Origin of the sequence: Klenkia terrae (assembly GCF_037083865.1) — a bacterium.
GTDB lineage: Bacteria > Actinomycetota > Actinomycetes > Mycobacteriales > Geodermatophilaceae > Klenkia > Klenkia terrae.
Window position 1 is genome coordinate 1 of the sequence record NZ_JBAPLV010000031.1, and the last position, 41,877, is coordinate 41,877.

At 73.6% G+C, this 41,877-nt stretch carries 37 protein-coding genes; 23 read left to right on the forward strand and 14 right to left on the reverse strand.

The window, feature by feature from the left end; translation table 11 throughout:
* Positions 1–79 precede the first annotated feature (79 nt).
* Positions 80–1,060, reverse strand: a complete 981-nt coding sequence (locus UXQ13_RS20595) for a PfkB family carbohydrate kinase (RefSeq protein ID WP_225235017.1) — start codon at positions 1,058–1,060, stop codon at positions 80–82.
* A gap of 137 nt (positions 1,061–1,197) precedes the next feature.
* Here UXQ13_RS20595 and UXQ13_RS20600 point away from each other — a divergent pair, with 137 nt between their 5' ends.
* On the forward strand, positions 1,198–2,043 hold the full coding sequence (locus UXQ13_RS20600; RefSeq protein WP_225235018.1) for a PspA/IM30 family protein: 846 nt from the start codon (positions 1,198–1,200) through the stop codon (positions 2,041–2,043).
* A 57-nt stretch (positions 2,044–2,100) separates the two neighbouring features.
* Here UXQ13_RS20600 and UXQ13_RS20605 read toward each other — a convergent pair whose 3' ends face one another.
* Entirely contained in the window at positions 2,101–2,952 is an 852-nt protein-coding gene (locus tag UXQ13_RS20605; RefSeq protein WP_225235019.1) for a DNA-formamidopyrimidine glycosylase family protein, read from the reverse strand.
* Between the two features lie 122 nt (positions 2,953–3,074).
* On the opposite strand from UXQ13_RS20605, the gene UXQ13_RS20610 reads away from it, so the two are divergent.
* A complete protein-coding gene (locus UXQ13_RS20610; RefSeq protein ID WP_225235020.1) occupies positions 3,075–3,611 on the forward strand; it encodes an antibiotic biosynthesis monooxygenase in 537 nt (178 codons plus the stop codon).
* A gap of 39 nt (positions 3,612–3,650) precedes the next feature.
* Complete coding sequence (locus UXQ13_RS20615) at positions 3,651–4,220, forward strand: antibiotic biosynthesis monooxygenase (protein WP_225235021.1); 570 nt, start codon at positions 3,651–3,653, stop codon at positions 4,218–4,220.
* A 46-nt stretch (positions 4,221–4,266) separates the two neighbouring features.
* Here the strand turns inward: UXQ13_RS20615 and UXQ13_RS20620 are convergent, their stop codons facing one another.
* A complete protein-coding gene (locus UXQ13_RS20620; protein WP_336392881.1) occupies positions 4,267–8,916 on the reverse strand; it encodes an ATP-dependent helicase in 4,650 nt (1,549 codons plus the stop codon).
* Between the two features lie 87 nt (positions 8,917–9,003).
* On the opposite strand from UXQ13_RS20620, the gene UXQ13_RS20625 reads away from it, so the two are divergent.
* Positions 9,004–10,149, forward strand: a complete 1,146-nt coding sequence (locus UXQ13_RS20625) for an acyl-CoA dehydrogenase family protein (RefSeq protein WP_336392882.1) — start codon at positions 9,004–9,006, stop codon at positions 10,147–10,149.
* A 3-nt stretch (positions 10,150–10,152) separates the two neighbouring features.
* Here the strand turns inward: UXQ13_RS20625 and UXQ13_RS20630 are convergent, their stop codons facing one another.
* The gene (locus UXQ13_RS20630; RefSeq protein WP_336392883.1) at positions 10,153–10,254 is read right to left on the reverse strand and encodes an LPXTG cell wall anchor domain-containing protein; all 102 of its coding nucleotides are present in this window, start codon (positions 10,252–10,254) and stop codon (positions 10,153–10,155) included.
* 33 nt (positions 10,255–10,287) lie between these two features.
* Between UXQ13_RS20630 and UXQ13_RS20635 the strand changes: the two genes are divergently transcribed.
* Positions 10,288–10,482 carry a DUF3046 domain-containing protein gene (locus UXQ13_RS20635; protein ID WP_225235024.1) on the forward strand — a complete coding sequence of 65 codons (195 nt, stop codon included), beginning with the start codon at positions 10,288–10,290 and terminating at the stop codon, positions 10,480–10,482.
* A gap of 22 nt (positions 10,483–10,504) precedes the next feature.
* Here the strand turns inward: UXQ13_RS20635 and UXQ13_RS20640 are convergent, their stop codons facing one another.
* The gene (locus UXQ13_RS20640; protein ID WP_336392884.1) at positions 10,505–11,362 is read right to left on the reverse strand and encodes an NAD(P)H-binding protein; all 858 of its coding nucleotides are present in this window, start codon (positions 11,360–11,362) and stop codon (positions 10,505–10,507) included.
* 64 nt (positions 11,363–11,426) lie between these two features.
* Here UXQ13_RS20640 and UXQ13_RS20645 point away from each other — a divergent pair, with 64 nt between their 5' ends.
* The 3 genes from UXQ13_RS20645 (at position 11,427) to UXQ13_RS20655 (ending at position 14,495) form a co-directional block, all read left to right on the forward strand.
* Positions 11,427–11,825 carry a winged helix-turn-helix transcriptional regulator gene (locus UXQ13_RS20645; protein WP_336392885.1) on the forward strand — a complete coding sequence of 133 codons (399 nt, stop codon included), beginning with the start codon at positions 11,427–11,429 and terminating at the stop codon, positions 11,823–11,825.
* Positions 11,826–12,012: 187 nt separating this feature from the next.
* Complete coding sequence (gene recA / locus UXQ13_RS20650; protein WP_091248578.1) at positions 12,013–13,047, forward strand: recombinase RecA; 1,035 nt, start codon at positions 12,013–12,015, stop codon at positions 13,045–13,047.
* A gap of 5 nt (positions 13,048–13,052) precedes the next feature.
* Positions 13,053–14,495 (forward strand): RecX family transcriptional regulator, encoded by a 1,443-nt coding sequence (locus UXQ13_RS20655; protein WP_336392886.1) that lies wholly within the window; start codon positions 13,053–13,055, stop codon positions 14,493–14,495.
* A gap of 34 nt (positions 14,496–14,529) precedes the next feature.
* On the opposite strand, the gene UXQ13_RS20660 is transcribed toward UXQ13_RS20655, so the two are convergent.
* The 5 genes from UXQ13_RS20660 to UXQ13_RS20680 form a co-directional block, all read right to left on the reverse strand.
* Entirely contained in the window at positions 14,530–14,970 is a 441-nt protein-coding gene (locus UXQ13_RS20660; protein WP_225235028.1) for a hypothetical protein, read from the reverse strand.
* A 75-nt stretch (positions 14,971–15,045) separates the two neighbouring features.
* Positions 15,046–15,939 carry an amino acid ABC transporter permease gene (locus tag UXQ13_RS20665; protein WP_336392887.1) on the reverse strand — a complete coding sequence of 298 codons (894 nt, stop codon included), beginning with the start codon at positions 15,937–15,939 and terminating at the stop codon, positions 15,046–15,048.
* Positions 15,936–16,583 (reverse strand): amino acid ABC transporter permease, encoded by a 648-nt coding sequence (locus UXQ13_RS20670; RefSeq protein ID WP_336392888.1) that lies wholly within the window; start codon positions 16,581–16,583, stop codon positions 15,936–15,938. Before UXQ13_RS20670 ends, UXQ13_RS20665 begins: the two co-directional genes overlap by 4 nt.
* An 87-nt stretch (positions 16,584–16,670) precedes the next feature.
* The gene (locus UXQ13_RS20675; protein ID WP_336392889.1) at positions 16,671–17,561 is read right to left on the reverse strand and encodes a glutamate ABC transporter substrate-binding protein; all 891 of its coding nucleotides are present in this window, start codon (positions 17,559–17,561) and stop codon (positions 16,671–16,673) included.
* Between the two features lie 29 nt (positions 17,562–17,590).
* A complete protein-coding gene (locus UXQ13_RS20680; RefSeq protein WP_225235032.1) occupies positions 17,591–18,346 on the reverse strand; it encodes an amino acid ABC transporter ATP-binding protein in 756 nt (251 codons plus the stop codon).
* A 164-nt stretch (positions 18,347–18,510) separates the two neighbouring features.
* Here UXQ13_RS20680 and miaB point away from each other — a divergent pair, with 164 nt between their 5' ends.
* Both miaB and UXQ13_RS20690 read left to right on the forward strand, forming a co-directional pair.
* Positions 18,511–19,980, forward strand: coding sequence for a tRNA (N6-isopentenyl adenosine(37)-C2)-methylthiotransferase MiaB (gene miaB, locus UXQ13_RS20685; protein ID WP_336392890.1), 1,470 nt, complete (start codon positions 18,511–18,513; stop codon positions 19,978–19,980).
* A gap of 83 nt (positions 19,981–20,063) precedes the next feature.
* Positions 20,064–21,221 (forward strand): DUF4192 domain-containing protein, encoded by a 1,158-nt coding sequence (locus UXQ13_RS20690; RefSeq protein ID WP_336392891.1) that lies wholly within the window; start codon positions 20,064–20,066, stop codon positions 21,219–21,221.
* Between the two features lies 1 nt (position 21,222).
* On the opposite strand, the gene UXQ13_RS20695 is transcribed toward UXQ13_RS20690, so the two are convergent.
* Positions 21,223–23,007 carry a DUF349 domain-containing protein gene (locus tag UXQ13_RS20695; RefSeq protein WP_336392892.1) on the reverse strand — a complete coding sequence of 595 codons (1,785 nt, stop codon included), beginning with the start codon at positions 23,005–23,007 and terminating at the stop codon, positions 21,223–21,225.
* Between the two features lie 68 nt (positions 23,008–23,075).
* Between UXQ13_RS20695 and UXQ13_RS20700 the strand changes: the two genes are divergently transcribed.
* Genes UXQ13_RS20700 through dapF form a run of 3 tightly spaced genes read left to right on the forward strand, consistent with a single transcriptional unit; the run spans position 23,076 to position 25,605 of the window.
* Positions 23,076–23,813 (forward strand): class III extradiol dioxygenase subunit B-like domain-containing protein, encoded by a 738-nt coding sequence (locus UXQ13_RS20700; protein WP_336392893.1) that lies wholly within the window; start codon positions 23,076–23,078, stop codon positions 23,811–23,813.
* A complete protein-coding gene (gene miaA / locus UXQ13_RS20705; RefSeq protein ID WP_336392894.1) occupies positions 23,810–24,715 on the forward strand; it encodes a tRNA (adenosine(37)-N6)-dimethylallyltransferase MiaA in 906 nt (301 codons plus the stop codon). The genes UXQ13_RS20700 and miaA overlap by 4 nt, the downstream gene beginning before the upstream one ends.
* Positions 24,712–25,605, forward strand: a complete 894-nt coding sequence (dapF, locus tag UXQ13_RS20710; protein WP_336392895.1) for a diaminopimelate epimerase — start codon at positions 24,712–24,714, stop codon at positions 25,603–25,605. Before miaA ends, dapF begins: the two co-directional genes overlap by 4 nt.
* Here dapF and UXQ13_RS20715 read toward each other — a convergent pair.
* Positions 25,568–26,857: an MFS transporter gene (locus UXQ13_RS20715; protein ID WP_336392896.1), complete on the reverse strand. Its 1,290-nt coding sequence runs from the start codon at positions 26,855–26,857 to the stop codon at positions 25,568–25,570. The genes dapF and UXQ13_RS20715 overlap by 38 nt on opposite strands.
* 56 nt (positions 26,858–26,913) lie before the next feature.
* Here UXQ13_RS20715 and UXQ13_RS20720 point away from each other — a divergent pair, with 56 nt between their 5' ends.
* The 4 genes from UXQ13_RS20720 to UXQ13_RS20735 all read left to right on the forward strand — a co-directional run bounded on the left by UXQ13_RS20720 (position 26,914) and on the right by UXQ13_RS20735 (position 30,866).
* The gene (locus tag UXQ13_RS20720) at positions 26,914–27,429 is read left to right on the forward strand and encodes an ArsR/SmtB family transcription factor (RefSeq protein WP_336392897.1); all 516 of its coding nucleotides are present in this window, start codon (positions 26,914–26,916) and stop codon (positions 27,427–27,429) included.
* Positions 27,430–27,519: 90 nt separating this feature from the next.
* Positions 27,520–29,016, forward strand: coding sequence for a GTPase HflX (hflX, locus tag UXQ13_RS20725; protein WP_336392898.1), 1,497 nt, complete (start codon positions 27,520–27,522; stop codon positions 29,014–29,016).
* 46 nt (positions 29,017–29,062) lie between these two features.
* Positions 29,063–29,779 (forward strand): phosphatase PAP2 family protein, encoded by a 717-nt coding sequence (locus UXQ13_RS20730; RefSeq protein ID WP_225235040.1) that lies wholly within the window; start codon positions 29,063–29,065, stop codon positions 29,777–29,779.
* Positions 29,751–30,866 (forward strand): NHL repeat-containing protein, encoded by a 1,116-nt coding sequence (locus UXQ13_RS20735; protein WP_336392899.1) that lies wholly within the window; start codon positions 29,751–29,753, stop codon positions 30,864–30,866. The genes UXQ13_RS20730 and UXQ13_RS20735 overlap by 29 nt, the downstream gene beginning before the upstream one ends.
* Before the next feature lie 54 nt (positions 30,867–30,920).
* Here the strand turns inward: UXQ13_RS20735 and lexA are convergent, their stop codons facing one another.
* Positions 30,921–31,733 carry a transcriptional repressor LexA gene (lexA, locus tag UXQ13_RS20740; RefSeq protein ID WP_380093197.1) on the reverse strand — a complete coding sequence of 271 codons (813 nt, stop codon included), beginning with the start codon at positions 31,731–31,733 and terminating at the stop codon, positions 30,921–30,923.
* 264 nt (positions 31,734–31,997) lie between these two features.
* On the opposite strand from lexA, the gene UXQ13_RS20745 reads away from it, so the two are divergent.
* The 6 genes from UXQ13_RS20745 to UXQ13_RS20770 all read left to right on the forward strand — a co-directional run bounded on the left by UXQ13_RS20745 (position 31,998) and on the right by UXQ13_RS20770 (position 40,061).
* Positions 31,998–32,603 (forward strand): LysM peptidoglycan-binding domain-containing protein, encoded by a 606-nt coding sequence (locus UXQ13_RS20745; RefSeq protein WP_336392900.1) that lies wholly within the window; start codon positions 31,998–32,000, stop codon positions 32,601–32,603.
* Between the two features lie 425 nt (positions 32,604–33,028).
* Positions 33,029–33,580, forward strand: a complete 552-nt coding sequence (gene nrdR / locus UXQ13_RS20750; RefSeq protein WP_336392901.1) for a transcriptional regulator NrdR — start codon at positions 33,029–33,031, stop codon at positions 33,578–33,580.
* 197 nt (positions 33,581–33,777) lie between these two features.
* Entirely contained in the window at positions 33,778–36,645 is a 2,868-nt protein-coding gene (locus UXQ13_RS20755; protein WP_336392902.1) for a vitamin B12-dependent ribonucleotide reductase, read from the forward strand.
* Positions 36,646–37,467: 822 nt separating this feature from the next.
* Entirely contained in the window at positions 37,468–37,653 is a 186-nt protein-coding gene (locus UXQ13_RS20760; RefSeq protein ID WP_336392903.1) for a hypothetical protein, read from the forward strand.
* Positions 37,654–38,156: 503 nt separating this feature from the next.
* A complete protein-coding gene (locus UXQ13_RS20765) occupies positions 38,157–38,621 on the forward strand; it encodes a hypothetical protein (protein ID WP_336392904.1) in 465 nt (154 codons plus the stop codon).
* Between the two features lie 363 nt (positions 38,622–38,984).
* Positions 38,985–40,061: a hypothetical protein gene (locus UXQ13_RS20770; RefSeq protein ID WP_336392905.1), complete on the forward strand. Its 1,077-nt coding sequence runs from the start codon at positions 38,985–38,987 to the stop codon at positions 40,059–40,061.
* Positions 40,062–40,320: 259 nt separating this feature from the next.
* Here the strand turns inward: UXQ13_RS20770 and UXQ13_RS20775 are convergent, their stop codons facing one another.
* The gene (locus UXQ13_RS20775; RefSeq protein ID WP_336392906.1) at positions 40,321–41,691 is read right to left on the reverse strand and encodes an endonuclease domain-containing protein; all 1,371 of its coding nucleotides are present in this window, start codon (positions 41,689–41,691) and stop codon (positions 40,321–40,323) included.
* Between the last annotated feature and the right edge of the window lie 186 nt (positions 41,692–41,877).

Here is a 41,877-nt window from a genome sequence, read left to right on the forward strand (position 1 = left end):
TCTACTGCAACCGGCCTACTGACCAGCGGTGTTGCGACGACCCCTGGAATCCGCCACGGTGCGGGGCCCTCGTGCGCGCTCAGCCGCGCGCGGCGGCCAGCTCGTCCCGGGTCGGCGGGTCCGCGCCGACCTTGGTGCAGCACAGCGCCGCCACCAGCGACGCGTCGGCGACCACCCGGGCCAGCACGTCGTCCTCGACGGCGTCCAGCGCAGCACGGGTGGTGACCCCGGCCTCCAGCAGGCCGGTCAGGAACCCGGCGGCGAGGGAGTCCCCGGCGCCGACGGTGTCCGCGACGGTCACCGTCGGCGGCGTGTGCCGCAGCAGTGGTCGGCCCGGGCGGGCCACCCGCAGCGGTGCCCCGCCGTCGGTGAGCAGGACGACCCCCGGGCCCCGGTCGGCCCACCGCTGCGCCGCCTCGTCCAGGTCCGTCGTGGCGGGCTCGAGCCAGGCCAGGTCCTCAGCGCTGACCTTGACCACGTCGGCGACGGCGAGCAGGCGGTCCAGCCGGGCCCGGACGTCGTCTGCGGTGTTGCCGAAGCCCTCGGCCAGCGAGACCCGGATGTTGGGGTCGACGCTGACCAGCGCCGACCCGTCGGCGTGCAGCCGCTCCGCCAGCCCGGCGATCGCCCCGCAGCCCGGCGCGGTCCACGACGAGATCGACCCGACGTGCAGCGCCTGGCTGCCCTGGGGCCAGGCCTGGGCGACCTCGGCGTCGGTCCACTGCCAGTCGGCGGCGCCGAGCACGTGGAAGCCGTAGTCCGCCGAGCCGTCCGCGGCCAGGCCCACCACGGCCAGACTCACCGGGTCGGCGGACTGCACGCTGCGGCCGACGTCCACGCCGGACAGCTCGGCGTGCCGGCGCAGGTTGCCCGCCAGGGGACCGGTGCCGAACCGGGCGAGCAGGTGCACCGGGTGGCCCAGGCGCCCGGCGGCGACCGCCACGTTGAGCGCGTTGCCCCCCGGCCGGGCCACGAACCGCGGTGCGGTGCCCTCGGCCCCGGCGTCACCGGAGGGGTCCGGGATGAGGTCGACGACGAGCTCCCCGAGCACGGTCAGCATGGGTCGGACAGTAGCGGCGCGCGCTCCCGCGGAGCCCTTGTGGCCCCGGGCACCCTGGTACTGGGACGATGGGTCCCGACGACGTCGCCCGCGCGGTGCGCACCTGCCCTGCGGGGCGCGCCCGACCAGGAGGAACCATGCCCAACCCGTTCGTGAAGTTCTGGAAGTACCTCACGGCGTCGGCCAACGCGCAGATCGACGAGCGCGCCGACCCGAAGATCCAGATCGCACAGGCGATCGAGGGCGAGCAGCAGCGCCACCAGTCGCTGGCCAACCAGGCCGCGGCCGTGCTGGGCAACCAGCGGCAGCTGGAGATGCGGCTCAACCGGCAGCTGGGCGAGGTCGAGCAGCTGCAGTCCTCGGCGCAGCAGGCACTGGCCCTGGCCGACCAGACCCGGGCGACCGACCCGGCCAAGGCGGGGGAGTACGAGCAGGCCGCGCAGGCGTTCGCCACCCAGCTGGTCAGCGCCGAGCAGTCCATGGAGGACCTCAAGCGCAGCCACGACGAGGCGCTGCAGGCCGCCGAGCAGGCCAAGGGCGCCGTCGAGCAGAGCCGCATGCGGCTGCAGACCATCCTCGCCGAGCGCACCAAGCTGCTCTCCCAGCTGGAGCAGGCCAAGATGCAGGAGCAGGTCTCGGCCTCGCTGCGGTCGGTCAACGAGCTGTCCGCGCCGGGCAACACCCCGAACCTGGGCGAGGTGCGGGACAAGATCGAGCGGCGCTACGCCAACGCCCTCGGCCAGGCCGAGCTGGCGCAGAACTCTGTCGAGGGCCGCATGGCCGAGGTGCAGAAGGCGACCCTCGACGTCGCCGGTGCGTCCCGGCTGGCCCAGATCCGGGCCGGCATGGGCGGCGGCGCCGGGGCGGGCCAGCAGGCCGTCACGGGTTCGCAGGCCGCCGGTGCGATCGAGCAGGGTGCCCCCCAGGTCGCCCCGCAGGTCTCCCAGCCGATCGAGCAGCACGACCAGCGGCCCCAGCAGTAAGCAGAAGCACTCCGACCGACGAACGCCCTCCCCGCGCTGCGGGGAGGGCGTTCGTCGTCAGTAGCGCGCGCGGCGGGGTTCGGTGCCTGCCTGGCCGGTGCGGGCGCGGGGGTCGACGGGCACCGGGGTGGCCTGGCAGCGGGGGCACCACCAGGTGACCCGCTCCTGCAGGTCCGGGCCCTGGTCGCCGAGCAGGATCGTCGTCCGGCAGCGTCGGCAGGGACGGCCCTTGCGGCCGGCGACCCAGTGGTCCTGGCCGCGCCGGGTGTCCCCGGTGGTGCTCTGCTCCGGCCGGTCGCGGTTGGCCAGCATGAGGGTCCGGGCCCGCTCGACCAGGCCGGGCAGGTCCGGGACGTCGGCCACCCGCGCCCACGGGTTCACCCCTGAGAGGAACAGGCTCTCCACCTTGTAGAGGTTCCCGATCCCGGCGAGGTTGCGCTGGTCCAGGATGGCCACGCCGACCTGCTGCTCGGGTGCGGCGCGCAACCGGCGGACCGCCTCGGCCAGGTCCCAGTCCGGGCCCAGGACGTCGGGGCCCAGGTGCCCCACCAGGCTGTCCTCCTGGCTGGTCGGCACCATGGCCATGTCGTGCAGCCGGTACCCGACGCACTCCCACTCGGGGGTGGCCAGGACCGCGCGGACGGCGAACCCCGGCCCACCCCGCCACCGCGCGCCCGGGCGGTAGAGGTGCCAGCTGCCGTCCATCCGGTAGTGCGTGCGCAGGGTGCGGCCGTCGGCGAAGCGGATGAGCATGTGCTTGCCGCGCGGCACCACCTCGGTGACGGTGGCGCCGGTGAGGTCGACCGCGGCCAGCTGGGGGACCCGGAGCTCGCCGCGGGTCAGCGTCGCGCCGTGCAGCGCGGTGTCCATCCGCTGCGCTGCCAGCCAGACGGTGTCTCCCTCGGGCACGTCGCCATCCTCCCCGGTGGTGAGGTGGTGTGCCCGGCGGTGTGAGGCCGCCGACATCCGGAAGACATCCAGATGTCTCAGTGCTGAGACATTCCGTGCAGACGAGGAGCCCCGGCCACGCGGTGGCCCCGCAGCCGGTGACGGTCACCGCGGCCCGCGTGGTCCGGCCCGACCGGCGCGAGGCCTTCGAGGAGTGGGCCCGCGACGTGCAGGCCCTGGCGGCCACGTTCCCCGGTCATCTGGGGTCCTCCACCCTGCGGCCCGGTGCGGGCAGCGACGAGTACCACCTGGTGTACCGGTTCGCCGACGCCGACTCCCTGGCCGGCTGGGAGCGTTCGCCGGAGCGTGCCGCACTCGTGGCCCGGCTCGGCGACCTCGTCGAGGACGAGCGCTTCGCCCGGGTCGAGGGTCTGGAGGGGTTCTTCGGGCGCACCGCCCCGGCGGCGCCCGCCTGGCGGGTGATCCTGCTGACCGTCCTCGGGGTGTTCCTGCTGACCTCCTCCTTCCACCTGCTGCTCGGGCCGCTGGTGGCCGACTGGCCGTGGCCGGCCCAGCTGCTGGTCTCGGCGCTGGTGGTCGTCAACGGGCTGCGCTTCGTGGTCATGCCGGTGCTGACCCGGTTGTCCGCGCGCTGGCTGCGTCCGGGCTCACGCCGCTAGGACCTCGCGGGCGGCACCTCGTCGAGGCAGGCTGACCCGGTGCCTCCCCGCCGCCGCCCGGCCTCCCCGGACACCCAGCCGGTGACGGTGACCGCGGCCCGGCAGGTGCGCCCGGACCAGGTGCCGGCCTTCGAGGCGTGGGCCGAGGACATCATGGCGCTGGCGGCCACCTTCCCGGGTCACCTGGGCTCGACGCTGCTGCGGCCGGGGGCGGGCAGCTCGGAGTACCACCTGGTCTACCGGTTCCACGACCGCGAGGCGCTGGCGGCCTGGGAGCGCTCCCCGGAGCGGCACCGCGCGCTGGGCCGGGCCGGGGCGATGGTGGACAGCTCCCGGTACAGCCGGGTCAGCGGCCTGGAGAGCTTCTTCACCGCGCCCGACCGCGCCGACGGCCCGTCCCGCACCCGCTTGACGGTGCTGACCATCGCGGTCGTCTTCGCGCTGCAGCTGGTGGTGCAGGCCGTCGTCGCGCCGTACGTCGGGCACTGGCCGCTGGTGCTGCGGGCGCTGTTCTACGCCGTGGTGCTGGTCCTGGCGCTGGGCTACGTCTGCATGCCGTTCCTGACCCGTCGGCTGGCCCGCTGGCTGCGGCCCCGCTCCCGCGACTGAGCCGGCCGCGGGCGGCTGCCCGGGTCGACGTGTCGACAGGTCGACCTCACCCGCGCAACCGCAGCCCCCGGGGGGTCGCGCTGAACCCGGCTGCCTGCAGCGCGGCCGACAGCGGGGTGGGCTCGTGCACCGAGGCGCCGTCGGCCTTCTGCACGACCATCCGGCCCAGCGCGCCGGCGGCGACCGCGTTGGACAGCGCGGTGGCGGCCTCCTTGAGGGCCACCTCGTCCTCGGTCCAGGACAGCAGCGTCTTGCCGCCGCGCTCGACGTAGAGCACCAGCTCGCCGTCGACCAGCACGACCAGGGCACCGGCCTTGCGACCGGCGCGGTGGCCGGTGGCGCCGCGCTTCTTGGCCACCCCGGGCGCGGTGCCCTCGCCGAGGTCGACCGCCTCGTCGGCGCCGTCCCCGGTGGGCGCGTCGCCGGGTGCGCCGGCGGCCCGGTCGGGCCAGGGCAGGGCCGCGCCGTACACGTTGGCCGGGTCGGTGGCCGCCAGCACGACCGCGGGGGTGGGGGTGCGGTCGGGGCTGGCGAAGCTGCGCAGCCGGTCGACCGACCCGGGGGTGCCGAACTGGGCGGCGCCGAGGGTCTCCACGAAGTACCCGCGCCGGGCCCGGCCGTTCTCCTCGTAGGCCCGCAGGATCGGGTAGACCGCGGAGAACCCGCCCAGCACCTGCTCGGCCATCACCGCGCCCCGGGTCAGCACGCCGTGCCGCTCGAGCAGCGACTCGGTGCGGGCGTTGTTGCGCTTGGTGGAGTTGGACTCGAGCTCCGGCAGCCGGGACCACCGGCCGGCCACCATCGGGGGGCCGGTACGGCTGGGCATCGCGGGGCGGCCCACCCGGGTGCGGCCGTACCGGGTGCGGTCCAGCCGGGCGCGCGGCGCGGCGGGCGCCTTCTTGTGCGCGCCGCCGCCGGCCAGCCGCGCCCGCAGCGGGGCCAGCGTGTCGTTGGTGAGCGCGCCGGCCCAGACCAGGTCCCAGACCACCTCGGCGAAGGCCTGGTCGTCGGTGGCACCCACCCGGTCGGACAGGCCGCGGAAGAACAGCGCCTGGCCACCGGCGAGCTCCTCGAGCACCTGGGCACCCACCCCGCCCTCGTCCTGCGCGCCCAGCGGTGGTTCGGGCAGCAGCAGGGCGGCGAGGTCGGCCGGGACCAGGGTGATCCAGCCGTCGCCGCCGGACAGGCCGCCGGCGCCGGCCCACAGCACCTCGCCGGCGCTGGTCAGCTCGTCGAGCATGCCGGGCTGGTAGCCCTGCACCCGCGAGGGCAGCACCAGGGTCTCCAGCGCCGAGGCCGGGACCAGGGCGCCGGCCAGCTGCTCGACGACCGCGAGCACGCCGTCCACCCCGCGCATGCGGCTGCCGACCGACTGCCAGGACGGCGTGTACCGGGCCAGCGTGGTGGTCGGCACCGGCTCGACCTCCTGGCGCAGCTTGGCCAGGCTGCGGCGACGGATGGAGCGCAGCACCTCGGCGTCGCACCACTCCTGGCCCACGCCGCCGGGCCGGAACTCACCGGTGACCACCCGCCCGGTGCCCACCAGCCGCGCGATGGTCGTGGTCACCACGGCGACCCCGAGCCCGAGCCGGTCGGCGACCTCGGCCGGGACGAACGGGCCGTGCGTGCGGGCGTACCGGCCGACCAGGTCGCCCAGCGGGTCGGCGACCGGCTCGGTGAAGACCTCGGGCACCCCGACGGGCAGGGCGGTGCCCAGCGCGTCGCGGAACCGGCCGGCGTCCTCGATGGCGATGTAGCGGTCCTGGCCGGCGATCCGCACCTTCATCACCCGGCGACCGGCGACCAGCTCGTCGAGCCACTCCTGGGACACGCCCCGTGCGGCGGCCTCGGGCGCGGCCAGGTCGCCGACCACGCGGAGCAGGTCGGCGCCGGCGTCGACGTCGCGGGGGTGCCGGTCGGTGGGCAGCCGCTGCAGCTCCGCCTCGATCTCGGTGAGCGCGTCGCCGTCGAGGAGCTCGCGCAGCTCCGAGCGGCCCAGCAGCTCGGCCAGCAGGCCGGTGTCCAGGGCCAGGGCCTGCGCCCGCCGCTCGGCCAGCGGCGCGTCGCCCTCGTAGATGAACTGGCCGACGTAGCCGAACAGCAGCGACTGGGCGAACGGCGAGGCGCTCTGGGTCTGCACGTCGGCCACCCGCACCCGCCGCGAGCGGATGTCGCTCATCAGCTCGACCAGGCCTGGCACGTCGTAGACGTCCTGCAGCACCTCCCGGACGGCCTCCAGGGTGATCGGGAAGCTGGAGAACTCGCTCGCCACGCTCAGCAGCTGGGCTGCGCGCTGCCGTTGCTGCCACAGCGGGGTGCGCCGGCGGGGGTCGCGGCGGGGGAGGAGCAGGGCCCGGGCCGCGCACTCGCGGAACCGGCTGGCGAACAGGGCGGAGTTGCCGACCTCGGCGGTGACCTCCCGCTCCACGTCGTCGGGGTCCAGGATCGCCAGGTCGGCCTCGGGCGGCTCGCCGGTGGTGTCGGGCAGCCGCAGCACGATGCCGTCGTCGGCGTGCATGGAGGCGACGTCCACGCCGTAGCGCTCGCGCAGCCGGGCGGCCAGCACCAGCGCCCAGGGAGCGTTGACCTGCGCGCCGAAGGGGGAGTGCACGACCAGGCGCCAGTCCCCGAGCTCGTCGCGGAACCGCTCCACCAGCAGGGTGCGGTCGTCGGGCAGGTGACCGGTGGCCGCCTTCTGCTCGGTCAGGTAGGCCTGCAGGTTGGCCGCACCCCAGTCGTCGAGACCGGCGGCCTTGGCCCGCGCCAGGCCCGCGGCCGGCGTCGCCCCGCCGACCTCGCGGAGGAACGCGCCCAGCGCGCGGCCCAGCTCCAGCGGGCGGCCCAGGGTGTCGCCGTGCCAGAACGGCATCTTGCCGGGCTGGCCGGGCGCGGGGGTGACCAGCACGCGGTCGTGGGTGATCTCCTCGATCCGCCAGGAGGAGGAGCCCAGCAGGAAGACGTCGCCCACCCGGGACTCGTAGACCATCTCCTCGTCGAGCTCGCCGACCCGGCGGCCGCCGGTCTCGCCGCCGCCGGAGACGATGAAGACGCCGAACAGGCCGCGGTCGGGGATGGTGCCGCCGCTGGTCACCGCCAACCGCTGGGCGCCCTGGCGGGCGGTGAGCGTGTCGGTGACCCGGTCCCAGGTCAGCCGGGGCCGCAGCTCGGCGAAGGCGTCGGAGGGGTACCGGCCGGCCAGCATGTCGAGCACCGCGTGCAGGGCGGAGTCGGGCAGGGAGGCGAAGGCGGCAGAGCGGCGGAGCACGCCGGCCACCTCGTCGACGGTCTTGGGCTCCTCGGCGACGATGGCCACGATCTGCTGGGCCAGCACGTCCAGCGGGTTGCGCAGGTAGCGGATGGACTCGATCTGGCCGGCCTTCATCCGCTCGGCCACCACCGCCGACTGCACCAGGTCACCGCGGAACTTCGGGAACAGCACGCCCCGGCTCACCGCGCCGACCTGGTGGCCGGCCCGCCCGACCCGCTGCAGCCCGGCGGCCACGTTCGGCGGGGACTCCACCTGGATGACCAGGTCGACCGCGCCCATGTCGATGCCGAGCTCCAGGGACGAGGTGGCGACCACGGCCGGCAGCTGGCCGGACTTCAGCGCCTCCTCCACCACCGCGCGCTGCTCGCGGGACACCGAGCCGTGGTGGGCGCTGGCCACCGGCTTGGCGTCCGGCGGCAGCCCGCCCCCACCGCCCGCCTGCGCCATCAGCTGGGCGGCGTCGGCCCCGGCCGGCACCGTCTCCCCGGTGGCCCGCTCGTAGGCCAGCTCGTTGAGCCGGCTGGTCAGGCGCTCGGCCAGCCGGCGGGAGTTGGCGAACACGATGGTGGAGCGGTGGGCCTCGATGAGGTCGAGCACCCGCTCCTCGACCGCCGGCCAGATCGACGTCCGGGGCTGGTTGCCTGCCGCCGAGCCCGACATCTCCCCGGTCGGCTGGCCGAGCTGGCTCATGTCCTCGACCGGCACGACCACCGACAGGTCCCACTGCTTGGTCGAGGGCGGCGCGACCACCTGGACCGGCCGGCCGCCGGCCAGGAAGGTGGCGACCTCCTCGATCGGCCGCACCGTCGCCGAGAGCCCGATCCGCTGCGCGGGCTTGTCCAGCAGCATGTCCAGCCGGTCGAGCGACACGGCCAGGTGCGCCCCGCGCTTGCTGCCGCAGACCGCGTGCACCTCGTCGAGGATCACCGTCTCGACCCCGCGCAGGGCCTCCCGGGCCTGGCTGGTGAGCAGCAGGAAGAGCGACTCGGGCGTGGTGATGAGGATGTCGGTGGGCCGGCGGGCGAAGGCGCGACGCTCGTCGGCCGGGGTGTCGCCGGACCGGATGCCGACGCTGATCTCGGGCCGGGGCAGGCCCAGCCGGGCGGCCGCCTGGCCGATGCCGGTCAGCGGCGCCCGCAGGTTGCGCTCGACGTCGACGGCCAGCGCCTTGAGCGGGGACACGTAGAGCACCCGGCAGCGGGCCTTCTCCTCCTCCGGGAGCGGGGTGGCGGCCAGCCGGTCCAGCGACCAGAGGAACGCCGCCAGCGTCTTGCCCGACCCGGTGGGCGCCACGACCAGCGCGTGCTCGCCGCTGCTGATCGCCGTCCAGGCGCCCTCCTGGGCGGCCGTGGGCCGGTCGAAGGCGCCGGTGAACCACGCCTGGGTGGGCGCGGAGAACCGCTCGATCGCGGACGGGGCGGGGGGCACGCACCCAGTGTCCCCAGGGGTACGACATTCCTGCCCGACGGAGGACAGCCCTGGAAACAGTCAGTGTTGTCTGCCACAGTCGCAGGCATGCGCTCCCACCTGTACGAGGCCGACCACGACGACTTCCGCGCCAGCGTGCGCACGTTCGTCGAGAAGGAGATCGCCCCGTTCCACGACCAGTGGGAACGGGACTCCATCGTGCCGCGCGAGGTGTGGACCGCCGGCGGTGCGCAGGGCTTCCTGGGCATCGACCAGGAGGAGCGGTTCGGCGGCGGCGGGGTCCGCGACTTCCGCTACCAGGCCGTGCTGTCGGAGGAGATGACCCGGGTCGGCGCCAGCGGGGTCGGGTTCACCCTGCACAACGACGTGGTCAGCCCGTACCTGCGCGACCTGGCCACCGAGGAGCAGCAGGCCCGCTGGGTCCCGGGCTTCTGCTCGGGGGAGCTGATCACCGCGATCGCGATGACCGAGCCCGGCACCGGCAGCGACCTGCAGGGCATCACCACGACCGCCCGCCGGGACGGCGAGGACTGGGTGCTCAACGGCTCGAAGACCTTCATCACCAACGGCATCAACGCCGACCTGGTCATCGTGGTGGCCCGCACGAACCCCGACGCACCCGCGTCGAAGGGCACCAGCCTGCTCGTGGTGGAGCGCGGCATGCCCGGCTTCGAGCGGGGGCGCAACCTGGACAAGGTCGGCCTCAAGGCCCAGGACACCGCGGAGCTGTTCTTCACCGACGTCCGGGTGCCGGCGGCCAACCTGCTCGGCACCGCCGACCGCGGTTTCCTGCACCTGATGGAGAACCTGCCCCAGGAGCGGCTGTCCATCGCGATCGGCGCGGTCGCCGCGATCGAGACCGTGCTGGCCCAGACCCTGGAGTACGTCACCAGCCGCACGGCGTTCGGCAAGCCGGTGGGCAGCTTCCAGAACAGCCGCTTCGTGCTCGCCGAGCTCGCCACCGAGGCCACCATCGCCCGCACCTTCGTCGACGAGTGCATCCGCCAGCTGGACGCCGGGACGCTGACCGCCGTGGACGCGGCCAAGGCGAAGTGGTGGTGCAGCGACCTGCAGAACCGGACCGCCGACCGCTGCCTGCAGCTGCACGGCGGGTACGGCTACATGAACGAGTACCCGGTCTCGAAGGCCTGGCGGGACGCCCGGGTGCAGTCCATCTACGGCGGCACCAACGAGATCATGAAGGAGATCATCGGCCGCTCGATGGGGCTCTGAGCCCTAGCGGCGGCGCCACATGAGCAGCAGGGAGACCGCCAGCAGGCACACCAGGGCGATCTGGCCGACGGTGTCCCAGGTGGCCGAACCGGTGCTGGGGACCATGGCGCCAGGCTAGCCGCGGGTACCGTCGGGGACGTGCGACTGCAGGAGTTCTGGGGCCAGCTGCGGAGCCAGTTCGGCGACCTCCGCGGGGAGTCGATCGCCCGCGACCACGTGTTCTCTGCCTTCGAGGGCCGGACCGCCGTGGGCGCCATCGAGGCGGGCGTGCCGGTCCGGACGGTGTGGCTGGCGATCTGCGAAGAGTTCGACGTCCCGGTGAAGGCGCGCTGACCCGCACCGGGACGTCGGTGGCTCAGCGCCCGAGGACCTCGGCGACGTACTCGGCCAGGCTGCGGGTCGGCCGGCCGGTGAGCGCGGAGATGCCGCCCTGGCCGGCGTCGAGCTCGCCGGCGGCGATGTTGCCGTCCAGCGCGGCGACGAAGCCGGCGGTGCCCTCGTCGAGACCGGCGCCCAGCAGGGCGGCGCGGTGGTCGTCGGTCGACAGGTCCGCGTAGGTCACCTCGGTGCCGGTCTGCCGGCCGACCTCGGCGGCCAGGTCCGCGAGCACGAACGGCTGGTCCCCGCCGAGCTCGTGCACGCCCAGCGGCGGCTGCTCGGCGGTGAGGACGGCGACGGCTGCGGCGGCGAAGTCGGCGCGGGAGGCAGGCCACGCCCGCCCGGTGCCCGAGCTGCCGGCGAGCTGGCCCGAGGCCGCGGCCTGCTGGACCTGGGCGTCGTAGTTCTCCCAGTACCAGTTGTTGCGCAGCACGACCGCCGGCAGACCGGTGGCCGTGATGGCCTCCTCGGTGGCCTTGTGCTCGGGGGCCAGGACCAGCGTGGTGTCGTCGGCCTTGGGGGCCGAGGTGTAGACGACCAGCCCGACGCCGGCCGCGGCCGCCGCCTGCAGGACGTTGGTGTGCTGGGCGACGCGCTGGCCGACCTCGCTGCCGGAGACCAGCAGCAGCCGGTCGGTCCCGGTCAGCGCGGACCGCAGCGACGCCGGGTCGGTGTAGTCGGCCACGGCGATCGCGACCCCGCGCTCGGTGAGGTCGGCGGCCCGGGAGGCGTCGCGGACGACCGCGGTGACCTCGGCGGCAGGGACGCCGGCCTCCAGGAGCCCGGTGACGACGAGCCGGCCGAGCTGCCCGGTGGCTCCGGTGACGGTGATCATGCTTCCTCCTCGTATGGCACTAACTGTTGGTTAGTGCTTTCGACAAGAACGTACACTGGTCGGCGTGGCAGACGACGGCAGGTCCCCGGCTCAGGAACCCGAGGACTTCGCACCCGACGTGTTCAGCCGGGCCTGCACGTCGCGCGAGGCGCTGGAGCACGTGACCGGCAAGTGGGCGCTGCTCGCGATCTCGGCGCTGCAGGAGTCGCCGCACCGCTTCGGCGAGCTCCGTCGGCGCATCCAGGGCGTCAGCGAGAAGATGCTGGCGCAGAGCCTGCAGACCCTCGAGCGGGACGGGTGGGTGCACCGCGAGGTCCGGTCGGCCATCCCGCCGCACGTGGAGTACCGGCTGACCCCGGCCGGTGCCGACCTGGCACCCCGGTTGCTGTCGCTGATCGCCTTCGTCGAGGACCGCATGCCCGCGGTGCACGAGGCGCGCACCACCCACGACACCCGCGGCTGACGTCCGACACGCCGGGATTCCGGCGTGTCGCTGGCTTCGAACACGTGTTCGTCCTACCGTTGCTGTCCACAGGCCGGGTGCGCATCCACAGATCCGTCCGGCCCCCTGTTTTTGTCGGACCCCCGTCCTAACGTCGGAACCGACCCGCAGACAGCGACTCGCAGCGACGACACCGAAGGTGGACACCATGGCAACCCTGGACCGCGACAAGGCCCTCGACATGGCCCTGGCCCAGATCGACAAGCAGTTCGGCAAGGGCTCGGTCATGCGGCTGGGCGACTCGCCCGAGGTGGCGATGAAGGTCATCCCCACCGGGTCCATCGCCCTGGACATCGCCCTGGGCGTCGGTGGCCTGCCCCGCGGCCGCGTGGTCGAGGTCTACGGCCCGGAGGCCTCGGGCAAGACGACGGTCGCCCTGCACGCGGTGGCCAACGCCCAGGCGGCCGGCGGCATCGTGGCCTTCGTCGACGCCGAGCACGCGCTGGACCCCGACTACGCCCGTGCCATCGGCGTCGACACCGACGCCCTGCTGATCAGCCAGCCCGACACCGGTGAGCAGGCGCTGGAGATCGCGGACATGCTGATCCGCTCCGGCGCGCTGGACCTCATCGTCATCGACTCCGTGGCCGCCCTGGTGCCCCGCGCGGAGATCGAGGGCGAGATGGGTGACAGCCACGTCGGTCTGCAGGCCCGCCTCATGAGCCAGGCGCTGCGCAAGATCACCGGCGCCCTGAGCAACTCCGGCACGACCTGCATCTTCATCAACCAGCTGCGCGAGAAGGTGGGCGTGGTCTACGGCTCGCCCGAGGTCACCACGGGTGGGCGTGCGCTGAAGTTCTACTCCTCGGTCCGGCTGGACGTCCGCCGCATCGAGACGCTGAAGACCGGTACCGACGCCGTGGGCAGCCGGGTGCGGATCAAGGTCGTGAAGAACAAGGTCGCCGCACCCTTCAAGCAGGCCGAGCTCGACCTCATCTGGGGCACCGGGTTCAGCCGCGAGGGCGGCCTGATCGACATCGGCGTGGAGCAGGGCTTCGTCCGCAAGTCCGGCGCTTGGTACACCTACGAGGGCGACCAGCTGGGCCAGGGCAAGGAGAACGCCCGCGGCTTCCTGCGCGACAACCCGGACCTGGCCGACGAGATCGAGAAGAAGATCAAGGAGAAGCTCGGCATCGGGCCGCGGCTGGACGCCCCGGTCGACGCCGTGCCGGCTGACTTCTGAGCCCGGTGACCTCCTCCGACGACCACGGGCCGGCTGACCACGGGTCCGCCGGTGCACCGCCGGAGGTGGTCGACTTCGGCCTGCTGGACGACCTCGGGGTCACCCCCGAGCCCGAGGTCGTCGACTTCTCGGGGCTGGGCGACGTGTCGCCGGCCGACTCCGAGGTGGCCGCCACCGCGGGCATCCAGAGCACCGGCGGGGGCCAGGACGGCGGCGTCCTGGCCGACGCGGCCGACGACCGTCCGACCACCACGGTGCTGCCGGCGTCGCCGGTGGAGATGGCGCACCTGGACGAGTCGGCGCGCATTGCCGCACCGGCCGCCGAGGTCGTGGACATCGACTCCCTGGTGGCCCGCCGCCCGGCCCGCTCGACGCGACCCGCCGCTCGCGGTGGTGAGCGCCGGCGGTCGGCGCCGGAGGCACCGTCCTCCGACGACGGCGCCGAGGACGGCGGTGACCCGGACGACGCCGCGGGTGGCGCCGGGGAGCGGGCCCGCCCGAAGCGGCGGTCGTCCTTCGGCGACGGCGGGTCCCGCGGCTTCGGCGGCCGCCCGCGCGCCGGGGGCGCCGGCAAGAAGAAGCCCCGCCGCGAGTGGGGGATCCAGCTCGACGCCGAGGTCGAGGAGCCGCGACCGGCGGCACCGGCCGACCAGGCAGCCGATCCGGCCGGCGACGGCCCCGCCCCCGAGCCGCGGGGCGACCGTCAGCGGTCGGCCCCGCGCGGTCGGGCCGGTTCCTTCGGGCGGCCGCGACGGGCCGAGGGCGAGCCCCCGCCGGTGTACGAGGACCCCGAGCAGACCGCGAAGCAGATCTGCCTCACGGCACTGACGGGTGCCTCGCGCAGCCGCAAGCAGCTGGCCGACCTGCTCGCGTCCCGGGACATCCCCGACGACGTCTCGGCCGCGGTCCTCGACCGGTTCAGCGAGGTGGGGCTGGTCGACGACGCGGCCTTCGCGGCGGCGTGGGTGAGCTCGCGGCAGTCCGCCCGCGGGTTGAGCCGACGGGCGTTGTCGCACGAGCTGCGGGCCAAGGGCGTGGACCCCGATGTCGCCTCGGTGGCGTTGGAGGCGGTCGACCCGCAGGACGAGTGGGACACCGCCCGGGCGCTGGTGGCCCGCAAGGTGCCCGGCATGCGGCGGCTGGACACCGCGACGGCGACCCGGCGGCTGACCGGCATGCTCGCCCGCAAGGGCTACGGCATGGGCCTCGCGGCCTGGGTGGTGCGCGAGGCGCTGGAGGCCGACGGCAAGGACGAGGACGCCGCGGCCGAGGCCGACGACGGAGCCCCGGACACCGCCGGTGCCGAGCCGGTCGTGCGCCGGGGCCTGTGGTCGGGGCGCCCGCTGGACGAGGAGTCCGGTGCCGAGGTCGGCGAGGGCCTCACCGTCGACGGCTACGCCCGTACCCGGTCACCGGCCCGTCGTCCCGGGGGCTTCGGCCGCCGCTGACGGGCCGGGGCCGCCCAGGGGCGGCCCCGAGGGGTCAGGTGGCCAGCCAGGCCGCGACGTCGACGGCGGTGCCGGCGGGGGAGTCCTCGTCGGGCACCAGCCACAGCGGGGACTCCGGGCGGCCCTCGGTCAGCCACTGCTGGATGGCGGCGTCGAAGCCCGAGGTGGTGACGGTGAGCGCAGCCGGGCCGCGCTCGGGGTCCACCGGCCGGCGGGCCGGACCGAGGAAGGTCACGTCGGACTCCGCGCCGTCGTCCCACTGCAGGACCACCCGGCAGCGCGAGCGGCGGTGCCGGGCCGGCGGGACGGCCTCCCGCACCACCGCGGACTGCGCGCCCGCAGCCGCCGCGAAGTGCGTCGCCGAGGACCGCAGCCGGCTGACGAACAGCTGCTCGGGATCGGTGCCGACCAGGTGCAGGACGGTGACGTCCGGCTCGTCGGAGGGCTCGAGGGCGAAGGCTGCGGTGGTGTCCATGGTCCCACCAGTCTCACCCGTCACAACCCAGCGTCGCGTCAACGCCACGCCGCGTGAGGGTGCGAGTTGGGTGGTTCAGACCCCCGGCGCGCGACCGGTGTCGATGGTCGACGTCGCCAGGGCGGGCGGCGCCGCGCCGGCGGCCTTTGCCGACGAGCGGGTGCGCTTCTCCACGACCTTCGCCACCTGCGACAGCGCGATGTTGATGACGATGTAGATCACCGCGGCGCCCACGTAGAGCTGGAACGTGTAGATGTCGCCGAACCGCGAGTTGAAGAACTCGACCAGGCTGCGCGCCTGACGCAGCAGCTCGAACACCCCGATGATGAAACCCAGGGACGTGTCCTTGAGCAGCACCACGAGCTGGGCGATGAGGACCGGCAGCATCCGGCGGATCGCCTGGGGGAGCAGCACCAGGGTCATCACCTGGGTCTTGCGCATGCCCAGCGCGAGCGCAGCCTCGCGCTGGCCCTTGTCCACCGACAGGATGCCGGCGCGGAAGATCTCGGCCAGCACGGCCATGTTGTAGAGCGTCAGCCCGCCGACGAGGGCCACGAACGCCGACAGCGAGACGCCGAAACCGGGCAGCACGAAGTACAGCGCGAAGATGACGACCAGCAGCGGGATGGCCCGGAAGAACTCGATGACCGTGGTCACCGGGATGCGCACCCACCGGTGCTCGGAGAGCCGGCCCACGGCCAGCAGCAGACCCAGCACGGTCGAGGTCACCATGGCCACCGCGGCGATCCGCAGGGTCAGCAGGAGCGCGGAGCCGAAGGCCTGCGGCACGCCGGCGGCCGGGTCGAAGAGGATGGCCCAGCGGGACGGGTCCAGCTGCCCGTTGCCGTTCAGGCGCCAGAGGATGACCCCCAGCAGCGCCAGCACCAGCGCACCACCGATGACGGTGCCGATCAGCTGCCGGCGCTTGGCCTTGGGGCCGGGGACGTCGAAGAGGACGAGGGAGCTCATCGGAGGATCGCCACCCGGCGCTCGATGCGGTTGAGGGCGATGGCCGCCGGCACCGTGATGATCATGTAGGCCAGCACCACGCCCAGCAGGATGAACAGCAGGTCGTTGGGGTCGGCGTTGGTCAGGCGGGCCAGCAACGAGCTGACCTCGCTGATCGAGAAGCCAGCCGCGATGGAGGTGTTCTTGGCCATGGCGATGAGCACGCTGCCCAGCGGCGGCACCACGGTGCGGAACGCCTGGGGCAGCACCACGGTCGTCAGGGTCTGGCTGAACGTGAGCCCGAGCGCGCGGGCGGCCTCGGCCTGCCCGGGGGCGACGGAGTTGATGCCCGAGCGGATCGCCTCGGCGACGAAGGCCGCGGTGTAGGTGCCCACCGCAATCACCGCGCCGGTGAAGAACGGCAGCACCGTGTCGATCTGCGGCAGGCCGAAGATCACGAAGAAGAAGACGACGGTGAGCGGGGTGTTGCGGAAGATCTCGACGTAGGTCGTCGCCAGACCGCGCAGCGGGGCGATCGGGCTGACCCGCATGCCGGCCAGCACGGTGCCCAGGACCAGGGCGAGCACCCCGGCGTAGAGCGTCAGACCCAGGGTGTTGAGGAATGCGTCCCGGAAGAGGTCGATGTTGTCCAGGAAGAACTGCACGGTGCCTCCTCTCGGGATGGCTCAGCGAGCGGGCACGACGGTTCCCGGCCCGCCCTGGTCAGGACGGGCCGGGAACGGTCGTGGGGATCAGTAGCGGTCGATCGAGGGCGGCTCGGGGGCGTCCTCACCGGTGATGGCACCGGCGGTGGCGTCCCAGGCCTCGGCCCAGGAGCCGTCCTCGAAGGAGGCCTCGAGGGTGTCGTTGATGAAGTTGCGGAACTCGGTGTCGCCCAGCGACAGCCCGATGCCGTAGGGCTCCTCGGTGAACGGGTTGCCGACCAGCTCGAAGCCCTCGGGGTTGCCGGCCACCAGGCCGGTCAGGATGACGTTGTCGGTGGTGACCGCGTCCACCTGCCCGTTGTTCAGGGCGTCGGCGCACTTGGAGTAGACGTCGAAGAGCGTCAGCGTGGCCTCGGGGTAGTTGTCCCGGATGTTCTGGGCCGGGGTGGAGCCCTCGACCGAGCAGACGTTCTTGCCCGCCAGGTCGTCGGGGCCCGCGATGCCCTCGGGGTTCCCGGCGGCGACCATGATGTCCTGGCCGGCCTCGTAGTACGGCCCGGCGAAGTCCACGAGCTGCTTGCGGGCGTCGTTGATCGTGTACGTGGCGACCACGATGTCGACGGTGCCGTTCTGGATGAACGGCTCGCGGTTGGCCGAGACGGACTCGACGAACTCGATGTCCTCCGGCGCGATGCCCAGGTTCGCCGCGATGATCGTGGCGATCTGCACGTCGAAGCCCTCGGGCTCGCCGCTGGGGTTGAGCAGGCCGAACCCGGGCTGGTCGAACTTGACGCCGACGGTCATCGTGCCGGCCTCGGCCAGCTCGGCCATGGTCGTGCCGGCCTCGAACTCGACGTCGGTCTCGACGGCGACGGTGTTGTCGGCCTGCTCCTCGGCCTGCTGGCCGGCCTCGCTGGAGCAGCCGGCCAGGACGACGCCGAAGGCGGCGGCCGCAGCGGCGTAGCGGGTGAGACGCATGGGTCCTCTTCTCGTGGGGGAGCGGTCGGTCAGTGGTTCAGGATCTTGGAGAGGAAGTCCTTGGCCCGGTCGCTGGTCGGGGAGGTGAAGAACGTCTCGGGGTCGCTGGACTCGACGATCCGGCCGCCGTCCATGAACACGACCCGGTTGGCCGCCCGGCGGGCGAAGCCCATCTCGTGGGTGACCACGACCATGGTCATGCCGTCCTTCGCCAGGCCGACCATGACCTCGAGGACCTCGTTGATCATCTCGGGGTCCAGCGCGGAGGTGGGCTCGTCGAAGAGCATGACCTTGGGGTCCATGGCCAGGGCGCGGGCGATGGCCACGCGCTGCTGCTGACCACCGGACAGCTGGGCGGGCACCTTGTCGGCCTGGTGGCCCACGCCGACCCGGTCCAGCAGCTCGCGGGCCCGCTTCTCGGCCTCGGCCTTGGACTTCCCGCGGACCTTGACCGGCCCCAGCATGACGTTCTCGAGGATCGTCTTGTGGGCGAAGAGGTTGAAGCTCTGGAACACCATGCCCACGTCGCTGCGGAGCGCGGCCAGTTCCTTGCCCTCGGCCGGCAGCGGCGTGCCGTCGATGGTGATCTCGCCCCGCTCGATCGACTCGAGCCGGTTGATGGTGCGGCACAGCGTGGACTTGCCCGAGCCCGAGGGGCCGATGACCACGACGACCTCGCCGCGGTCGATGGTCAGGTCGACGTCCTGCAGGACGTGCAGATCGCCGAACCACTTGTTGACACCGGTCAGGCGGACGAGGGGTTCTCCGGTCGGAGCGCTGGTCACGTCAGGGGACACTAGGGCGGGCCGGATACCGCTGACGAACCCGGGCCATCACGAACCTGTAACGAACCTGGCAACCAGCCACGAGTTCCCGGTGAACACATCGGTTCGGTCACGATCGGTCCGGCCCGGTCCGGTCAGGCCCGCGCCGTACCCTCGCTGTCGTCATGACGAGCACTCAGAACCGCACGTACCGGGTCCGCACCTACGGGTGCCAGATGAACGTCCACGACTCCGAACGGCTGTCGGGTCTGCTGGAGGACGCCGGGTACACCGCGGCCCCCGAGGGCGCCGAGGCCGACGTCGTCGTCCTCAACACCTGCGCCGTGCGGGAGAACGCGGACAACAAGCTGTACGGCAACCTCGGGCACCTGCGACCGGTCAAGGACGGCCACCCGGGCATGCAGATCGCCGTCGGCGGCTGCCTGGCCCAGAAGGACCGCGCCTCGATCGTCACCCGCGCCCCCTGGGTCGACGTCGTCTTCGGCACCCACAACGTGGGCTCGCTGCCCGCGCTGCTGGAGCGCGCCCGGCACAACGACGAGGCCCAGGTCGAGATCAAGGAGGCCCTCGAGGTCTTCCCGAGCTCCCTGCCGGCCAAGCGGGACAGCGCCTACGCCGGCTGGGTCTCCATCAGCGTCGGCTGCAACAACACCTGCACGTTCTGCATCGTCCCGGCCCTGCGCGGCAAGGAGCGCGACCGGCGCCCCGGCGACGTGCTCGCCGAGGTCCAGGCGCTGGTCGACCAGGGCGTGCTCGAGGTGACCCTGCTGGGCCAGAACGTCAACGCCTACGGCGTAGAGTTCCGCGAGCGGGGGGCGTTCGCCGACCTGCTGCGCTCGGCCGGCCGGGTCGAGGGCCTGGAGCGCGTCCGGTTCACCAGCCCGCACCCGCGGGAGTTCACCGACGACGTGATCGAGGCAATGGCGGAGACCCCCGCCGTCTGCCCGCAGCTGCACATGCCGCTGCAGTCCGGGTCCGACGACGTGCTGCGCCGGATGCGGCGGGGATACCGGCAGGACCGCTACCTCGGCATCATCGACCGGGTCCGCGCCGCGATGCCGCACGCCGCGATCACCACCGACATCATCGTGGGCTTCCCGGGCGAGACCGAGGCGGACTTCCAGCAGACCCTGGACGTCGTCGCCGCGGCCCGGTTCGCCAGCGCGTTCACCTTCCAGTACTCCAAGCGCCCCGGGACGCCGGCCGCCGAGATGGACGTCCAGCTGCCCAAGGAGGTCGTGCAGGAGCGGTACCTGCGGCTGACCGCCCTGCAGGAGGAGATCAGCTGGTCGGAGAACCTCGCGGTCGTCGGGCGCACGGTCGAGCTGCTGGTCGCCTCGGGCGAGGGCAGCAAGGACGCCGACCGCGGCCGGCTGTCCGGCCGGGCCCGCGACGGCCGGTTGGTGCACTTCACCAGCGCGGACGGCGTCCGGCCCGGGGACGTCGTGGAGACCGTCGTGACCGCCGCCAAGCCGCACTTCCTCATCGCCGACGGCCCGCTGCTGTCCCACCGCCGCACCCGGGCGGGCGACGCCGGGGAGGCCGGCGTGCGACCGAGCACCCGCGGCATCGGGCTCGGCATGCCCACCGTCGGGGTGCCCGTCGCCCTACCACCGGCCCCCGCCTGCGGCTGAGCCGTCGTCCACCGCGGGGGTGGTTGTCCACAGATCCGGCGCGGCCCTGTCGGGCCCGTCCCGCGCCGCAGAGGCTGCGGGGCATGTCGAACTCCCGCCGCCCCCGCCGTCCCCCTGCCCGGCCGCGCCGCCGCGAACCGGAGTCGGTGCTGCGCGCCGGGCCGGCGGAGTTCGCCGCGGCGTTGCCCGAGCTGCTGGGGTTCCCGCCGGTGGAGTCGCTGGTGCTGCTCTTCCTGGGCGGGGGTGACCGCCCGGACCGCCGGATGAGCCTGACGCTGCGGCTGGACCTGCTGCCCGCCGAGCACGACGCCGAGGTCGCCCGCCAGGTCGTCGCCCGGGCGGAGGCGCTGCGGCCCTGGGGCGCACTGGTCTTCGTCGTGTCCGAGGACCCCGACGACCAGGTGGTGCTCGTCCGGCCCGATCCGTGGCGGGGCACCCCGCCGCGCACCGACGTACTCGACCGGCCCACGGTGCCCGACCTGCCGCGGCGGTCGCTGGTGCACGCGGTGATCGAGGAGCTCTCGACGCTGGGCGCGCAGACGGTGGACGCCGTCCTGGTCCGCGACGGCCGGTGGTGGAGCTACCCCGACGTCGTCCCGGCCACCGGCGCCGGGCCCGGCACCCCGCTGGACCCGGACACCTCCCGGCTCACGGGCATCGCCGCGCTGCGGGGCGAGGTGATCGACCCCGACCGGGACGCCGTGGTCGCCCGCGCCTGGCCGACCCGGCCCACCTCGGCGGAGCTCGCGCACGTGTGCCGCCGGGCCGACTCCGCCCTGGACGTGCGGATCGCCCGCGGGGCGTCGCTCGAGGCACTCGTCGACGAGGGCTGGGACGCGGTCCGGCGCGCGGTGGCCGCCTGCGCCCCGGGCAGCCGGGCACAGCTCGGCGACGACGAGCTCGCCCGGGTGGGCGTCGCGCTGACGCTGGTACCGGTCCGCGACCGGGCGCTGGCGCTCACCGCCGGGGACGACGACGACCTGCTGGCCGCCGCGGAGGCGCTGTGGGCCGACCTCAACGCGCGGCTGCCCGACGAGCTGGCCGCCGTCCCCGCCCTGCTGCTGGGCCTGTCGGCCTGGCTGCGCGGGGCCGGGGTGCTGGCGGTCGCGGCGCTGGAGCGGTCGCTGGTCTGCGAGCCGACGTCCATGGCCGAGCTGGTGCTGCAGGCCGTGGTGGCGAACACCGAGCCGCAGGTCCTCCGGGCCGTGCTGACCGACCCGGAGGACCTGCGTGCCGCCTGACTCAGCGGCGGGAGGAGTCGGCCTTCTCGGCCGCGGCCAGGAACTCCTGCCGGCTGGCCAGGTTGGCCTCGGCCTCGCTGATCCGCTTGGCGTCACCGGCGGCCTTGGCCTTGGTCAGCTGGTCGGCGGCCTTCTCGGCCGCCTGGCGCAGCGAGGTGAGCATCGGGTTCTCCGCGACGGCCCGCGGGCGCCCGGAGTCCGCGGCGCCGCGGACCTTCTCCTCGACGGCCTGCATCCGGTCCTCCAGGCTGCGCATGACCTCGCGCGGCACGTGGCCGATCGCGTCGTAGCGCTCCTGGATCTTGCGCAGCGCGTTCTGCGCACCGCGCAGGTCCCGGGTCGGGTCGATCTTCTCGGCCTCGGCGAGCAGGGCCTCCTTCTTCTCCTGGTTGCCCTTCTGCTCGGAGTTGCGGGCCTTGTCCGACTCCGTGCGGGCGGCGAAGAAGACGTCCTGCGCGGCGCGGAACTTCTTCCACAGGTCGTCGTCGGTGTCCCGGCCCACCCGGGGCACGGCCTTCCACCGGTCCATCAGCCCGCGCATGGCCGCCGACGTCGGGCCCCACTCGGTGGAGGTGGCGAGCTTCTCGGCCTCGGCGATCAGCTCGCTCTTGGCCGCCCGGGACTCCGAGCGCTGCACGTCGAGGGCGGCGAAGTGCGAACCCCGCCGGCGGCCGAACGCGTCGCGGGCCGCGGCGAACCGGGTCCACAGCGCCTCGTCGGTCTTCCGGTCGATGCCCTTGATCGTCTTCCACTCCTCGACGATCGCCTTGAGCCGGTCGCCGGCGGCCTTCCACTGCGTGGAGTCCGCGGCGATGGTCTCGGCCTCGGCCGCGAGGGCCTCCTTGCGGGCGATCTGCTCGACCCGGGCCTTGGCCTTCTCCGCCCGCGCCACGGCGGCCGCGGCCTCGGAGGCCTCGAGGATCGTCCCCAGCCGGGAGGCCAGCGCCGGCAGGTCACCCACGACGTCGGCGGTGGGCACCTGCTCGGCCAGCGCCTGCGCCTTCGCGCGGATCTCGGCCGGGTTGCCGGTGTTGGCCCGCAGCCGGGCCTCCAGCAGGCCGACCTCGGTGGCGAGGTCGTCGTAGCGGCGGCCGTAGTGGGCCAGGCCCTCGGCGGGCTCGCCGGCCTGCCAGGACCCGACGGCCCGCTCGCCGCCGTCGGTGGTGCGGACGTAGACGGTGCCCTCGTCGTCGACCCGGCCCCAGAGGCTGGGGTCCGAGGCGGGGGCGGCCGGGGGAGCGGTCGGCACGGCGGGGGCGTGCGGGGTGACCTGGGTGGTCTCGGCTGTGGTTTCGGCGGCGGTCTCGGCGGCTGCCGGGGTGCCGGCGTCGTCGGTGGTCGGCGGGGTGGCGTCGGCGGCCTCGGTGACCGCGGACTCCGTCGGCACCTCCGTGGTGGCGCTCTCGGTGCCGTCGGTGTCGCTGGCGCCGACCGCGTCGGTGGTCTCGACGGTCTCCGAGACGTCCAGGGCGTCGCCGGCGGCCGGCACGTCGGCGGCGGCCATCACCTCGGCGGTGTCCGGGACGACCTCGCCCTCCCCGTCCGGCACGGCCTCGACCGGGGCGTCGGCGGCCCCGGCGGGGTCGTCGGCGGGCGCCTGCTCGGTGTCCGCGGTCGGCTCCGTCGTCCCCGCGTCCGCGGCCGCCGGGGCGGCGTCCTCGGTGGGGTCGACCAGCTCGGCGTCCGCGGGTTCGGCGGCGGCCGGGGTACCGGCCTCGGGGGTGACGGCGTCCGACCCGGCGGCCGGGCCGGGGTCGGCCACGACCTCCTCCGGCTGCGGGGTCACGTCTGCGGTGTTCTCCGTGCTCGACACGCAGCAGAGTCTTCCACGCGGTCATCGGCGACACTCGCCCCGTGAGCCCCGATCCGCCCCCGGTCGCCGTCGCCGTCGCGTTCTGCCCCCACCCGCCTCTGCTGGTCCCCGAGCTGGAGGGCCTCGCGGCGCCCGAGACCGACCGCGTGCGGATCGCCTGCGGGGAGGCGCTGCAGACCGTGCTGGGCCTGCGGCCCGACGTCGTGCTGGTGGTGGGCGACGGTCCGCCCGGTGTCCGCTACGGCCCCGGGGACGCCGGTGACCTGCAGCCGTGGGGCGGCAGCGGCCGGCAGCCCTTCGCCGGCCGCGCCCGCCTGGGCGGCCGCCGGCTCCCGCTGGCGCACACCGTCGGCGCCTGGCTGCTCGACCAGGCCGGGCACGACGACCTCCGGCTCGGGATCGCCCCCGGCGACCTGGCGGAGGCCCTGACCGACCTGCCCGGGCCGGTCGGGGTCCTGGCCATGGGGGACGGGTCGGCGCGGCGCACCGCCAAGGCCCCCGGCGCCCTCGACCCGGCCGCGGCCGGCTTCGACGCCGGGGTCGCCGAGGCGCTCCGGGCCGGCGACCCGGCCGCCCTGGCCGCGCTCGACGTGGCCGAGGGCCACCGGTTGCTGGCCGCCGGCACGGACACCTGGACGGCGGTGGGCGCGGCGCTGGTCGGCCGGGCGGTCACCGCCCGCCTGCTGCTGGACGATGCCCCGTTCGGCGTCGGCTACCTGGTCGCCGACTGGTTGCTCGCCGACGTCCCGGACGGCGTCCCGGGGTGGTTGCAGCCGTGAGCGCACCGCCCGTGGTGGCGGTGGTGGGCCCGACCGCGACCGGCAAGACCGCCGTGGCGGTGGCCCTGGCGCACCGGCTGGGCGGCGAGGTGGTCAACGCCGACTCCATGCAGCTCTACCGCGGCATGGACATCGGCACCGCCAAGCCGACCGCCGACGAGCGCGACGGCGTGGCCCACCACCTCATGGACCTGTGGCACGTGCGCGAGCCGGCCAGCGTCGTGGACTACCGGACGCGGGCGCGGGCCGAGGTGGACCGGCTCCGGTCCGCGGGCGTCGTCCCGCTGCTTGTGGGCGGTTCGGGGCTGTACGTGCGGGCCGTGCTGGACACCCTGGAGTTCCCCGGCACCGACCCGGAGCTGCGGGCCCGTCTGGAGGGCGAGCTGGCGGAGGTCGGCCCGGCGGTGCTGCACGGGCGGCTGGCCGCGGTGGACCCGGCCGCCGCGGCGGCGATCCTGCCCAGCAACGGCCGGCGGGTGGTGCGCGCCCTGGAGGTGGTGGAGCTGACCGGCCGCCCGTTCGCCGCCTCGATGCCCGATCCGCGGCCGCACTACCCGGCCGTGGTCGTCGGCCTGGACCGCGACCCCGCCGAGCTCGACGAGCGGGTCGCCGCCCGGGTGGACCGGATGTGGGCCGACGGGTTCGTCGACGAGGTGGTCGGGCTGGCGGCCGACGGGCTGCGCGAGGGCCCCACGGCCTCCCGCGCCCTGGGGTACGCCCAGGTGCTCCGACAGCTCGACGGCGACCTGTCCGCCGACGACGCCCGGGCGGAGACGGTGCGCACCACCCGCCGGTTCGTCCGCCGGCAGCGCTCCTGGTTCCGCCGCGACGCGTCGGTGGCCTGGCTGGACGCCGGCGGCGCCGACGTCGTCGACCGCGCGCTCTCTACGATCGGGGCGTGATCGACGCGAGCGGGCCCCGGGTCCTCAAGGGCCACGGCACCCAGAACGACTTCGTGGTGCTGCCCGACCCCGACGGCACCGTCTGGCCCGAGGACCGGCTGGACGCCGCGCTGGTCCGCCGGCTGTGCGACCGGCAGGAGGGCCTGGGCGCCGACGGCGTGCTCCGGGTGGTCTCCAGCGCGCACGTGCCCGACGCCGCCGCCGTCCTCGGCGACGCCCTCGACGAGTGCACCTGGTTCATGGACCACCGCAACGCCGACGGCTCCCACGCCGAGATGTGCGGCAACGGCATCCGGCTCTACCTGCACGTCCTGGTCGCCGAGGGACTGCTGGACGCCGAGCAGGCCCGCGCCGGCGTGCTGGTCGGCACCCGCGGCGGTCCGCGCCGGGTGGGTCAGGGCGCCGACGGCTACTGGGTGGACATGGGGCCGGCCCGCCCGCTGGGTCGCGGCGAGGCCGTGCTGTCCGGCGTGACCTACCCCGGCACCGGCGTCTCGATGGGCAACCCGCACCTGGTCTGCCTGACCGACGTCGCCCTGGAGTCCCTGGACCTGGCGCACGCGCCGGCCGTCGACCCGGCGCTGTTCCCCGACGGGGTCAACGTGGAGCTGGTCAACGTGCTGTCGGCGGAGGAGGGCCCGTCCGGCACCACGGCGCACGTCCGGCTGCGGGTCTCCGAGCGCGGGGTGGGGGAGACCCGCTCGTGCGGCACCGGTGCCTGCGCCGCGGCGTGGGCGGCGCTGGACGCCGGGGGCCGCAGCGCCGGCACGGTGACCGTCGACGTCCCGGGCGGCCGGTTGTCCGTCGAGGTCACCCCGGGCACCACCGTCCTGTCCGGGCCCGCCGTCGTGGTCAGCTCGGGGACGCTGACCCGGGAGTGGCTGGGCTGACCTCGACCGGTTCGGGCGCCGTCGCGTCGAGCTCATCGGGCAGGTCGCGCATCCTGATCAGGGGGCTGGCCAGCACGGGCACCGCGGCGAGCGCCTGGACGGCGACGGCGACCCACAGCGTCGGCAGCACCCCGATCGCCGTCCCCAGGACCCCGCCGAGCAGGCCGCCCACCGGCAGCGTCCCGAACACCAGGAACCGCACCGAGGCGTTCATCCGGCCCAGCAACCGCGGCGGGCACAGCCGCTGCCGGAAGCTCACCTGCGTGACGTTGTAGACGATCACCGCGAAGCTGGCGGCGAACCAGGAGACGACCAGCACCAGGGACGGCGCCCCGAGCGCGGCCAGCGGCAGTCCTGCGCCCGCGACGGCGAAGGCGACGGCGGCGACCGGGATGGTCCGGCCCTCCCCGACGACCCGGGCGACCCGCGCCGCGGCGACCGCACCGACCAGCCCGCCGACGGCACCGGCGGAGAAGACGAACCCGACGGTGGCCTCGGACAGGCCCAGCTCGCGCAGGGCGAAGAGCACCAGCAGCGCGCCGGTCATCGACCCGCCCAGGTTGGCCAGCGCCGTGCAGGTGACCATCCGCCGCAGCAAGGGGTGGCCGACGACGAAGGACAGGCCCTCGGCGATCTCGGTGCGCAGCGGCCGGCGGGCGGCCCGCTCCGGGACGACGTCCGGCGTCCGGATGCGGGCCAGGAACACCGCCGAGACCAGGAAGGTCGCAGCGTTCACCAGGATCAGCACGGGGGCGGCGAGCACCCGCAGCAGGACGCCGGTCAGCCCGGGCCCGACCACCTGGGCCACCGCGCGGCTGGCCTCCAGCTTGCCGTTGCCGTCGACGATCTGGCTGCGCTCCACCAGCACCGGCAGGTAGCTCTGGTAGCCCACGTCGAAGAAGACGGTGGCCGTGCCGACCACGGCGGCCACCAGGTAGAGCTGGCCGAGGGTGAGTGCGTCGGCCAGGTAGGCCACCGGGATGGTCGCCAGCGCGGCGCCGCGGACCAGGTCGGCGCTGACCAGCACCCGACGGCGGCGCCAGCGGTCCACCCAGGCACCGGCCGGCAGCGCGATGAGCAGGAACGCCGCGGTCTCCAGCGCCGTCAGCACACCCATCTGCAGCGGGGTGGCCTGCAGCAGGGTCACCGCCAGCACCGGCAGGGCGACCATCGTGACCTGGGTGCCGATCTGGCTGACGGTCTCCGACGCCCAGAGCTGCCGGAAGTCGTGGTGCCGCCACAGGGAGCTCATGCCGACAGCCTCGGGCCAGTGATTGGGAGAAGTCAATCGCTGCGTAGGATGTCGGCGTGTCGCGCAGCGGGTGGGGGGAGCGCCGTCCGGCCACCGACGCCGAGGCCAAGGCGCTGGCGTCCGGGGTGCGGCTGCGGATCCTCCGGCTGTGCCTGGACCGGCCGCTGACCAACCGGGAGATCGCCATCCGGCTCGAGCGCAACCCGGCCAGCGTGCTGCACCACGTGCGCACCCTGGTCGACACCGGGTTCCTGGTCGCCGAGCCGGCCCGGCGCGGTGCCCGCGGGGCGCGCGAGGTGCCCTACCGGGCGACCGGGCGGTCCTGGCAGCTGGACCTCTCCGACCAGCCCGCACCGGCCCGGGACCCGATCCTGGCGGCGTTCCTCGGCGAGGTGGCCGCGGTGGGGGAGTCCCGCCTGCGCAGCTCCCGGCTGGGCCTGCGGCTGGACCCCGCGCACGAGCAGGAGTTCACCGACGAGCTGTACGGGCTGCTCGACCGCTGGGCCACCCGGGCGCCCGACGAGGGCGGCCAGCGGTGGTCGGTCTACCTCGGGATGCACCCCGAGGACTGACCCGGGCGGGAAGGCCGCACCACCCGCCGGTGTTGTGCAGATCGGTAATCAGGTGCTCCCCGCGCGGGGAGCGTGTCACGCTGGGAGACGATGACGACAGCACAGAACCGGGCCGTACTCGAGGACGCCGCCGCACGCGCCGACAAGGCAGCCGTGCCGCCCGCCCCGACCGACGCACGCCTCGCACCGCGGGGGCAGTGGGAGGAGCCCGACGACACCACCGGCTCCTACGTCAAGGAGGAGCGCGGGGCGCTGCGCCGGGTGGCCGGCCTGTCCACCGAGCTCACCGACGTCACCGAGGTCGAGTACCGGCAGCTCCGCCTGGAGCGGGTGGTCCTGGTGGGTGTGTGGACCGAGGGCACCGCGGCCGACGCGGACCGCTCGCTGGCCGAGCTGGCCGCCCTCGCCGAGACCGCGGGCTCCGAGGTCCTGGAGGCGGTGATCCAGCGGCGGGACAAGCCCGACGCCGGCACGTACGTGGGCTCGGGCAAGGCGGCCGAGATCCGCGAGATCGTCGCCGCGACCGGTGCCGACACCGTCATCTGCGACGGCGAGCTCGCCCCCGGTCAGCTCAACCAGCTGGAGAAGATCCTCAAGGTCAAGGTGGTCGACCGGACCGCGCTGATCCTGGACATCTTCGCCCAGCACGCCTCGTCCCGGGAGGGCAAGGCCCAGGTCGAGCTGGCCCAGATGCAGTACATGCTGCCGCGGCTGCGCGGGTGGGGTGAGTCGCTGTCCCGGCAGGCCGGTGGTCGCGTCGCCGGCGGTGGCGGCATCGGTACCCGTGGCCCCGGTGAGACCAAGATCGAGACCGACCGGCGACGGATCCGGGCCCGGGTCAGCAAGCTGCGCCGGGAGATCGCCGGCATGGCGACCGCCCGGGCGACCCAGCGCTCCAGCCGGGACCGCAACAAGGTGCCCTCGGTGGCCATCGCCGGGTACACCAACGCCGGCAAGTCCAGCCTGCTCAACCGGCTCACCGACGCCGGCGTGCTGGTGCAGGACTCGCTGTTCGCCACGCTGGACCCCACGGTCCGCCGGGCCGAGACGCCCGACGGCCAGGACTACACGCTCACCGACACCGTCGGGTTCGTGCGGCACCTGCCGCACCAGCTGGTCGACGCCTTCCGCTCCACGCTGGAGGAGGTGGCCGCCGCCGACCTGCTGGTGCACGTCGTCGACGGTTCCGACCCCGACCCGCTGGGCCAGATCGACGCGGTGCACGTGGTGCTCGGCGAGATCGACGCCTCCGCGGTGCCGGAGCTGATCGTGGTCAACAAGGTCGACGCCATGGCCCCCGACGACGTCCTGGCGCTGCGCCAGGCGCTGCCGGGTGCGCAGTGGGTCTCGGCGGCCACCGGCGAGGGCATCGAGGAGCTGCGGGCGGTCATCGCCGGGCGGCTGCCGCGTCCCGACGTCGACGTCGACGTCCTGGTGCCCTTCGACCGCGGCGACCTGGTGTCCCGGGTGCACGCCGACGGCGAGGTGCTCAGCGAGGAGTTCTCCGGCGAGGGCACCCGGCTGCACGCCCGGGTCGACGGTGCCCTGGCCGCCGCGCTCGGCGAGTTCGGCGCTCCCCGGAGCTGACGCCGAGGGTCACGGGGAGGTCACAGCCGGGCGGTACCGTGCCGGTGTGACCTCCCCGAGCGCTGCCGCGCCCGCCCGGCGCGGTCCCGCGGTCATCGGGACCGGTCGCCCCGCCTGGTGGGCGGTGGCGGTGGGCGTCGTGGTCACCGTGCTGGTCACGGTCAACCTGTTGGCCCGCGGGGTCCTCGAGCGGATGGACCTGCGGGTCTCCGAGGTGGTCAGCGACTGGGGGCTGCGGGACTCGGTGGCCTACTGGCCGGTGTGGGTGTTCACCCAGGCCGGCGGCCGGGTGACGATCCTGCTGGTCCTGGCCGGCCTCGTCGGCTGGATCGCCTGGCGCCGGCGCTCGGTCGTCCCGCTGGTCCGGGTGCTGGTCGCCCTCGCCCTGCTCACCGCGGTCGTCTACGCGTTCAAGTACGGCACCGGCCGGACGGCGCCGGCCTACCCGGGGTCCTTCTTCCACCGGGACGGCGCGTCCTACCCGTCGGGGCACGTGGCCAACGCCGTCCTCATGTGGGGCGTCGCGCGGTGGCAGGCGGTCGACTTCGGGTTGCCCGACCGGGTGCAGCGGGCGTTCTGGGTGCTCTCGGTGGCCGGCCCGCTCGTGACGGGTGTGGCCATGGTGGCGCTGGACTTCCACTGGGTCACGGATGCACTGGTGGGAGCTGCAGTGGGGGTGGTCCTGCTGGGCGTGGTGCATGCACTCGACGCAGTCGTCCTGTCACGCTTCGTACATGATCGAGCACGGCGGACCGCTGCCTGAGGCCCGGACCCGGAGGTCCTGGGCCCGGTCGCGGACGGCCGTCGGTGCGCTGCTGTGCGCAGCGGTCGTGGCCGGCCCGTTCCTGCCCGGCTCCTTCCTCTCCAACGGCGTCCCGCGCAGCGGGGTCGAGACCGCCGCCGCCGAGGAGGCCGTGGCCCTCTACGGCGACCCGCTGGACCTCTGCGCGGTCACCGACGCCCGCCTGCCGGAGATCTCGGGGCTGGCCGTGAGCGGCTCGACGACGCTGGCGATGAACGACGGCGGCGACGCCGTGACCGTCTACGAGCTCGACGGCAGCTGCGCAGTCACCGGCGAGCGCACCGCCGCGGTGGACCCCTACGACCCCGAGGACATGGCGCTGGCCGCCGACGGCACCGTCTGGCTGGCCGACACCGGCGACAACCGGCTCAGCCGGACGACGGTGGCCCTCATCGCCCTCGCCCCCGACGGTGTCGCCACGGTGTACCGGATGTCCTACCCGGACGGCCCCCGGGACGCCGAGGCCCTGCTGCTGGCCCCCGACGGCACGCCCTACCTGGTGACCAAGGAGGTGCTGGGCAGCAGCGAGGTCTACCGCCCGGCCCAGGCCCTGGACGCCGGTGCGGTCGTGCCGCTGGAGCAGGTGGCCGACCTGGCGTTCTCCCTGACCGGCACCGAGGGCGGCCCGGTCGGCCGCGCCGGGCAGCTGCTGGTCACCGGCGGCGCGGTCAGCCCGGACGGCGCCGTGCTGGCCCTGCGCACCTACACCGACGCCTACGTCTGGGCGCTGGCCGGCTCCGACGTCCCGGCCGCGCTGGCCACGGCCCCGGTCGTCGTCCCGCTGCCGGCCGCGCCCCAGGGCGAGGCCATCGCCTTCGCCGCCGACGGGCGCAGCCTGGTGGTGACCGGCGAGGGCCTGCCGGCCGCGGTCACCGCGCTGCCGGCGGCCGGTGCCCTGGCGCCGGCCGCGTCGACCGCCCCGGCGGAGGCCGTGGGCGCCACCGCCACCGCGGCGGGTGCCCCGCTGTCGCCGTGGACCGCCGGTGCGATCGCCGTCGTCGCCGCGGCCGTGCTGGTGGCCGGCGTCGGACGTCTCCGCCGCCGCTGACCCACCCGCGCACTCGCCGGCGGCGCGCCCTCCCGGGCGCACCGCCCGGAGCGGTCAGACCCGGCGCAGCACCGTCACCACGCGGCCCAGCACCGTGGCGTCGTCGCCCGGGATGGGCTCGAAGGCCGGGTTGTGCGGCAGCAGCCAGACGTGGCCGTCGCGCCGCTTGTAGGTCTTGACCGTCGCCTCGCCGTCGATCATGGCGGCCACGATCTCGCCGTTCTCGGCGGTCGCCTGCTGCCGCACCACGACCCAGTCGCCGTCGCAGATCGCCGCGTCGATCATCGACTCACCGGCCACCTTGAGCATGAACAACGTGCCCTCGCCGACCAGTTCGCGCGGGAGCGGGAACACGTCCTCCACGGCCTGCTCGGCCAGCACGGGTCCACCGGCGGCGATCCGGCCGACCAGGGGCACGTAGGTGGGGACGGGGACCCGGGGGTCGTCGACCCCGCTGGCGCCGCCCGAGGCGGCCAGCCCGGCGCCGGACTGCTCGGCCTCCGGGTGGTCGCCGGGCAGCCGGACGTCCAGGGCCCGCGGCCGGTTGGGGTCGCGCCGCAGCCAGCCCTTCTTCTGCAGGGTGGACAGCTGGTGGGCCACCGAGGAGGCCGACGACAGCCCGACGGCCTCGCCGATCTCCCGGACGCTGGGCGGGTAGCCGCGCCGCTCGACGGAGTCGCGGATGACCTCGAGCACGCGGCGCTGCCGCTGGGTGAGCCCGTCGCCGGCCTCACCGCGCTCCGGGAACTCGCGCACCGACGCGCCGCGCTCGCCGGTCGCCGGCTCGGCGGTGGTCCGGGCCTTGGTCCGGCCGGGGCGCTTGGTGCTGCCGCCGGTACCGCCGGGGGTGTCTCCCGCGCTCGCCACGTGTCCTCCTCGTCGGCCGCGTGCCGCGACCGTGCCGTCCGGCCGGTCCTCGCGGGGGCCGGGTGGCCGTACCGCGGACCGGGGTGATCGATACGGACGGTAACGCCTCGACGCCGATTGTTCAAACACGTGTTCGAAGTTCCACCGGTGTCATCTCGATTTTGTCGGACCGGTGGGGTAGACATCCGCACAGACGTTCGATCGAACAGCCGTTCGACCGGGATGGGCCCGCGAGGGTCCGCGCCACCGACAGGAGCCGCCCCCATGGCCAGCACCGCGACCACCCTCCGCACCCTCCCGACCGCCCACCCCGCCCGGGCCGCGGAGTCGACCGCCGGCGCCGGGGCGCGCCCCGCGCCGACCCGGGTCGTCGCCCGTCGCGGGAACCACCCGGCCGGGCGCGCGCTGGCCCGTGCGGCCGAGCAGGGCACCGGCCCCCTCGCGCCGGTGGTGCCGCTGCGGCGCACCGGCGCCGAGGTGGTCCCGCTGCGGCCGGCCGCGCCGCCGGTGCTCCCGGCGGCGTCCGCGGCGGAGCCGGTCGGGTCGGCGGCGTCCCCCGGGACGACGGCGCCCGCACCCCTGCGGCTGACCCGGCGCGGTCGACTGGTGCTCTTCGGGCTCGGCGTGGTCACCGCCCTCGGCCTGGCGGCGTTCGCCGTCCCGGCGCTGGGTGACAGCGACCCGGCTGTCCCCGCACTCGAGCTCGCGGGCCGCTCCAGCGTGGTGGTGCACAGCGGCGACACCCTGTGGTCGATCGCCGAGGCCGTGGCGCCGGACACCGACCCGCGGGTGGTCGTGGACGCGATCCAGGAGGCGAACGGGTTGTCCGGGGCCGGGCTGGTCCCCGGTCAGGTGCTCGTCCTGCCCTGAGCCGCCTGCACGCCGGGCCGACGGGCACTCCGGCCGACGCCTACCCCCGGCCGGCACGGACCGGCGACACGGACCGGCGACACAGACCGGCGACACGCCGTCTCGTCGGTGGTCTTCGGTGGCCGGTCTTGAGCCCGGTGCCGGGCGGTCCGCGGCGTCCTCCGACGGTGTACGGCGTGGTGGGACGCGTGGGGCGTCAGGTCTGCCCACGGGGCCCGGGTGCTGTCGTCGAGATGTGGGAAGCCGACACGCCCGGTAGGGGTTGCACACCCATAGGGGTCCGGAGCTAGTCTCACCACAACATCTAGTAGTTACAGAGATGTCGTTCCGTCCACAGGTTGTTCCCCAGGTTCTCCCGAGGTCGTCCACCGGATGTCCCCCTCGGAGTCCACAGGGACACCCCGGACCCGGGAGGAGACGATCCGGTGCGCTGCCCGTTCTGCCACAACCCCGACAGCCGGGTCGTGGACTCGCGCGAGACCGACGAGGGCGCGACCACGCGTCGGCGCCGGTCCTGCCCGGGCTGCGGCCGGCGCTTCACCACGGTCGAGGAGGCCGTGATGGCCGTCGTCAAGCGCAGCGGGGTGACCGAGCCGTTCAACCGGGCCAAGGTCGTCGCCGGCGTGCGGCGGGCCTGCCAGGGCCGGCCCGTCGACGAGGACCAGCTCGCCGTGCTGGCCGCCCAGGTGGAGGACGCGGTGCGCTGCACCGGGTCCGCCGAGGTGCCCAGCCACGAGGTGGGCCTGGCGATCCTGCGCCCGCTGCGCGACCTCGACGAGGTGGCGTACCTGCGCTTCGCCAGCGTCTACCGCTCCTTCACCTCCGCGGCCGACTTCGAGAAGGAGATCGCGGAGATGCGCGCCAAGGCGGCCTCGGTCGCCGAGATCGCCTCGGCCGACCTGCCGCCACCGGTCATCCCGCGCAGCGTCGCCACCACCGGGCCGCCAGGCCCCTCGGGTGCCGCGCACCAGCCCTGATCGCGCACCCGCGCTGATCACGCACCAGTCCTGATCCCGCACCGGTCCGCGGCCTTCCCCACCGCACCGGCGCCCCGGCACCGCCGCCGGGGACAGCCCCACGAGCACGTACCCGCCCCACCAGCACGGCGTCCAGCGACGCGACCAGCACCCGGCCCGCCGGCGCGGGTGCAGACACACGAATCCCAGGGGGAGTCTTGACCGAGACCACCGACCGCATCTCGTCCGGCCGCAAGCGGGGCGCGAAGTCCGCCGACCGCAAGGGCATCACCGTCCAGCGCGTGTTCACCACCGCCGGCGTGCACCCCTACGACGAGGTGACCTGGGAGCGTCGTGACGTCGTCATGACCAACTGGCGCGACGGGTCGATCAACTTCGAGCAGCGGGGCGTCGAGTTCCCGTCGGAGTGGTCGATCAACGCCACCAACATCGTCACCACCAAGTACTTCCGCGGCGCCGTGGGCACCGCGCAGCGCGAGACGAGCCTGCGCCAGCTGATCGACCGGGTCGTGCTGACCTACACCGAGGCCGGCCGCGAGCACGGCTACTTCGCCACCGAGGGCGACGCCGAGCTGTTCGAGCACGAGCTGACCTGGATGCTGCTGCACCAGTACTTCAGCTTCAACTCGCCCGTCTGGTTCAACGTCGGCACCGCGTCGCCGCAGCAGGTCAGCGCCTGCTTCATCCTCGCCGTCGACGACACGATGGACTCGATCCTGAACTGGTACCGCGAGGAGGGCCTGATCTTCAAGGGCGGCTCCGGTGCCGGCCTGAACCTCTCCCGCATCCGGTCGTCCAAGGAGCTGCTGTCCTCCGGCGGCACCGCCTCGGGCCCGGTCTCCTTCATGCGCGGCGCCGACGCCTCCGCCGGCACCATCAAGTCCGGTGGCGCCACCCGCCGCGCGGCGAAGATGGTCGTGCTGGACATCGACCACCCCGACATCGAGGAGTTCGTCGAGACCAAGGCGCGCGAGGAGGACAAGATCCGTGCGCTGCGCGACGCCGGCTACGACATGGACCTCGGTGGCCGCGACATCACCAGCGTCCAGTACCAGAACGCCAACAACTCGGTCCGGGTGAACGAGGAGTTCATGCGGGCGGTCGAGGAGGGCACCGGCTTCGGGCTGCGCTCGCGCACCGACGGCTCGGTCATCGAGACCGTCGACGCCAAGGAGCTCTTCCGCAAGGTCACCACCGCCGCGTGGGAGTGCGCTGACCCGGGCATCCAGTACGACGACACGATCAACGACTGGCACACCAACCCCGAGACCGGGCGGATCAACGCGTCCAACCCCTGCTCGGAGTACATGAGCCTGGACAACAGCTCGTGCAACCTGGCGTCGCTGAACCTCATGAAGTTCCTGCAGCCCGACGGCCGGTTCGACTCGGAACGGTTCACCCGCTCCGTCGAGCTGATCATCACCGCGATGGACATCTCGATCTGCTTCGCCGACTTCCCGACGGCGCCGATCGGCGACACCACCCGCGCCTACCGCCAGCTGGGCATCGGGTACGCCAACCTCGGCGCCCTGCTGATGGCCACCGGCCACGCCTACGACTCCCGCGGGGGCCAGAGCCTGGCCGCGGCCATCACCTCGCTGATGACCGGTGCTGCCTACCGCCGCTCGGCCGAGCTGGCCGGGGTCGTCGGTGCCTACGACGGCTTCGCCCGCAACGCCTCGGCGCACTCCCGGGTGATGCGCAAGCACGCCGCCGCCAACGACGCGATCCGCCCGGTCGGCGCCGACGACGCCGACGTGCTCAAGGCCGCCACCGCGCAGTGGCAGGAGTGCCTGACCATCGGTGGCCAGAACGGCTGGCGCAACGCCCAGGCCTCCGTGCTGGCCCCCACCGGCACCATCGGCTTCATGATGGACTGCGACACGACCGGCATCGAGCCGGACTTCTCGCTGGTCAAGTTCAAGAAGCTGGTCGGCGGCGGCTCCATGCAGATCGTCAACCAGACGGTGCCCCGCGCGCTGGCGAGCATGGGCTACCAGGAGGAGCAGGTCGAGGCGATCGTCGAGTACATCGCCGAGCACGGCCACGTCGTGGACGCCCCCACCCTGCGCCCCGAGCACTACGAGGTCTTCGACTGCGCGATGGGCGAGCGGGCCATCTCCCCGATGGGCCACGTCCGGATGATGGCCGCGGTCCAGCCGTTCATCTCCGGCGCCATCTCCAAGACGGTCAACATGCCGGAGTCGGCGACCATCGAGGACGTCGAGAACATCTACTTCCAGGGCTGGAAGATGGGCATCAAGGCCCTCGCCATCTACCGGGACAACTGCAAGGTCGGCCAGCCGCTGTCCGGTGGCAAGGGCAAGAACGACGGCACCAAGGCCGAGGTGGCCGAGGTAGCCGCACCGGTCGCGGCGACCATGGCCCACCCGGTCCGCAAGCGCCTGCCCAAGAAGCGCACCAGCGTCACGACGTCGTTCTCCGTCGCCGGGGCCGAGGGCTACATGACCGCCGGCATGTACGAGGACGGCAGCCTGGGCGAGGTCTTCCTCAAGCTCGGCAAGCAGGGCTCGACCCTGGCCGGCGTGATGGACGCCTTCTCGATCGGTATCTCGCTGGCGCTGCAGCACGGCGTGCCGCTGGAGACCTACATCTCCAAGTTCACCAACATGCGATTCGAGCCCGCCGGCCTGACCGACGACCCGGACATCCGGATCGCCCAGTCGGTGATGGACTACATCTTCCGGCGCCTGGCGCTGGACCACCTGTCCATCGAGAAGCGGGCCAACCTCGGCATCTTCACCGCCGAGGAGCGCGCCTCGCAGGTCACGGGGTCCTACGGCTCGGCCTCGACGTCGACCGTCGAGGAGGAGGTCGACCTGGAGGCGCTGCGCGGCTCCGCGCCGACCGAGGTCGCCAAGGTCGAGGCACCGGCTGCCAAGCCCACCTCGATCAAGGAGGCCCACTCCTCGGCCGAGCTGCTGGAGCTGGTCACCGGGACCGCCACGGACGCGCCGCTGTGCATGACCTGCGGCACGAAGATGCGCCCGGCCGGCAGCTGCTACGTCTGCGAGGGCTGCGGCTCCACCAGCGGCTGCAGCTGATCAGTGTGAACCATCAGGTTTCGACTGATGCGACCATCAGGTTTCGGTCGAAAACCTGATGGTTTGGCGCCCGCGCCTGCATGGGGCAAGCTCGCCGGGATGGCTCGCGGTCTTTCGCGAAACGTTCCGGCGGGCTCGGCCAGAAGTGCCGACCGCTTCTGCGCGGCCGGGGCGACTGTGAACGGCCAGGAGATGTCCGTGCTGAGCCGGTCACGAATGGCCCAAGGTTGGACAGAAATGTCCTGGGTCTGGTCAGTGGGACGTACCAGCTAACTGCTCCACACCCACCGGCCCGGTATTGCTGCTCGATACCGGCCGGTGGTGTGTCGAAAGCAGTATCGGATCTCGGCTTGAGAATGCGGGGGATCTCGTGCAGCAGACCCTTGAGGGGCTGTCGCAGGGTCCAGCAGTTCAGGACGTACTCGAAGATGCTGCGGCTGCCCATGCTCTGCTGAACGGGACGAGACACGCGACTCGCCTCGACCTGCTTCTGTCCACGATCGTCGAGGTGCTCGCGCGGAGTACCCAGCCGACCGGCGGCCTCGTATCGGCGGTGCGGTCCGCTTGGCCGGCGGCCGAGATTACGAGCGGGGATGTGCTTGAAGCACTATCCGTCGCACGGGCCGGCGAACAGCGACTGGTGCACCGAGCGGACACCCCAGAGGGTGACATCTGGCACCTTGATGACGCTGGTACGACCGGGCGCAGGAGTACGGCTACCACATCGGCGAGCTGCACCCGGATGGGTGGCGACGGATCTTCACGCCGCCGGAGTGGGGGCGGGAGGTCTCCCTGCTGTACGCGCAGGAGAAGCGCGAGGAGGTGCACTTCACCCGGCGGGTGAAGGACTGGCCGATCGTGGCGCCCCACCCGCACGCGGTGCCGCGGCGGGTGGGGCAGCCGCAGGCGTACGTCGCCATCCCGGTGCTGGACGGTGGTCGCGAGATGGGCGACATCGTGCTGGCGATGTTCGGCCACTGGACGAAGCTCGGCCACGGCCTGCTCTGACCGCCCGCACGGCCCCTCGGGGTCACCCCACGCGGGGGTGGCCTCGGGGTCGGCCATGGCTGCTCGTCTGGGTGTGCCAACCATCCGGGCAGCGGGCCGGGCGCGTCAACACGGGCGCTGTACGCGGTCGCGGCGCGACGCGCCATAGCGCGCGGACCCAGGTGCGAGCGTCGTCGAGCGGCGCGGTGCGCCCAGGAGCACTGTCACCGCCCACGTCTGCTCGGGGAGGCCGCGCGGGCGAGTACGGCGACCGCGTCGCCGAGGCGGTCCTCCCAGGCGGTCGGGGCATGCAGATGCTCGCGGCACTCGGCAGCGGAGTCGGAGCCCGTGGGCAGTTCGCGTGAGCCTGTCCCGCTGCTCGACACGCAGCTACGACGGTAGCGGGAACTGGCCACCTGGCTGGCATCGGCCGAGAGCAGTTTAGCTCTGTGTCCAAGCAGACTTGCTATATGTTGCTCGTGGCACTGCACGGGACTCGGCAGCTAGGAGAAGAAGTGCTCACCATGACGGCGCAGTTGGTCATCGACGGCACCAGTGAGGGCGACCGGGAACGGGCGCACGCGTTCATCGACGCGGTGTTCGCCGCCAACGGGACGGTCGACGTGGCCGCGGGGGCGGCGCAGGGGGCCGGGGAGGGAGGCTGGGCCGAGCGCAAGGAGCTGGCCCCCGATGAGCTCCGGCAGTTGCTGCGGCAGCTCGCCGACGGCGAGATCGGGCGGCCGTTGAACCCGGGGGAGCGCACCATGCTGCTCGGCATCGCCGAGCGGTCGCCACAGCCCCTGGACTACGACGCGAATCGAGCGCTGCTCGGGACCGGCGCCAAGTTCGGAAACGTCAGCAGCGGCCTGGCGCGGCGCTTCTGGAACCGCGGCTACGAGCTCCCGTACAAGGAGGGCGCCGGCGGCTATGTCATGGAGGAGGCGGTGGCCGCCGTGGTCCGGGAGGTGGTCGCTCCCGAGGTCGTGTGACGTCATGACCGAACTCCGGGCCCGGCGCCGGCGGGGCGCCCGCCGATGCTCGGCCCAGCCGTTCGGACCAAACCCGCCATCGTCCGGCCGCCGCAGTTGCCGAAGGAGAGTTCCGCCGATGACAAACGCCCTACCTCCGACGCCTCGCATGCCGGACTCCAACCCGGTGGCTAGGCACCCGGTGCACCCGGCATCCGCGCCGGGCGGGTGGCGCGCCGATCCAAGGTCGTCCGAGGCGTTTCCGGAAGGTCTGGCCATCGCGGTTGCGCTAACCGGCGGCGAACCGCTCATCGGGGGCGACCGGTGAGCCCCGCGCGTGGGGTCATCCCGGTTGAGGAGTCCTCGGAGTGGACGCTGGCGCAGGTGAACGCTCCCGACGTGCTGGCGCGCATCGCCGCCGTCGCGGCGCTGATGGCCGGCAGTCGGGAGGAGACGCGGTTCGCCATGCTCGCTGACTGCTTCGACGACCTGCCTCCTGAACCGCGGCGGCAGCTGCTGGTGAAGCTGGCCGTACGGGAGGCCGCGGGCTGGTCGACCGCGCGGCTGGCCGCCCTGGAGGCGCGGGTGCCCGGAGCCGGCTTCAAGCCGGACCTGCTTATCGGGCATCCGGTTTCCCGCGGCCGCTGGAAAATCGACGCTGTTTTCGACGCCAAGTCACGCAGCTGCGCCGGCGCGAACATCCTCTTGGCGAAGACCGCATTCCCGGGCGCCACCCGGCCGAAGGACCTGCCCCAAGGGGTGCACTGGCAGTGGGAGCCCGATCCCACCGGCCGCATTCGGCTCTACGTCTCGTCCAATCATGCCTACCGCCGGTCCCGAACGTGGCTCGGGTCCGACGAGATCATCGACGGCGCCGTCGTGTGGGTCTTCGGCGCGGTGGACCCGGCCGCCTATGCCCCCTTCGTCCCCGGCTGGCGCCAAGTGGGCCTTGAGTCGGTGTATGCCCTACTCGTTGCCCTGGCGACCGCGCACCGATCCGCTTCTTTGGAAGGAGCCGTCGGGGCCTGGGTCGCCCCCGCCGGGGAGCGACCGTTCTCGGCCGTCGGTGCCGACGGTTCCCACCGTGGCTCAAGCGCTCGCTTCTGTTTCGGCTGGCGTGGGTTCCGGGGGGAGATCGATCGGGTTCGGCGCCGGGGCAGCCGCAGCCAGGTCTGCTATGCAGGCACCCTCGGAGGGTGGGTGCACGTGCGCCCACCGATGCCCGGCGGACTGCCGGTCGTGGTGACCGCCGCTGATCGTCGTGCCGATCCTGGCCTGGCCGCGGACGCGGCGGTGTACGCGGTGGCGCTCGTCGCTGCTGGAGAACGGCCTAGCTGGGGGCCATGCGTGTGGCCGGAGTGCCAGGCGTACGGCACTGTGGGGGGCTGCCTTTGCGTGGACGCGGAAGGGCGGAGCACTAGCAGCGGCCGGCAACAGCTCCAGATCTTGGCTACTCGCTGACCCGATCTCGGCCGTCCGGCGACGTCACCGGCGCAGTCCCACCGGGTTTCCGGCAATGGGCGATGACGGCAGCGCTGAGCAACCTACCAAACGGAGGTCCGGGAAGACGGCGTGGTGTTCCGAAACCGGATGCGCCTCCCGTAGGTCTCGGATGGCCATGGATCGGGCGTGGTCTCGGCGTTATCCGCCCGAGCTGGCCGCGGTGGAGGACAGGCCATGCCTGTCGCTCAAGCCGGGTGTCATCCCGGTGAGCACGCCCCTATCCGAGGGAGTAGTGGTGCCAACCGAGCGATGCCGCCGGAGGGTCGGCGACGTAGGTGCGCCAGACGTCGCCGCGGTAGCGGGCTTCCCGAGGTTCGCGGACGGTGTTGCAGCCGCGGCACAGCAGCCCGCGCACCAGGCCGGTCGCGTGGTCATGGTCGACGTGATCAGGCGAGCCCAACAAGCCATCCGGTACCGGTGTGCCAAATGTGCGTTCCCAGTGGTGCCACCGGATCGAGCACAGGGCACAGCGTCCCGCCTGGCGGGCGGCGAGTACCTCTCGGACGACCTCGCGCGGCGGCCGGGAGCCGGCCGGCCACTGCAATGTCACCTTCGGGACCGGAAGCAGCGGTAGGGATGGGTGGACCCACCTCCACCGACCGTCGGAGGGCACCGCCGGCTGCAGGGACCCGTCGGCCAACAGGTTGGGTTCGGCCAGGGTGATCCAGGTCGCCCACGCGTCGGTGCTCGACGGCTCGCTGGTCCAAGCCCGGCGCAGGCGCGGCAAGGTCAGGTCCGCGGCCAGAGACCCACCGCCGAAGAGCACCCGCAGATCGGGCGGGATGGCGGGGTCTGCGACGCTGTACCCGGAGACGCCGAACTCGTCGGCCGTGCTTAGCCGGGGGAAGACCGCCAGCCCGTCGGCCACCACGCCACGGACGAAGTCGGCCTCGGACCAGGCCGCGACCGCAGCGGCCCGCACTCGGCGTTCGAGCATGTGCCGCTGCGGTTTGGGCCAGCCTTCCCGTTCGGCGATCGCCAACTCGCCCCGCTGATACGCCTTGCGGGGCGGCGAGCTGGTGCTGGTTCGCGGTTGAACCGGCGTCAGCGGCTGGTTGACGGCAGGCGCTGCCGCGGCCGCCCGTGAATAGAACGCGTCGACCACCCGCTGGACGGCGGTCTCGTCGGGGCGCTTCAGCATGAGCAGCAGTTCGAGGGTGGTTTCCACCCGCCCGTCGTCGTACCCCACGTCGTCCAGACCGTCATAGATCAGGAGCAGCACGCTCCGCTCGTCCTCGGTGAGGAGCTCGTGGTCGATGAGGGCGCTCAGGGACAGCTCCCACGTCGTTCGCTCGTCCATACAGAAGCGTGAGGAGTTGCGGACTCGGTCGGCGAGCCCGAGCACCCGCAGGCCACAGCTTGCGCACAGCAGGCCGGTGTCCCGGTGCGTGCAGATGACGAGCGCCGCGGCGGCGAGCAGGGCGCCCAGCGCGGCGTCTACACATTCGACGTGCTCCGGGTAGCAGCATCCGCAGCAGGCGTGCTCGGCGGGCGAGAGCGCATCTCTCGGCTTCGCAGGGTCGTCGGGGTTGCCGACCCATACCCGCTGTTGTGGTGGCCTGGCATGGGGCGGTGGTACGGCGGTCACCAGGTCGTCCTCCGTTCGGCGCCGTCAGCGTTTGCACGGAGCTGCCGCGGCGGCCGCAAGCGCAGGGCCGCCGGTGCCTTCTGGCTTCCGTCGTTCACATCTCGCGACGCTAGAGGCCGGGTGTGACAGGACTAGGGCGTGTCTTCAAAGGTCTTGATGAGGGATGGACGAGGCTGGTGTGGTGTC

Bases quoted from the DNA above. Each gene is read 5' to 3' on its own strand.
- UXQ13_RS20595 (WP_225235017.1), bottom strand. From the start codon at position 1,060: ATGCTGACCGTGCTCGGGGAGCTCGTCGTCGACCTCATCCCGGACCCC.
- UXQ13_RS20600 (WP_225235018.1), top strand. From the start codon at position 1,198: ATGCCCAACCCGTTCGTGAAGTTCTGGAAGTACCTCACGGCGTCGGCC.
- UXQ13_RS20625 (WP_336392882.1), top strand. From the start codon at position 9,004: ATGCGCTCCCACCTGTACGAGGCCGACCACGACGACTTCCGCGCCAGC.
- UXQ13_RS20630 (WP_336392883.1), bottom strand. From the start codon at position 10,254: ATGGTCCCCAGCACCGGTTCGGCCACCTGGGACACCGTCGGCCAGATC.
- UXQ13_RS20640 (WP_336392884.1), bottom strand. From the start codon at position 11,362: ATGATCACCGTCACCGGAGCCACCGGGCAGCTCGGCCGGCTCGTCGTC.
- recA (WP_091248578.1), top strand. From the start codon at position 12,013: ATGGCAACCCTGGACCGCGACAAGGCCCTCGACATGGCCCTGGCCCAG.
- UXQ13_RS20660 (WP_225235028.1), bottom strand. From the start codon at position 14,970: ATGGACACCACCGCAGCCTTCGCCCTCGAGCCCTCCGACGAGCCGGAC.
- UXQ13_RS20665 (WP_336392887.1), bottom strand. From the start codon at position 15,939: ATGAGCTCCCTCGTCCTCTTCGACGTCCCCGGCCCCAAGGCCAAGCGC.
- UXQ13_RS20675 (WP_336392889.1), bottom strand. From the start codon at position 17,561: ATGCGTCTCACCCGCTACGCCGCTGCGGCCGCCGCCTTCGGCGTCGTC.
- miaB (WP_336392890.1), top strand. From the start codon at position 18,511: ATGACGAGCACTCAGAACCGCACGTACCGGGTCCGCACCTACGGGTGC.
- UXQ13_RS20690 (WP_336392891.1), top strand. From the start codon at position 20,064: ATGTCGAACTCCCGCCGCCCCCGCCGTCCCCCTGCCCGGCCGCGCCGC.
- UXQ13_RS20715 (WP_336392896.1), bottom strand. From the start codon at position 26,857: ATGAGCTCCCTGTGGCGGCACCACGACTTCCGGCAGCTCTGGGCGTCG.
- hflX (WP_336392898.1), top strand. From the start codon at position 27,520: ATGACGACAGCACAGAACCGGGCCGTACTCGAGGACGCCGCCGCACGC.
- UXQ13_RS20735 (WP_336392899.1), top strand. From the start codon at position 29,751: ATGATCGAGCACGGCGGACCGCTGCCTGAGGCCCGGACCCGGAGGTCC.
- UXQ13_RS20745 (WP_336392900.1), top strand. From the start codon at position 31,998: ATGGCCAGCACCGCGACCACCCTCCGCACCCTCCCGACCGCCCACCCC.
- UXQ13_RS20765 (WP_336392904.1), top strand. From the start codon at position 38,157: ATGACGGCGCAGTTGGTCATCGACGGCACCAGTGAGGGCGACCGGGAA.